This window comes from Pseudomonas fluorescens HK44 (assembly GCF_000217955.3).
Taxonomy (GTDB): Bacteria; Pseudomonadota; Gammaproteobacteria; order Pseudomonadales; family Pseudomonadaceae; genus Aquipseudomonas; species Aquipseudomonas fluorescens_AQ.
The window spans coordinates 1-57,671 of record NZ_AFOY02000009.1; the positions used below are offsets into that span (position 1 = coordinate 1).

At 59.1% G+C, this 57,671-nt stretch carries 52 protein-coding genes, 2 tRNA genes and 1 pseudogene (1 of these 55 running past the window's edge); 38 read left to right on the plus strand and 17 right to left on the minus strand.

What is annotated here, in order from left to right:
* Together HK44_RS29460 and HK44_RS08615 are read left to right on the plus strand one after the other, a co-directional pair.
* On the plus strand, positions 1-255 hold a 255-nt coding region (locus HK44_RS29460; protein ID WP_206756133.1), incomplete at its 5' end, for a hypothetical protein.
* 272 nt (positions 256-527) lie between these two features.
* Positions 528-2,813 (plus strand): putative bifunctional diguanylate cyclase/phosphodiesterase, encoded by a 2,286-nt coding sequence (locus HK44_RS08615; protein WP_019692188.1) that lies wholly within the window; start codon positions 528-530, stop codon positions 2,811-2,813.
* Here HK44_RS08615 and HK44_RS08620 read toward each other — a convergent pair.
* On the minus strand, positions 2,704-3,600 hold the full coding sequence (locus HK44_RS08620; RefSeq protein ID WP_080690598.1) for an NAD(P)-dependent oxidoreductase: 897 nt from the start codon (positions 3,598-3,600) through the stop codon (positions 2,704-2,706). The two genes, HK44_RS08615 and HK44_RS08620, sit on opposite strands and share 110 nt — an antisense overlap.
* 195 nt (positions 3,601-3,795) lie before the next feature.
* Here HK44_RS08620 and HK44_RS08625 point away from each other — a divergent pair, with 195 nt between their 5' ends.
* On the plus strand, positions 3,796-5,976 hold the full coding sequence (locus tag HK44_RS08625) for a hypothetical protein (RefSeq protein WP_019692186.1): 2,181 nt from the start codon (positions 3,796-3,798) through the stop codon (positions 5,974-5,976).
* A gap of 231 nt (positions 5,977-6,207) precedes the next feature.
* On the opposite strand, the gene HK44_RS08630 is transcribed toward HK44_RS08625, so the two are convergent.
* Positions 6,208-6,513, minus strand: a complete 306-nt coding sequence (locus HK44_RS08630) for a DUF2288 domain-containing protein (protein WP_019692185.1) — start codon at positions 6,511-6,513, stop codon at positions 6,208-6,210.
* A 346-nt stretch (positions 6,514-6,859) separates the two neighbouring features.
* On the opposite strand from HK44_RS08630, the gene HK44_RS08635 reads away from it, so the two are divergent.
* From HK44_RS08635 to HK44_RS08655, 5 genes are all read left to right on the plus strand, one after another.
* Complete coding sequence (locus tag HK44_RS08635; RefSeq protein ID WP_019692184.1) at positions 6,860-7,987, plus strand: branched-chain amino acid ABC transporter substrate-binding protein; 1,128 nt, start codon at positions 6,860-6,862, stop codon at positions 7,985-7,987.
* Positions 7,988-8,219: 232 nt separating this feature from the next.
* Positions 8,220-9,143, plus strand: a complete 924-nt coding sequence (gene livH / locus HK44_RS08640) for a high-affinity branched-chain amino acid ABC transporter permease LivH (RefSeq protein WP_019692183.1) — start codon at positions 8,220-8,222, stop codon at positions 9,141-9,143.
* Complete coding sequence (locus tag HK44_RS08645) at positions 9,140-10,396, plus strand: high-affinity branched-chain amino acid ABC transporter permease LivM (RefSeq protein ID WP_019692182.1); 1,257 nt, start codon at positions 9,140-9,142, stop codon at positions 10,394-10,396. The genes livH and HK44_RS08645 overlap by 4 nt, the downstream gene beginning before the upstream one ends.
* The gene (gene livG, locus HK44_RS08650) at positions 10,393-11,160 is read left to right on the plus strand and encodes a high-affinity branched-chain amino acid ABC transporter ATP-binding protein LivG (protein WP_019692181.1); all 768 of its coding nucleotides are present in this window, start codon (positions 10,393-10,395) and stop codon (positions 11,158-11,160) included. The genes HK44_RS08645 and livG overlap by 4 nt, the downstream gene beginning before the upstream one ends.
* On the plus strand, positions 11,161-11,862 hold the full coding sequence (locus HK44_RS08655; protein WP_019692180.1) for an ABC transporter ATP-binding protein: 702 nt from the start codon (positions 11,161-11,163) through the stop codon (positions 11,860-11,862).
* Positions 11,863-11,961: 99 nt separating this feature from the next.
* Here HK44_RS08655 and ltrA read toward each other — a convergent pair whose 3' ends face one another.
* Positions 11,962-13,278, minus strand: coding sequence for a group II intron reverse transcriptase/maturase (gene ltrA / locus HK44_RS08660; protein ID WP_024264771.1), 1,317 nt, complete (start codon positions 13,276-13,278; stop codon positions 11,962-11,964).
* A gap of 652 nt (positions 13,279-13,930) precedes the next feature.
* Between ltrA and HK44_RS08670 the strand changes: the two genes are divergently transcribed.
* From HK44_RS08670 to HK44_RS08685, 4 genes are read left to right on the plus strand one after another with little or no spacing between them, the layout of a single operon-like run.
* Positions 13,931-14,239: a BufA1 family periplasmic bufferin-type metallophore gene (locus HK44_RS08670; RefSeq protein ID WP_019692179.1), complete on the plus strand. Its 309-nt coding sequence runs from the start codon at positions 13,931-13,933 to the stop codon at positions 14,237-14,239.
* Positions 14,240-14,264: 25 nt separating this feature from the next.
* Entirely contained in the window at positions 14,265-15,155 is an 891-nt protein-coding gene (bufB, locus tag HK44_RS08675; RefSeq protein ID WP_024264812.1) for an MNIO family bufferin maturase, read from the plus strand.
* The gene (locus tag HK44_RS08680) at positions 15,152-15,925 is read left to right on the plus strand and encodes an HvfC/BufC N-terminal domain-containing protein (RefSeq protein WP_019692177.1); all 774 of its coding nucleotides are present in this window, start codon (positions 15,152-15,154) and stop codon (positions 15,923-15,925) included. Before bufB ends, HK44_RS08680 begins: the two co-directional genes overlap by 4 nt.
* Entirely contained in the window at positions 15,922-16,434 is a 513-nt protein-coding gene (locus HK44_RS08685; protein WP_019692176.1) for a DoxX family protein, read from the plus strand. Before HK44_RS08680 ends, HK44_RS08685 begins: the two co-directional genes overlap by 4 nt.
* Before the next feature lie 16 nt (positions 16,435-16,450).
* On the opposite strand, the gene HK44_RS08690 is transcribed toward HK44_RS08685, so the two are convergent.
* Entirely contained in the window at positions 16,451-17,359 is a 909-nt protein-coding gene (locus tag HK44_RS08690) for a LysR family transcriptional regulator (protein ID WP_019692175.1), read from the minus strand.
* A 103-nt stretch (positions 17,360-17,462) separates the two neighbouring features.
* Here HK44_RS08690 and HK44_RS08695 point away from each other — a divergent pair, with 103 nt between their 5' ends.
* The 3 genes from HK44_RS08695 to HK44_RS08705 all read left to right on the plus strand — a co-directional run bounded on the left by HK44_RS08695 (position 17,463) and on the right by HK44_RS08705 (position 20,556).
* Entirely contained in the window at positions 17,463-18,062 is a 600-nt protein-coding gene (locus HK44_RS08695; protein WP_019692174.1) for a short chain dehydrogenase, read from the plus strand.
* A 94-nt stretch (positions 18,063-18,156) separates the two neighbouring features.
* Positions 18,157-18,831 carry a COG3650 family protein gene (locus HK44_RS08700; protein WP_019692173.1) on the plus strand — a complete coding sequence of 225 codons (675 nt, stop codon included), beginning with the start codon at positions 18,157-18,159 and terminating at the stop codon, positions 18,829-18,831.
* Between the two features lie 111 nt (positions 18,832-18,942).
* Positions 18,943-20,556: an NAD(P)/FAD-dependent oxidoreductase gene (locus HK44_RS08705; protein ID WP_019692172.1), complete on the plus strand. Its 1,614-nt coding sequence runs from the start codon at positions 18,943-18,945 to the stop codon at positions 20,554-20,556.
* Positions 20,557-20,671: 115 nt separating this feature from the next.
* On the opposite strand, the gene HK44_RS08710 is transcribed toward HK44_RS08705, so the two are convergent.
* Positions 20,672-21,766 carry a PLP-dependent cysteine synthase family protein gene (locus HK44_RS08710; protein ID WP_019692171.1) on the minus strand — a complete coding sequence of 365 codons (1,095 nt, stop codon included), beginning with the start codon at positions 21,764-21,766 and terminating at the stop codon, positions 20,672-20,674.
* A gap of 277 nt (positions 21,767-22,043) precedes the next feature.
* Here HK44_RS08710 and nhaA point away from each other — a divergent pair, with 277 nt between their 5' ends.
* A complete protein-coding gene (gene nhaA, locus HK44_RS08715) occupies positions 22,044-23,231 on the plus strand; it encodes a Na+/H+ antiporter NhaA (RefSeq protein ID WP_019692170.1) in 1,188 nt (395 codons plus the stop codon).
* A gap of 126 nt (positions 23,232-23,357) precedes the next feature.
* On the opposite strand, the gene HK44_RS08720 is transcribed toward nhaA, so the two are convergent.
* A complete protein-coding gene (locus HK44_RS08720) occupies positions 23,358-23,822 on the minus strand; it encodes a glycine zipper 2TM domain-containing protein (RefSeq protein ID WP_019692169.1) in 465 nt (154 codons plus the stop codon).
* Between the two features lie 168 nt (positions 23,823-23,990).
* On the opposite strand from HK44_RS08720, the gene HK44_RS08725 reads away from it, so the two are divergent.
* The gene (locus HK44_RS08725; RefSeq protein WP_019692168.1) at positions 23,991-24,227 is read left to right on the plus strand and encodes a hypothetical protein; all 237 of its coding nucleotides are present in this window, start codon (positions 23,991-23,993) and stop codon (positions 24,225-24,227) included.
* 5 nt (positions 24,228-24,232) lie between these two features.
* Here HK44_RS08725 and pdxH read toward each other — a convergent pair whose 3' ends face one another.
* From pdxH to dinG, 5 genes and pseudogenes are all read right to left on the minus strand, one after another.
* The gene (gene pdxH / locus HK44_RS08730) at positions 24,233-24,880 is read right to left on the minus strand and encodes a pyridoxamine 5'-phosphate oxidase (RefSeq protein WP_019692167.1); all 648 of its coding nucleotides are present in this window, start codon (positions 24,878-24,880) and stop codon (positions 24,233-24,235) included.
* A gap of 40 nt (positions 24,881-24,920) precedes the next feature.
* The gene (locus HK44_RS08735; RefSeq protein WP_019692166.1) at positions 24,921-25,943 is read right to left on the minus strand and encodes an OmpA family protein; all 1,023 of its coding nucleotides are present in this window, start codon (positions 25,941-25,943) and stop codon (positions 24,921-24,923) included.
* Positions 25,944-26,086: 143 nt separating this feature from the next.
* On the minus strand, positions 26,087-27,232 hold the full coding sequence (locus HK44_RS08740) for an EstA family serine hydrolase (RefSeq protein WP_024264813.1): 1,146 nt from the start codon (positions 27,230-27,232) through the stop codon (positions 26,087-26,089).
* 103 nt (positions 27,233-27,335) lie between these two features.
* A pseudogene (locus HK44_RS08745) lies at positions 27,336-29,722 on the minus strand (beta-galactosidase).
* 95 nt (positions 29,723-29,817) lie between these two features.
* Complete coding sequence (gene dinG / locus HK44_RS08750) at positions 29,818-31,962, minus strand: ATP-dependent DNA helicase DinG (RefSeq protein ID WP_019692164.1); 2,145 nt, start codon at positions 31,960-31,962, stop codon at positions 29,818-29,820.
* A 99-nt stretch (positions 31,963-32,061) separates the two neighbouring features.
* Between dinG and HK44_RS08755 the strand changes: the two genes are divergently transcribed.
* Positions 32,062-32,526 carry a CopD family protein gene (locus HK44_RS08755; protein WP_019692163.1) on the plus strand — a complete coding sequence of 155 codons (465 nt, stop codon included), beginning with the start codon at positions 32,062-32,064 and terminating at the stop codon, positions 32,524-32,526.
* A 188-nt stretch (positions 32,527-32,714) separates the two neighbouring features.
* On the opposite strand, the gene HK44_RS08760 is transcribed toward HK44_RS08755, so the two are convergent.
* The gene (locus HK44_RS08760) at positions 32,715-33,473 is read right to left on the minus strand and encodes a hypothetical protein (protein WP_019692162.1); all 759 of its coding nucleotides are present in this window, start codon (positions 33,471-33,473) and stop codon (positions 32,715-32,717) included.
* A complete protein-coding gene (locus HK44_RS08765; protein WP_019692161.1) occupies positions 33,466-33,744 on the minus strand; it encodes a DUF1145 domain-containing protein in 279 nt (92 codons plus the stop codon). Before HK44_RS08765 ends, HK44_RS08760 begins: the two co-directional genes overlap by 8 nt.
* A gap of 252 nt (positions 33,745-33,996) precedes the next feature.
* Between HK44_RS08765 and HK44_RS08770 the strand changes: the two genes are divergently transcribed.
* The 4 genes from HK44_RS08770 to HK44_RS08785 are packed head-to-tail and all read left to right on the plus strand — an operon-like array spanning position 33,997 to position 35,721.
* Complete coding sequence (locus HK44_RS08770; protein WP_019692160.1) at positions 33,997-34,494, plus strand: DUF6231 family protein; 498 nt, start codon at positions 33,997-33,999, stop codon at positions 34,492-34,494.
* Between the two features lie 4 nt (positions 34,495-34,498).
* Positions 34,499-34,975 (plus strand): YchJ family protein, encoded by a 477-nt coding sequence (locus HK44_RS08775; protein WP_019692159.1) that lies wholly within the window; start codon positions 34,499-34,501, stop codon positions 34,973-34,975.
* 45 nt (positions 34,976-35,020) lie between these two features.
* On the plus strand, positions 35,021-35,506 hold the full coding sequence (locus HK44_RS08780) for an LEA type 2 family protein (protein WP_019692158.1): 486 nt from the start codon (positions 35,021-35,023) through the stop codon (positions 35,504-35,506).
* Between the two features lie 5 nt (positions 35,507-35,511).
* Positions 35,512-35,721 (plus strand): SEC-C metal-binding domain-containing protein, encoded by a 210-nt coding sequence (locus HK44_RS08785; RefSeq protein ID WP_007906737.1) that lies wholly within the window; start codon positions 35,512-35,514, stop codon positions 35,719-35,721.
* Between the two features lie 121 nt (positions 35,722-35,842).
* Here HK44_RS08785 and HK44_RS08790 read toward each other — a convergent pair whose 3' ends face one another.
* Entirely contained in the window at positions 35,843-36,400 is a 558-nt protein-coding gene (locus HK44_RS08790) for a cysteine hydrolase family protein (protein ID WP_019692157.1), read from the minus strand.
* Positions 36,401-36,728: 328 nt separating this feature from the next.
* On the opposite strand from HK44_RS08790, the gene HK44_RS08795 reads away from it, so the two are divergent.
* The 6 genes from HK44_RS08795 to HK44_RS08820 all read left to right on the plus strand — a co-directional run bounded on the left by HK44_RS08795 (position 36,729) and on the right by HK44_RS08820 (position 43,603).
* Positions 36,729-39,179, plus strand: coding sequence for a penicillin acylase family protein (locus HK44_RS08795; RefSeq protein ID WP_019692156.1), 2,451 nt, complete (start codon positions 36,729-36,731; stop codon positions 39,177-39,179).
* A gap of 241 nt (positions 39,180-39,420) precedes the next feature.
* Positions 39,421-40,200 carry a transporter substrate-binding domain-containing protein gene (locus HK44_RS08800; protein ID WP_019692155.1) on the plus strand — a complete coding sequence of 260 codons (780 nt, stop codon included), beginning with the start codon at positions 39,421-39,423 and terminating at the stop codon, positions 40,198-40,200.
* A gap of 58 nt (positions 40,201-40,258) precedes the next feature.
* Positions 40,259-40,987 (plus strand): ABC transporter permease, encoded by a 729-nt coding sequence (locus HK44_RS08805; protein ID WP_019692154.1) that lies wholly within the window; start codon positions 40,259-40,261, stop codon positions 40,985-40,987.
* Positions 40,984-41,694 carry an ABC transporter permease gene (locus HK44_RS08810; RefSeq protein ID WP_019692153.1) on the plus strand — a complete coding sequence of 237 codons (711 nt, stop codon included), beginning with the start codon at positions 40,984-40,986 and terminating at the stop codon, positions 41,692-41,694. Before HK44_RS08805 ends, HK44_RS08810 begins: the two co-directional genes overlap by 4 nt.
* A gap of 12 nt (positions 41,695-41,706) precedes the next feature.
* Positions 41,707-42,825, plus strand: coding sequence for a succinylglutamate desuccinylase/aspartoacylase family protein (locus tag HK44_RS08815; RefSeq protein ID WP_019692152.1), 1,119 nt, complete (start codon positions 41,707-41,709; stop codon positions 42,823-42,825).
* Between the two features lie 13 nt (positions 42,826-42,838).
* A complete protein-coding gene (locus tag HK44_RS08820; RefSeq protein WP_019692151.1) occupies positions 42,839-43,603 on the plus strand; it encodes an ABC transporter ATP-binding protein in 765 nt (254 codons plus the stop codon).
* Between the two features lie 56 nt (positions 43,604-43,659).
* Here the strand turns inward: HK44_RS08820 and HK44_RS08825 are convergent, their stop codons facing one another.
* Positions 43,660-43,878, minus strand: coding sequence for a hypothetical protein (locus tag HK44_RS08825; protein ID WP_019692150.1), 219 nt, complete (start codon positions 43,876-43,878; stop codon positions 43,660-43,662).
* Between the two features lie 107 nt (positions 43,879-43,985).
* Complete coding sequence (dcd, locus tag HK44_RS08830; protein ID WP_019692149.1) at positions 43,986-44,552, minus strand: dCTP deaminase; 567 nt, start codon at positions 44,550-44,552, stop codon at positions 43,986-43,988.
* A gap of 353 nt (positions 44,553-44,905) precedes the next feature.
* Between dcd and HK44_RS08835 the strand changes: the two genes are divergently transcribed.
* The 5 genes from HK44_RS08835 (at position 44,906) to HK44_RS08855 (ending at position 50,043) form a co-directional block, all read left to right on the plus strand.
* Positions 44,906-45,115 (plus strand): cold-shock protein, encoded by a 210-nt coding sequence (locus HK44_RS08835; RefSeq protein WP_002554837.1) that lies wholly within the window; start codon positions 44,906-44,908, stop codon positions 45,113-45,115.
* A 195-nt stretch (positions 45,116-45,310) separates the two neighbouring features.
* Entirely contained in the window at positions 45,311-45,625 is a 315-nt protein-coding gene (locus HK44_RS08840) for an MGMT family protein (RefSeq protein WP_242031551.1), read from the plus strand.
* A gap of 43 nt (positions 45,626-45,668) precedes the next feature.
* Entirely contained in the window at positions 45,669-47,231 is a 1,563-nt protein-coding gene (locus tag HK44_RS08845; protein ID WP_019692147.1) for an AmpG family muropeptide MFS transporter, read from the plus strand.
* Between the two features lie 125 nt (positions 47,232-47,356).
* Complete coding sequence (locus HK44_RS08850) at positions 47,357-49,072, plus strand: proline--tRNA ligase (RefSeq protein WP_019692146.1); 1,716 nt, start codon at positions 47,357-47,359, stop codon at positions 49,070-49,072.
* 17 nt (positions 49,073-49,089) lie between these two features.
* Positions 49,090-50,043 carry a hypothetical protein gene (locus HK44_RS08855; protein WP_019692145.1) on the plus strand — a complete coding sequence of 318 codons (954 nt, stop codon included), beginning with the start codon at positions 49,090-49,092 and terminating at the stop codon, positions 50,041-50,043.
* Positions 50,044-50,056: 13 nt separating this feature from the next.
* Here HK44_RS08855 and dinB read toward each other — a convergent pair whose 3' ends face one another.
* Complete coding sequence (dinB, locus tag HK44_RS08860; RefSeq protein ID WP_019692144.1) at positions 50,057-51,118, minus strand: DNA polymerase IV; 1,062 nt, start codon at positions 51,116-51,118, stop codon at positions 50,057-50,059.
* 299 nt (positions 51,119-51,417) lie between these two features.
* On the opposite strand from dinB, the gene HK44_RS08865 reads away from it, so the two are divergent.
* From HK44_RS08865 to hsdR, 5 genes are all read left to right on the plus strand, one after another.
* Positions 51,418-51,494 (plus strand) — tRNA-Met (locus HK44_RS08865).
* Positions 51,495-51,716: 222 nt separating this feature from the next.
* Positions 51,717-51,793, plus strand: a tRNA-Met gene (locus HK44_RS08870).
* 278 nt (positions 51,794-52,071) lie between these two features.
* A complete protein-coding gene (gene mprF / locus HK44_RS08875) occupies positions 52,072-54,714 on the plus strand; it encodes a bifunctional lysylphosphatidylglycerol flippase/synthetase MprF (RefSeq protein WP_019692143.1) in 2,643 nt (880 codons plus the stop codon).
* A complete protein-coding gene (locus HK44_RS08880; RefSeq protein ID WP_019692142.1) occupies positions 54,714-56,009 on the plus strand; it encodes a virulence factor family protein in 1,296 nt (431 codons plus the stop codon). Before mprF ends, HK44_RS08880 begins: the two co-directional genes overlap by 1 nt.
* Before the next feature lie 389 nt (positions 56,010-56,398).
* A protein-coding gene (hsdR, locus tag HK44_RS08885; RefSeq protein WP_024264814.1) for a type I restriction-modification system endonuclease crosses the window boundary here: on the plus strand, positions 56,399-57,671 show its beginning. It continues 1,502 nt past the right edge of the window; only the first 1,273 of its 2,775 coding nucleotides appear in the window; its start codon is at positions 56,399-56,401; the stop codon falls past the right edge of the window.

Consider the following 57,671-nt stretch of genomic DNA (forward strand, 5'->3'; position numbering starts at 1 on the left):
TTGATCTTCAATGACGCAACATTTGTGCTCGACGACAATCCCCTGTGGGAGCGAGCCGGCTCCGGGCGGCGATCCGACGATGGCGATCAGGCAGTCGCCACCGCAATCCCGGGCTCAACCACTGTCAACAACCCTTCCTTCATCCACTTGGCATCCCGCACAAAACACCGCGAAGCCAGGAACAGCAGGAACAGCCTGCGCCAGGCATTCGCCGCTTGGGTCGAGTTCTGCATGGGTCCGTCTCTTTTATTATGATCAGGGCTTCACTGCCGACGGCATTCAGCCCGGAACCAGCAATCCAGTCAGCCTTATGGCTGCCGTCCGTCACTATTTGTCAGGCTGATACACGCTCATGTCCGCCAAAGTCGGGTCCGTGACAATTTATATCTAAACGCTCTTGGGCTTATTGCAAAATCGTTAGTGCCAATGTGCCACTATTTCTTGCGCCTTGTGCACGGTCTCTATACTCCAGACATTCGCCAGCGTTCATGGCACCGCTGCAGGATGACTCAGAGACGGGGCATGCTATGGAGTGGCCTGGTTTGCATTTCATTACCGAGCTGCCAGAGAGCAGCGGGCAAGTCGTACTCAATTGCACCCATGACCCCTTTCTGGTGCTGTTGGCCTACCTGGTCGCCTGTGCCGCCAGTTTCGCCACCCTGGACATTGCCGAACGCATCGGTCACGCCGAAAGCCCTGCCTCTCAACGGCTCTGGCGCTGGGTCGGGGCCTGCTGCCTGTCGGGTGGCATTTGGGCCATGCACTTTATCGGCATGCTGGCATTCCAGGCCCCCATCGACATCCATTACGACTTGCCGATCACCTTGCTTTCCCTGCTGATCGCCTTTATTGCAGCCTTTTTAGCAATGAACACCCTGAGCAATACTCAACTGAACGTGCGGCAATACGTGCAAACCTCGATCTGCATCGGACTGGGCATCGCCACCATGCATTACGTGGGTATGACGGCGATGCGTTCGAACGCCGTGGCCCACTACCAGCCAATCGTGTTCGGCCTGTCGATCCTGATTGCCATCGGTGCCAGCGCCATTGCCTTGCTGCTGTCGCATGGTCTGCGTAACGGCGGCGGCATCGCCCATCAGGTACTCAAATACACCGCCAGCCTGGTGCTCGGCGCCGGCATCGTGAGCATGCACTTCACCGGCATGCAGTCCATGAGTCTGGTGTTGCCGACCGGAGTCCCGATGCAACTGTCGGTCGACAACGACCACCTGCAACTGGCGCTGACGATTGCGCTGATCGCGCTGCTGGTCATCGGCAGCAGCATCAGCGCCGCCCTCGCCGACAAAAAGCTGCAACACAAGGAACATGACTTGCGCCGGGTAAACACGTTGCTTGGTCAACTGGATCAGGCGCGCATGTCGCTGCAACAAGTGGCGCACTACGACGCCCTGACCAACCTGATCAACCGCCGCGGCTTCAATCAGATCTTCGCCGAAAAACTCATCGAGAAAAGCACCGGCGGCGGCATGCTGGCGGTGATGTTTCTGGACATCGACCACTTCAAACGGATCAACGACAGCCTCGGTCACGACGCCGGTGACGAGCTGTTGAAAGTGCTCGCCAATCACATCAAAAGCTCGACCCGCAGCCACGATGATGTGGTCGCACGGTTTGGCGGCGATGAATTCTGCATTCTGGTCAACCTGCGTGAGCGCGACGAAGCACGGCACATGGCCCAACGCATCATGCAAAAGATGAAGGAGCCGATAGAGCTGGCCGGCAGGCGCATGGTCATGACCACCAGCATCGGGATCAGCGTGTTCCCCGACGACGGCAAGAGCTGCGAAGAGCTGTTGAAAAACGCCGACCTGGCACTGTACCAATCCAAAGGTAATGGCCGTAATGGCCTGCACTTCTTCAGCCCCAACCTGAAAACCAGGGCGACGATGGCGCTGCAACTCGAAGAAGAACTGCGCAATGCCTTACGTGACGAAGCCGGGTTGATGCTCTATTACCAACCAATCTATGACCTCAAAAGCGGCCACGTAAGCAAACTGGAAGCGCTGATTCGCTGGCAGCACCCGGTACACGGCTTGCTCGCGCCTGATCGTTTCATCGCGATTGCCGAAGCCAATGGCTTGATCGCCGAACTCGACAACTGGGTGCTGCGCAAAGCCTGCGAAGACCTGAGCGAGCTGTCCAGGCACGGCTGTGAGTCGTTGAAAATTACCGTGAACTGCTCACCGCTCAACCTGATGCGCGAAGAGCTTGCCGAAGAAATCGAATGTGCGCTGCGCTTGGCCGGCGTAGCGCCGCAAAGACTGGAACTGGAGGTCACGGAAAACGCACTGATGGGCAACCTCGCCAATACGCTGGTGCTACTGCGCAAAATTCGGGCACTTGGTGTTTCGCTGTCTATCGACGACTTTGGCACCGGTTACTCATCCCTGGCTTACCTCAAGCGCTTGCCCCTGAACACCTTGAAAATCGACCGTTCGTTTATTCAGGACATTCCCAAGGCCACTCAGGACATGGAGATCGTCCAGGCCATTATCGTCATGGCCCACACCCTGCATTTACAGGTCGTCACCGACGGTGTCGAAACACCGGAGCAATACCAGGTCCTCAAACACTTCGGTTGCGACTTTGTTCAAGGTTATCTGTTGAGCCGCCCGGTGCCGCTGGCTGAATTACGTCCGGTACTGAACGAGATCAACCAGCGCAAGCACGCGCACACCGTCAGTGCGTTGAGTCTGGCTCGCGGTATAGATGGATTAGTGTCGCGGGGTCCTTTTCCAGATAGCCCTGACCACCGTGCAGGCGCATCAATTGTGCGGCCAGTCCACTGATCGGCGTTGCCGAGCCTTGCTCGCGGGAAAATTTCACCGCGCCATCCAGGTCCTTGAGCAGCGTTCGAACATGCCACTTTATCGGTTCGAAACGGCTCTCGGCCATTTGCGGGGCAAGTATCTGCAAGGGTTTCGAATCGGCAAACCCGCCGCTCAATGCTTCGGCCAGCAGGCTCGCATCCACGCCTGAACGTTCGGCCAACGCTACCACCTCGGCGATCACCAACGCATTACAGGCAACAATCATCTGATTACACGTCTTGGTCACTTGCCCGGCACCGACCGCGCCCATGTGCGTGACCCGCTGTCCGAGACTCAACAACACCGGACGCACGCGTTCGACATCGGCTGACTCACCACCGACCATGATCGCCAGGCTTGCGGCCTCGGCCCCCGCCACACCACCGGACACCGGCGCATCCAGCCAGCCCATACCGGAACGGCTGGCCAGCTCGGCAGCCATTTCCCGCGTTGCCGTGGGCTCCAGACTGGAAAAGTCCACCAGCAACTGGTCGGCTTTCGCGCCAAACACCACGCCCGAAGCACCGAAGACCACCTCGCGTACCACCTCGGTATTGGCCAGGCACATCATCACCAGATCGGCGTGCTGACACAGCTCGGCAGGTGTGGCCACTTGTCGCGCGCCAGCCTCGACCAAGGGCGCGCACTTGTCAGGATTGCGGTTCCAGACGGTCAGTGGATAACCCGCCGCCAACAGACGCCGGCACATCGGCAACCCCATCAATCCAATACCGGCGAACGCCAAGGAAGGTAACGCTGCCATTATTTTGCCTCTGCTCGATTAAAGATCGCCGAATATTGGCCGATTCATCATGAATCAGGAAAGGATTCCCCCTAGCGACGCTCAGGTAAAGCCCTATCGCCGGGGACAATATCGCACTGTAAAGTCGCGAGCTCTTTATTCGTGATGGCTTGATGACATCTCGCCGCCGAACCAACCAGTCCAGGCACATGGCGCACAATGACTTCTAAAAATAATCCTGCCTCTGCGGTATCCGAACTGACGCTCACCGCCGCCACGGATAAACCCCCAGTCCCGAAGCCATTGACCAGCTCACGCCCGCTTGCGACCCAGCAGTACCTGTACTTTACCGAGACCAACACCGATCGCATCCTCGACAATCTCGATGGCCTGCGCGATCTGGTATTCCCCAAGCCACCGCACCTGGAAGACGCCCACGAACTGCATCAGCAGGAGTTCCCCTCGGTGTGCCTGATCGGTCTGGGTCGCTGCGGTTCGAACATTGCGCTGGACGTCGCGGAGCTGGTGTACAACGCCCGCAAGTTCTACCTCAACGAGTTCAACAACGAAGACAAGCCCTATGCTGAAAAGGGCTACAGCCCTGCGCAATGGATTCGTAACAACCTGAAACTGGGTGTCGGCAAGGCCACCAAACCGGTGTTCCTGGTCGAGCCACTGGTGATGCTCGGCGACCTGGACAAAGACATCGCCGGACGTATCCGCTTCTCGCGCAAGGGCGAAAAAAGCGGCTTCCTGCGCGACTACAGCAAAATGAAGATCATGGACCTCTCGGAAGTCCACGCCGGCGGCGCCGGTAACGCGCCGATCCTCGGCCAGTACCTGGCGAAGATCATCCTGAACAAGGACACCCAGCGTTTCTCCAGCCCCGACTGGAAGATGATCCATTCGTACCTGATCGACAGCTGCGGCATCAAGGCCAACCAGTCGCGCCTGTATTTCTCGATTTTCAGCGCCGGCGGCGGTACCGGTTCGGGCATGGCCTCAGAGTTCGGGCTGGCCCAGCAGCACTCGTACATGAACAAGACGTTCGACACCAAACCGGTGGACGAGCACGACAGCAAGAGCGGCCACTCCTTCGTTTTCGAGCCGATCTTCACCAGCGGCATTTGCGTACTGCCGAACATTTCCGATCATCGCAGCGAAATGTCCGAAGCGCTGCACATCAACGCCGGTCGCCTGCTGTGCAAGTACCTGTCGGAAGAATGGGATTTCTCATACAACTTCGCCAACGAAGACAGCAGTGAAGCCAGCGTCATGGGCCGCATCCGTCCATGGAACGCGATGATGCTGATCTCCAACGACATCATGCGTTACGCCGAAGAGAACGATGACGGCAATATCCAGAACATTGATGTCAATGCCATGGAAAAGCACGCCAACCAGTACATCTCGCAGCAGATCTTCAATATTCTGACGGCCCAGGCAGTCACCACCGACTACGACCAGAACTACTTCCGTCGGGCCGGTATCGATATCGGCGAAACCATTCGCCTGGACGCCAACGACCTGTTCATGAGTCTGGCCGGGCCAGTAGCGATTGCCTACGCCGAGTCGGTGGTGCCGGAACAACCGGCACCGAACAGCGACAAGTTCAAGGTATTCGACAAAGAGCCACAGCGCCTGAACATCGACGACCTGTTCTTCCGCTCCATCGACCTGCCGCACTTCAACAAAGTGACCCAGGCCATCGAAGGCATCAGCCTGTTGCCGATCGAGTCCAAGCGTTATCGCGCGTCATTGGAGCAATACAAGAACTCGGGTTACGACGCTGCCGCGCTGCATGACCTGCACTTCTTCAAGAATTGCTCGTCGGTGGTGTCGATCGTATCGCTGCCCAAGGATTACAAGCTGTCCTACATGGACCTGAACCGGTTGAAGACTCACCTCAACAGCCTGTTCCCCAACACCACGCTCAAGCGTTATGCACTGGTGATCGGCGCCTCGGCCAACCTTTCGCTGACCACCCTGATCGCCAAGAGCCCGTGCCTGTCAGACGATTTCCTGACCTTGATCGTGGCATTCATCAAGCGCTGCTTTGCCCGCACTCCGTACCGTTTCGACGAAACGCTGGACAACTCGATCCTCGACTTCATCATTCATGAAGACTTCGACGAAGCCAGGATCGACGAGCTGCTCAATGAGTTCGAAAACCCGGCGAAGATCCTCGACACCAACTGGTACGCGATCAAGCCGATGTACGAGAAGAAGTACCGCGAGCTGATCAATGACAAAGACAAGTTTGTCTCGATCAACGACATCCGCCTGTCGCGCGATTGCGTGAAAAAGGCCATCAAGTACCTGCGCGAGATCTACCGTCACCGCATCGGCAAGACCAAGGTCATCTCGCTGAATAACCATACGGGCAAGACGGCCTCCTGAGATCCGGTCGGGGGACCGCGATGGCCGTCTGACATCCAGCGCATCATCCAATGATTCCAACATCCAGAAACAATTAAGCAGCCATTCGGCTGCTTACTAAACTGTTCCCGTTACGTTTACGTAACCTTCCCCACTGCCAGCCTGTGGCATTTCTCTACGGCAACCTGCCATCACGCTACTCGGCTACACACTTTTACCCTGACGCCATCGGCACCAAATCAGTGCACCACTTCAGGCCTGCGCCCTTTCCTGGATCAGAATCCACGGCGAAACGACCACCGCCCATAACTCTGGATCACGCTCGAAAAGATCCAGCGCCCGCGTTTCAGAGAGCTTGGCGACTTTGTCGGCGGCCAGCCAGGCAGCCACTTTCTCGCCTTCATCCTGAGCAACTGCCTCGGCAGCAGCGATCAAATCCAGGCCGGAATCGACCCACAATAGGGCACCCTTGGCGAAGAACGGTTCGAGTTCCTTCCAGGTAATAGATGCGGTTTCACCAAGCAGCTTGGCATAGAGGGTGCTAGGTTCTTGAGTCATGGGTCCTGTCCGGAATTGAAATCGGCGCAATCATAACGTCGGCGCACTGGCAGAAAAACCCGGATGCAATAGAGTCATTGATCGAGAACTGCAGGAAAGCAAGGATAGCCGCTGAATCAGGTTGCTACGCAGCCAAAATCCCGCCGCAATTCTGTCTTTTTCTTTCAAAAATGCGACACCCTCAGGTTTTGCCCCTGAGCGCCAGCTTTCCAAGCGAACAACCGGCGCTCTACACTGTACCGGTACAGTTGCCGGGGGCATTTCCGGGGATATCCAAAATATCGATCCGGTTCTGTGGCTCAGGCTGCCAGGACTATAAAAATTACAACAGTAAGAGTGGAGCACTATGAATAAGGCTACTAAGCAGATTTCCAAACTGTTTGCCGCTATGGTTCTGGCCGGGGTTGCCAGCCATTCGTTCGCAGCTGACACCATCAAGATCGGCATCGCCGGCCCTAAAACCGGTCCAGTGACCCAGTACGGTGACATGCAGTTCATCGGCGCTAAAATGGCCATTGAGCAGATCAACGCCAAGGGCGGTGTCGACGGCAAGATGCTCGAAGCCAAAGAATACGATGACGCCTGCGACCCTAAACAGGCCGTTGCCGTTGCCAACAAAGTGGTCAACGACGGCGTCAAGTTCGTGGTCGGTCACCTCTGCTCCAGCTCCACTCAACCGGCTTCGGACATCTACGAAGACGAAGGCGTGATCATGATCACCCCGGCCGCCACCAGCCCGGACATCACCAACCGTGGCTACAAAATGGTGTTCCGCACCATCGGCCTGGACAGCGCCCAGGGCCCTGCCGCCGGCAACTACATCGCCGATCACGTAAAGCCGAAAATCGTTGCCGTTCTGCACGACAAACAGCAATACGGTGAAGGCATCGCCACCGCCGTGAAGAAAACCCTCGAAGGCAAAGGCGTCAAGGTTGCCGTGTTCGAAGGCCTGAACGCCGGCGACAAGGACTTCTCCTCGATCATCCAGAAACTCAAGCAAGCCAACGTCGACTTCGTCTACTACGGCGGCTACCACCCGGAACTGGGCCTGATCCTGCGTCAGTCCAAGGAAAAAGGCCTGAACGCCAAGTTCATGGGCCCGGAAGGCGTCGGCAACGACTCCATCTCGCAGATCGCCCAGGACGCTTCCGAAGGCCTGTTGGTGACCTTGCCGAAGTCTTTCGACCAGGATCCGGCCAACAAGGCACTGGTTGAAGCATTCGCCGCCAAGAAGCAGGACCCGAGCGGTCCGTTCGTGTTCCCGGCCTACTCGGCAGTCGAAGTCATCGCTGACGGCATCAAGGCAGCGAAGAGCGAAGACACCGCCAAAGTGGCTGCAGCCATCCACGCGGGTACTTTCAAAACCCCGACTGGCGACCTGAGCTACGACGCCAAGGGTGACCTGAAAGACTTCAAGTTCGTGGTCTACCAGTGGCACTTTGGCAAACCTAAAACCGAAGTTTCGCCTCAGTAAGGCGCTGCCTGACTGACTGCCAATAAAGCCCACGGCGTGCCGTGGGCTTTGTTTTACGAACGTATTGGGCCGTGCCTCCGTGATCCGGAAGCCTCCCCACCTGAAAATCTCAAAACCGTCATCAGCGGTTCGCTGGCAAACCTCTTGTTCGAAGTGGATGCAGATCCACGGGGCCTGAGCGGGAAAATGACTCCACCAGTGAAATGCGTATCAGGTTTTTAGGAGCGCAGTAATGCCTGAGATCTATCACTTTTTCCAACAGCTGGTTAATGGTCTGACCATTGGCAGCACGTATGCCCTGATCGCCATCGGCTATACGATGGTTTACGGCATCATTGGAATGATCAACTTCGCCCACGGCGAGGTCTACATGATCGGTTCCTACGTGGCCTTCATCGTCCTTGCCGGACTGGCCATGCTGGGTATCCATTCTCTACCGCTGTTGATGACCGCCGCATTCCTGGCGACCATCGTTGTCACCAGTGCCTACGGCTACAGTATCGAACGGATCGCCTACCGCCCTCTGCGGGGCAGTAACCGCCTGATCCCGCTGATCTCGGCCATCGGCATGTCGATCTTCCTGCAAAACACCGTACTGCTCTCGCAGGACTCCAAGGACAAATCGATTCCCAACCTGATTCCGGGCAGCTTCAGCTTCGGTCCAGGCGGAGCACAGGAAGTGCTGATCTCCTACATGCAGATCCTGGTGTTCGTGGTAACCCTGGTGGTGATGCTCTGCCTGACCACGTTCATTTCGCGTTCACGTCTGGGACGGGCCTGCCGAGCCTGCGCCGAAGACATCAGAATGGCCAACCTGCTGGGCATCAACACCAACAACATCATCGCCCTGACCTTCGTCATCGGTGCCGCCCTGGCGGCCGTGGCGGCTGTACTGCTGAGCATGCAGTACGGCGTGATCAACCCGAACGCCGGATTCCTGGTGGGCCTCAAGGCCTTTACCGCGGCGGTTCTGGGCGGCATCGGGAGCATTCCGGGCGCCATGCTCGGTGGTCTGGTGCTGGGGGTGGCCGAAGCATTCGGCGCCGATATATTCGGTGACCAGTACAAGGACGTGGTGGCTTTCGGCCTTCTGGTTCTGGTGTTGTTATTCCGGCCAACCGGCCTGTTGGGCCGTCCGGAGGTTGAGAAAGTATGATCAGGAATCTTAAACAGGCGCTTTTCAGCGCGCTATTGGTTTGGGCTGTGGCGTACCCGGTACTCGGCCTGAAACTGTCCATCGCCGGCATCAACCTTGAAGTACAGGGTGCCACGACCTCCACGCTACTGATCATCACCGCCTGCTCGGTGCTGATGTTCCTGCGCGTGCTGTTCGACCGCGAATACACGGCCGCCATGCGCTCCGTGCCCAGAGGTAAATTGATCCCGGCCAGTGCGAGCAACTTCCTGACCCTGCCCAGCACCCAGCGCTGGGTCATCATGGGCTTGATCGTGATCGCTCTGGTCTGGCCGTTCTTCGGTTCGCGCGGTGCGGTGGATATTGCCACGCTGATTCTGATCTATGTGCTGCTCGGCCTGGGCCTGAACATCGTGGTCGGCCTGGCGGGTCTGCTCGACCTGGGCTATGTCGGTTTCTACGCCGTGGGCGCCTACAGCTATGCGCTGCTGTCGCACTACTACGGCCTGAGCTTCTGGATCTGCCTGCCGATCGCCGGCTTGATGGCGGCGACCTTCGGTTTCCTGCTGGGCTTCCCGGTGCTGCGTCTGCGCGGTGACTATCTGGCGATCGTGACCCTGGGCTTCGGTGAGATCATCCGTCTGTTCCTGCGTAACCTGACGGGCCTCACGGGCGGACCGAACGGTATCAGCAACATTCCCAAACCGTCGCTGTTCGGCCTGAGCTTCGAGAGAACGGCCGCCGAAGGCGTGCAGACCTTCCACGAGTTCTTCGGCCTGACGTACAACCCGGTCAGCAAGGTGGTTTTCCTCTATCTGGTGGCGCTGTTGCTGGCGCTGTTCGCGTTGTTCGTGATCAACCGCCTGCTGCGCATGCCGATCGGCCGTGCCTGGGAAGCGCTGCGTGAAGACGAAATCGCCTGCCGTGCGCTGGGTCTGAACCCGACCGTGATCAAGCTGTCGGCCTTCACCCTGGGTGCCTGCTTCGCCGGTTTTGCCGGCAGCTTCTTCGCCGCGCGCCAGGGTCTGGTCACGCCGGAGTCGTTCACCTTCATCGAGTCGGCCACCATCCTCGCCATCGTGGTGCTGGGCGGCATGGGCTCGCAACTGGGCGTGGTCCTCGCGGCTGTCGTGATGATCCTGTTGCCCGAACTAATGCGTGACTTCAGCGAATACCGCATGTTGATGTTCGGCGCCTTGATGGTGCTGATGATGATCTGGCGTCCTCAAGGTCTGCTGCCCATGCAACGTCCTCACATGGAGCTGCGTAAATGAGCAGAGAGATCCTGAAAGTAGATGGCCTGAGCATGCGTTTTGGCGGCTTGCTGGCGGTCAATAGCGTTGCCCTGAGCGTGAAAGAGAAACAGGTGGTGTCGATGATCGGCCCTAACGGCGCCGGCAAGACCACCGTGTTCAACTGCCTGACCGGTTTCTACAAGCCCACCGCTGGCACTATCCAGCTCAACGGTGAAGCGATCGAAGGCCTGCCCGGCCACAAGATCGCCGGTAAAGGCGTGGTGCGGACGTTCCAGAACGTGCGGTTGTTCAAGGAAATGACCGCCGTGGAAAACCTGCTGATTGCTCAGCACCGGCACCTGAATACCAACTTCCTGGCCGGTCTGTTCAAGACGCCGGCGTTTCGCCGCAGCGAACGCGAGGCCATGGAATACGCCGAGTTCTGGCTCGACAAGGTCAACCTCAAGGAGTTTGCCAACCGTCCGGCCGGCACCCTGGCGTATGGTCAGCAGCGCCGCCTGGAAATCGCCCGTTGCATGATGACCCGTCCAAGCATCCTGATGCTCGACGAACCGGCCGCCGGCCTCAACCCGCGGGAAACCGACGACCTCAAGGCGCTGATCGGCACCCTGCGTGAAGAGCATAACGTCACCGTGCTATTGATCGAACACGACATGAAACTGGTCATGAGCATCTCCGACCATATCTTCGTGATCAACCAGGGCACGCCTCTGGCCAACGGCACGCCGGAACAGATCCGCGACAATCCTGAAGTGATCAAAGCCTACCTGGGGGAAGCGTAAATGCTGCAGTTCGAAAACGTTTCCACCTTCTACGGCAAGATCCAGGCCCTGCATAGCGTCAACGTCGAAGTCCGCCAGGGCGAAATCGTCACGCTGATCGGTGCCAACGGCGCCGGCAAGTCCACCCTGCTGATGACCCTGTGCGGTTCGCCGCAGGCCCATAGCGGCAGCATTCGCTACATGGGTGAGGAACTGGTCGGCCAGGACTCCGCGCGGATCATGCGTAAAAGCATCGCCGTGGTTCCGGAAGGTCGTCGGGTGTTTGCCCGTCTGACCGTGGAAGAAAACCTCGCCATGGGCGGGTTCTTCACCGACAAAGGCGATTACCAGGAGCAAATGGACAAGGTCCTGGGGTTGTTCCCGCGACTCAAGGAACGCTTCAGCCAGCGCGGCGGCACCATGTCGGGTGGTGAGCAGCAGATGCTTGCCATCGGCCGGGCGCTGATGAGCAAACCCAAGCTGCTGCTGCTCGACGAGCCGTCGCTGGGTCTGGCGCCGATCATCATCCAGCAGATCTTCGACATCATCGAACAGCTGCGCAAGGACGGTGTGACGGTGTTCCTGGTAGAACAGAATGCCAACCAGGCGTTGAAAATCGCCGACCGCGCCTACGTGCTGGAAAACGGCCGGGTGGTGATGCAAGGCACCGGTGAAGCCCTGCTGAGCGACCCTAAAGTGCGCGACGCGTACCTGGGCGGCTAAGTACTGCGGAAATCGGCATAGGGGACGGCCTTCATAGGCCGCTCCCCTGCCACACCACCCGGCATGCGGGTCCGCACCGGGCGGTTCGAGAGATTGAGGTTATGAGAAACGCACTAATCCCAGCCTGTCGAACCACGCAATATTAAGCACGCGATTCAGGTCAAGACGACTGTTATGCCACCAGCGGCAGGTGTTTCCTGCCACCTTCTGCGCCACCTGGTTATTCGCGCCAAGTGCTCGCAGCTCACGATACGTCGTCGTTCCGCGCTTCCATTGTTTAAGCTGGATCGCTCGCAACCGGTGTCGTATCCATTCGTCCAGCGCACGCCAGACGGCTGGGGTTTGCGACAACCCAAAGTAAGCTTTCCATCCCAAAATGTAAGGTTGTAGGTCATCGACAATCTGCTGCAAGCTACGGCCACACGAGCGTCGGGTGTACCAGCGTATTCGTTGCTTGAACTGCTTCTGCGCTTTATAGGATGCGGCACGCTTGACTTCGCCGCGGGCTGACCACAACTCATAGCCCAGAAACTTGCGACCAAACGCGCTCGTCACTGCACTCTTGCTCTCGTTGACGCTCAAGTGCAGCTTTTCGTACAGCTGCCTCAGCAGGGCCATTACCCGCTGCCCCGCCTTCTGACTGCGAACATAAACGTTCGCATCATCGGCATAGCGCACAAAACAATGTCCCCTGCGCTCAAGCTCTCGGTCCACTTCGTCCAGCAGCACATTCGCCAGCAACGGCGACAGCGGGCCGCCTTGCGGCGCCCCGCAGCGGCTTTTCTCGACCACTCCATTGATCAGCGTTCCCGCATCCAGATAGGCACGAATCAGCCGGATAACCGCCTGATCCGTGGTCCGTTTGCGCAAACGATCCATCAAGATGTCGTGATCGACCCGGTCGAAGAACTTCTCCAGATCAACATCCACCACCACTTTACGTCCTGAAGAAACATGGCGCTGAGCCGCTAAAACGGCGCCCTGCGCACAGCGTCCCGGACGAAAGCCGTAGCTGTGTTCACTGAAAGTCGGATCGAGTAATGGCTGCAAGACTTGCAGCAGCGCTTGTTGGATCAAACGGTCGGTGACCGTTGGGATACCCAGCTCGCGTTGACCGCCGTCAGGTTTGGGAATGGCTACACGCCGTACCGGACTGGGCCGGTAGACACCTGATAGAAGCTGTTCACGAATCGCCGCCCATTGGGTCAGCAGGTACTCGGCCGTCTGATCAATATCCAGACCGTCGACTCCCGCTGCACCTTTGTTGGCCTTGACCCGTTTCCACGCCCGCTTCAGGTTTTCTCTCGCAAAGGCCCGTTCCAGCAGCCCTTGCCCTGCGTTGTCGGATTCATCTTGCGGGCGATTGACCTCGTCGCTGACGGGACTTCTCACGGCTTCACCGCTCGCAGTCTCCATCCGCCCCGCGTTTGGCAGGCATCTGACTTCCGGTCTTTCGTATCAACATGGCCTATAACGCTTTCTCTCGTTCGGCCCTTCGTCAAAAAAAAAGACTACTACGGCCTCTGCTGACTTCTCGCTCCGGCTGGCACCGTCGCCCTTTCAGGCATAAGGCGAGATCTCCCCAGGTAAGAACGCAATCCTTCACCACACAACCGCCGGATTTACACAGCCTGATCCTTGACCACAAGAGCTTCGCGGTTTTGTGCCCGCTCGCCCTGATCGGCCGCGCCTTTTATCCGGTTCTTGTACATCGGCTCATGGCTTCGATTCACGCTTCCTCCCCACACTCGGTCACCCTCATGCAGTTGCGCTTCACTTCGTTCGCTGTGGTCAGCTTACGGCGGGACTTTCACCCACAAGATTGCGCCCATGCTGGGCGCACACAAAAAAACGGCCTGCGGGCCGTTTTTTTTTGCCTTGTAGAAGCACGGCTTGCCGGCGATGGTGCTTGGGAGAACGCCATCGCCGGCAAGCCGTGCTCCTACAGGATTGTGTCGTGTACAAAAGTTTTTTCACACGCGCTGTAACGAACCGCAGTGACCTTTCTCTAGAGGGGTAAGCAAGCATAAACGCTTACTTGAACCCATCCCTTGTTTGGAGAAACATCATGACCGCTACCACTCGCACCCTGTCCGCTGCCGCCCTCGCCCTGGCCTTGGGTTCCGCTTTGAGCATCGCGGCGCTGCCGACCACTGCCCATGCCGCAGCCACTGACATGGAAAAATGCTTTGGCGTCGCCATGAAAGGCAAAAACGATTGCGCCGCAGGTGCAGGCACTACCTGCGCGGGCACCTCGAAAATCGACTACGAGAGCAACCACTTCAAGCTGGTGCCAAAAGGCACTTGCGATAAGACTGCCAGCCCGACCTCGCCGACCGGCTTCGGTCAAATGGCCGCCTACAAAGCCAAGTCGTAATCCCTCCTCTGCCTGAGTGTTGATGATGACCACTTCAGCGCTGCACACCGTACATCCTCACACTCAGGCATTGGCGTCCGAGCTCCCGCCCCGCGCGGGGCTGGGGCTCAAGACCGAGCACTTTGGCGCAGTACTCGATACTCGCCCGGACATCGGCTTCTTCGAAGTCCACGCCGAAAACTACATGGTGGCCGGCGGCCCGTTTCATCATTACCTGGGTTTGATCCGCGAGCAGTATCCGCTGTCGCTGCATGGCGTCGGTCTGTCGATCGGCGGCGAAGGTCCGCTGAACCCCGAGCACCTTGCCCGGCTCGCCCATCTGATCGAACGCTATCAACCCCAATCCTTTTCCGAACACCTGGCCTGGTCGAGCCACGGCCCGGTGTTTCTCAATGACCTGCTGCCATTGGCCTATAACGAGTCGACACTACAGCGTGTCTGCGAGCATATCGACCAGGTTCAGGAGTATCTGAAACGCCCCATGCTGCTGGAAAACCCGGCGACTTACTTGCAGTTCCAGCGCTCCGGCATGGACGAAGCCTGCTTCATCACGGATGTCATCCGCCGCACTGGCTGCGGTTTGCTGCTGGATGTGAACAACGTCTACGTCTCCTGCATCAATCATCAGCGCGATCCATTGGCCTACCTCGACGCACTGCCGCTGCATGCCGTGGGCGAGATCCATCTGGCCGGATTTGCCGAAGACACTGACAGCCTCGGCGATCGCCTGCTGATCGACGATCACGGCGCGCCCATCGATAACGCCGTATGGGCGCTGTACACACGTGTTCTTGAGCGCGTCGGGCCGGTGGCCACGCTGATTGAACGTGACAATCAGGTGCCTGCGTTTTCCGCGCTGCACGCCGAGGCCCGTCAGGCCGATGAGCTGCTGGGTTATACCGGGGTACGCCGATGAACACTCAAGCCGATTTCGCCGCCGCCCTGCTTGATCCTCGACGGCCCTGCCCTGACGGTTTGTTCAGCGCCAACGGTGCTGACCCGGATAGCCGCTTCGCGGTGTACCGCAACAACGTGCAGAGCTCGCTGATCAACGCCCTGGCCGACAGCTATCCGGTGGTATCGCAGTTGGTCGGGAATGAGTTTTTTCGGGCCATGGCCCAGTTTTATGGGCGGGATTTCCCGCCGAGCAGTGCGCTGATCAACGACTACGGCAGTGACTTCGCCAGTTTCATTGAGCACTTTGCGCCGGCCGCTTCAGTGCCGTATCTCGCAGATGTCGCACGCCTGGAGCGCTTGCGGGTGATGGCCTATCACGCGGCAGATGCCAACGCTGTCGAGCCTGCCCGGATTGCTGCGGCGCTGGCTGCTCCCGAAGCGCTCGCCCAGCTACACATTCATCTGCACCCCTCAACGTTCACGCTGAGTTCGTCGTACGCCACCGTTGCGCTATGGGCCGCCCACCAGACTGACACACCCCCCCGGAACCTTGCGCCGTATCACCCGCAAAGCGCGCTGGTGTTGCGCAATGGCCTGGAGGTTGAGGTCTTTGCGATTGACGTCGGCACGGCGACCTTCATCCACAGCCTGCAAAACAACCACCCTTTGGGGCAAGCGGTAGCCGATGCCCTGGACGCCGCCCCGGCGTTTGACTTGAGCCAGTGCCTGGCGCTGCTGATCGGCCATAACGCCATCATCCACCTGCAACACGACAAGGTATCGCCATGAATACCCGCACCGAACACCCGAACGCCATCACCTTCCTGATCGAACGAATCATCGGACTGTTCGAGAGGATCCCCCACAGCCTGACCGCCTTCGTTGCACGCTTCTCCATTGCCGCGGTGTTCTGGAAGTCTGGCCAGACCAAGGTCGAGGGCCTGGCTATCGACCTGTTCGACGGCACCTTCCAGCTCGGTATTCCGCGCCTCGCAGACTCGACCATTCCGTTGTTCCAAAGCGAATACCACGTGCCGCTGCTGTCCCCGGAACTGGCGGCGCACATGGCGGCCTTCGCCGAGCATTTCTTCCCGATCCTGATCCTCGTCGGCTTCGCCACACGCTTCTCGGCCCTGGCGCTATTGGGCATGACGCTGACCATTCAGACCTTTGTCTACCCGGACGCCTATCCGACTCACGGCACCTGGGCGGCGATTCTGCTGTACCTGATGGCCAGAGGTCCGGGCGCGCTGTCGATCGATCATCTGATCGCCAAACGTTACGCCGCCAAACGCTAAGCTCTTGTAGCCGCTGCTACAGCCGATCCAGTGCTTCGCCGCTGCGCTTGAACCACCTCATCAGGTAGTCGGCCAATACTTGCGTGCGCTTGGGCAAGCCGCCCTGATACGGGTGCACCAGATACATCGGCATGCTTCGGGTCTGATAGTCGCGCAGCAGCCAGCGCAAACGGCCATCGGCCAGTTCAGCCTGCAACAAGTAAGAAGGCAGGCGCGCGATCCCCGCATGGGCAAGCGCAGCCTTCTTCAGCAGGTTGTAGTGGTTACTGGCGAACGGCCCCGAGACCCGCACCCGCAACAGCTCATGTTGCTGGTGGTACAGCCACTCTTCCCGGCCACTGTAATGGCTGTTGAGCAGGCAACGATGATCGACCAGGTCCACTGGCGTCTGCGGCTCACCGAACTGCTCAAGATAAGCCGGGCTGGCGCAAGTCATCTCGTGCCAGGCCAACAGCGGCTTGGCCACCATTCGCTCGTCGTTGGCCACCTCTGAACGAATAGCCAGATCGAACCCGTCCCGCGACAAGTCGCGGTAACTGTTGTTCAGCTCAAGCTCGATCTGCACGTCGGGGTACTCTCGGGAAAACTCCAGCAGCAACCCATCGAAAAAAGTCTCCCCCAGCGACACCGGGACCGTCATCCGAATCGGCCCCGCCATATCGTCTTTCAACCGTGCCAGGGCCTGTCGCGCCCGCTCTACTTGAATCACCAGCGCCAGCGCTTGCGGCAACAACGCCGCACCGGCCGCCGTCAGGCTCAAACGCCGTGTGGTTCGCTGCAACAGCACTACGCTGAAACGTGTTTCCAACTGACTGATGCGCTTGGACAGCTGCCCCTTGCTACACCCCAGTTGCTGCGCTGCCAGCGTGAAACTGCCGGCCTCGATCAACACCGCAAACGCCGCCAGATCATCCATTTCGCTCATGGATTGTTTCCAATTGAAAACCAAAGGTTGCCCATTAGCACGCTTATCAATAAAAAAACCACACTAAACTGAAACCACATTCACCCACTTGAGGATAAGCACGATGAAAATTCTTTTGATTGGAGCCTCCGGCACTGTCGGCTCGGCCATTGACCGGGAACTGTCCCAGCGCCACAAAATCATTCGTATCGCTCGCAAGAGTGGTGACTTCCAGGTTGATATCAGTGACAGCGCCTCGATCCGCAAGCTGTTCGAACAGACCGGCAACTTCGATGCACTGATCTGCGCCGCCGGCAGCGTCAATTTCGTGCCGTTGGCCAACATGACCGAAAAAGACTTCGAGCTGGGCTTGCGGGACAAGCTGATGGGCCAGGTCAATCTGCTGTTGATCGGCCGGGAGTTCGCCAATGACGGCGCCTCATTCACCTTCACCACCGGCATTCTCAGCCACGATCCGATTCGTACCGGAAGCTCGGCGTCCATGGTCAACGGAGCCCTGGACAGTTTCGTTAAAGCGGCGGCTATCGAATTGCCACGCGGTCTGCGGATCAACTCGGTGAGCCCTAACGTACTGGTTGAAGCCATGGGCAGCTACGCACCGTACTTCCGCGGATTCAAACCGGTTCCAGCCGCCGATGTGGCGCTGGCCTACGCGAAAAGCGTAGAAGGCTTGCAGACAGGCCAGATCTACAACGTTGGCTAACAACGACGCGTTGTACAGGAAGGCAGGCGCACTGCAGGGTTGTGATGAGCGGTCAGCCTGAGTAACGTGGCGGCACTTGTCTGGAGACCCAACAATGCGTGCTGCCCGTTCCCTGATGTTTGTCGCCCTGCTTCCTGTATTCGCCGGTTGCCAGTTGCTGCAGAGCCCGCCTGAGAAACCGTCCATGGCCGGCCTGACCCGCATGCAGGGCGAACTCAGCATGGCCAACGGCAAGCTGATGTTTCAGCCATGCCAGGAAAACAAGCTGTATGTCGTCAATGACGCCGGCAGCACCAGCATTCTGCAGGAAGCCGCAACGCTGGCGGGCACGCAGCACAAGATTTTCGCTGACGTGCGCGGCCGTGTTCCCGTGGGCAAATCAGCTGATGCGGGTGCCCAGTTCGACGTGCAGCAGCTATACCGCGTCGAGCGCTCGAGCGCGGCCTGTGAAGACCCCAACTTCCAGCGGCTGATCCTGCGTGCCAGCGGCACTACGCCCGACTGGAACGTCAAGGTCAACACCAAAGGCATGGTGATCGAGCGCGCCGGCCAGCCAGCGCTGGCCTTGCCGTTTCTGGAAGAACAACTCGGTAACGGACGTTTCAACCTCAGTAGCGAAGCCAATGACCAACACGTTGAACTCTGGATCGCGCCACAACGCTGCGTCGACAGCGCCCACGGCAGCGTTCAATTCATGAGCGCCGAGTTGCGGGTCAACGGCCAGGTACAACGTGGCTGCGCGTATTTCGGCGGTTCGCGTAACGACTGATTCGACAGGATGCTGTTTTAGCCTCACCGGAACGGACCGTTGAGGCTTATAATCGCCGGTTTGTGAAACGCCTTTGGCGCAGTTGTGCGCCCCCGCGAACCGGACCCCGTCATGTTACGAATCACCGAACTCAAGCTGCCGATCGACCATCCCGAAGAAGACCTGCGGCCTGCCATCGTGCAACGCCTGGGCATCGCCAGTGATGACCTGCTCGATTTCACCTTGTTCAAGCGCAGCTACGACGCGCGCAAAAAATCTTCCGAACTGTGCTTCATCTACACCATCGACCTTAACGTGCGCGATGAGGCGAAGTTGCTGCGCGCGTTCGCCGACGACCGTAACGTCAATGCGGCACCGGATGTCAGCTACAAGGTCGTGGGCCAGGCTCCACAGGATTTGAGCCAACGGCCGATCGTGGTCGGTTTCGGCCCGTGCGGGATTTTCGCCGGGCTGCTGCTGGCGCAGATGGGGTTCAAGCCGATCATTCTCGAGCGCGGCACAGAAGTGCGTCAGCGCACCAAGGACACCTGGGGTCTGTGGCGTAAAAGCGTGCTGAATCCTGAGTCCAACGTGCAATTCGGTGAAGGCGGCGCGGGGACATTCTCTGACGGCAAGCTGTACAGCCAGATCAAGGATCCCAAGCACCACGGCCGCAAAGTCCTGCACGAGTTCGTCAAAGCCGGCGCGCCGGAAGAGATCCTCTACGTCAGCAAACCGCACATCGGTACGTTCCGTCTGACGGGCGTCGTCGAAAACATGCGTGAGCAGATTCGCGCGCTGGGCGGTGAAGTACGCTTTCAGCAAAAAGTCACTGACGTGCTGATCGAAGACGGCCAGTTGAGCGGTATCGAGCTCGCCAGCGGCGAACAGATCCACTCCAAACACGTGATTCTCGCCCTCGGCCACAGCGCCCGCGACACCTTCCGCATGCTCCACGGTCGTGGCGTGTTCATGGAAGCCAAGCCGTTTTCGGTGGGTTTCCGTATCGAACACCCGCAATCGCTGATCGACAGCGCGCGCCTGGGCAAATACGCCGGTCACCCGAAACTCGGTGCCGCCGACTACAAACTGGTGCACCACGCCAAGAACGGTCGTTCGGTCTACAGCTTCTGCATGTGCCCGGGCGGCACCGTGGTGGCGGCGACATCCGAGCCGAACCGTGTGGTGACCAACGGCATGAGCCAGTATTCGCGTAACGAACGCAACGCGAACTCCGGGATTGTTGTGGGCATCACCCCGGAAGTCGACTATCCGGGCGGCCCATTGGCCGGGATCGAGTTGCAGGAGCGTCTGGAGTCCCACGCCTTTGTGCTGGGTGGCAGCAACTACGAAGCACCGGCGCAACTGGTCGGCGATTTCATCGCAGGCAAGCCGTCGACGGCGCTGGGTAGCGTCGAACCCTCCTACAAACCCGGGGTTGCACTGGGCGATCTGGCGCTGGCGTTGCCGGCGTTTGCCATCGACGCCATTCGTGAAGCTTTGCCGGCCTTCGAGAAGCAGATTCGCGGCTACTCGCTGCACGACGCGGTGCTGACCGGGATCGAAACCCGCACCTCTTCGCCGCTGCGGATCACCCGTAACGAGTCGATGCAAAGCCTGAACGTCAAAGGCCTGTTCCCGGCCGGTGAAGGCGCCGGTTATGCCGGTGGGATCCTGTCGGCGGGTGTCGACGGGATTCGTATTGCCGAAGCGGTGGCGCGGGATATTCTCGGTATCGAGGCCTGACCGAAACCCTGTAGGAGCAAGGCTTGCCCGCGATGAAGTTGACGCGGTCTTCCCGAAAGACCGCATTATCGTTCATCGCGGGCAAGCCTTGCTCCTACGGGGACAGTGCCTGGTTTTAGATACCGGCGCGCAACACGCTGGCCGGCAGCGGCTCGCCGCGTTCGACACTGGCCGCAACGGCCGCGATCAGACCACTCAGCTCATACCCCTGAGCCTTCAGCCAGTCCTGATCGTAATAGGTGGTCGCGTAGCGTTCGCCGCTATCACACAGAATCGCCACGATTGAGCCACTCTCTCCGGCTGCAATCATCTGCTGGGCAGCCATCAGGGCCCCGATCAGATTGGTCCCGCTGGAACCGCCCACGTGCCGGCCCAAACGCTGCGCCAGGTAATGCATGGCCGCCAGCGACAGCGCATCCGGCACCTTGACCATCGCATCGATGACCTTCGGCAAGAACGACGCCTCGACCCGCGGCCGGCCAATGCCTTCGATCCGCGAACCACAATCCAGACGCAAGCTCGCGTCGCCGGTCTGGTAGTACTCGAAGAACACCGAACGCTCGGCATCGGCGCACAACACGCGGGTGCAATGCTGGCGATAACGCACGTAGCGCCCCAAGGTCGCGGTAGTGCCACCCGTTCCAGGGCTGGAAATCAGCCAGCTCGGTTCAGGATGACGCTCAAAACGCATCTGCTGAAAAATCGACTCGGCAATGTTGTTGTTGGCTCGCCAGTCGGTGGCACGCTCGGCATAGGTGAACTGGTCGATGAAATGGCCGTCGTGCTCCTGGGCCAAGCGCTCGGACTCGGCGTAAATCTGCGTCGGATCCTGCACCAGATGGCTTTTGCCACCGTAGAACTCGATTTGCGCAATTTTTTCCCGGGAGGTCGTGGCCGGCATCACAGCAATGAACGGCAAGCCGAGCAAGCGCGCGAAATACGCCTCGGAGATCGCCGTCGAGCCGCTGGACGCCTCGATCACCGGCGCCCCAGGCTTGAGCCAGCCGTTACACAGCGCGTAGAGAAACAACGAACGCGCCAGTCGATGTTTGAGGCTGCCGGTGGGGTGACTGGATTCATCCTTGAAGTACAACTCGATGCCCGGCAATCCCGGCAGTGGCAAAGGGATCAGATGCGTATCGGCGCTGCGCTGGAAGTCGGCTTCGATGATCCGGATGGCTTCACGAGCCCACTGACGGTTGTCGCTCATGGTCTTTTTCTCGTTGAATCGATTAGACGTAGGGAAACCTGGCGGTGAAAACAGGCAACGGATTGACCTTGTCGAAAGGCTCAGTCAGTAAGCTTAGGAAAAAACCTGCCTAACGCACAGGTAGAGCTGAGGCCCAATACGCCAGCCAACTGCTAGGCTCAGCGCGACAACCCTGGCTGTAACGATATATAACAAAAAAGAATATAACTTTTGTTTTAACAACTAACCGTACGGGTTAGGGTGGTCCACCTTTTGAATCGATAGATGGAGAGCAAACTTGCCTCTGCGTAGCACTTTCACGCGTTTCTTTCAGTTGGAAGCTGCCAGCGGTCTGTTATTGATTGCCGCCGCAGCTCTTGCCCTGATCATCAACAACTCACCGCTGTCCTGGCTCTACAACGGCCTGCTGGACACTCCCGTGGTCGCCCAGATCGGCGCCCTGAAAATCGCCAAACCGCTGTTGTTATGGATCAACGACGGCCTGATGGCGATGTTCTTCCTGTTGATCGGCCTCGAGGTCAAACGCGAAATCCTCGAAGGCCATCTGTCCAAACCGTCGCAGATCGTCCTGCCGGGTGCAGCCGCCATCGGCGGCATGGTCGTGCCGGCGTTGATCTACTGGTTCCTCAACAAGGACAACCCGCCAGCCCTGAGCGGCTGGGCGATCCCGATGGCCACTGACATCGCCTTTGCCCTCGGCGTGCTCGCCTTGCTGGGCAAGCGCGTGCCGGTCTCGCTGAAGCTGTTTTTGATGACCCTGGCGATCATCGATGACCTGGGTGCAATCATTGTCATCGCGATCTTCTACTCCGGCGCTTTGTCGACGCTGTCGTTGATGCTGGCCGCAGCCTGTCTGGTGGCGCTGGTGGCGATGAATCGGCTAGGCGTGGTCAAGCTCGGTCCCTACATGATCATTGGCCTGATTCTATGGGTGTGCGTACTCAAGAGCGGTGTCCACGCCACGCTGGCCGGTGTGACACTGGCGTTCTGCATTCCGCTACGCACGAAAAACGCCGAGCCTTCGCCACTGCTGAGCCTGGAGCACGCGCTGCACCCTTGGGTGGCCTTCGGTATCCTGCCATTGTTCGCTTTCGCCAATGCCGGTGTTTCACTGGCTGGCGTTAACCTTGAGAGCTTCACCCACCACGTACCGATGGGCATTACTGCCGGTTTGCTGCTGGGCAAGACCGTCGGTGTCTTCGGCCTGACCTGGCTCGCCGTCAAAATAGGCATCGCCGCCCTCCCCGCTGGCGCCAATTGGGGCCAGGTATTCGGCGTGGCAATCCTCTGCGGTATCGGTTTCACCATGAGTCTGTTTGTCGGTTCTTTGGCCTTTGTGCCGGGCAGCAGCGAATACGCTGGCATGGACCGCATGGGCATTCTCACCGGCTCGATCCTCGCCGCATTGATCGGTTATGCAGTGACCGCAGCGGCCAGTCGCAAGAGCATCAATAGTGCGCCCTGAATAGCCGGATTTATTACTGAGTTCACACAGCCAAGGTGTGCTGTAGTGGTCTAACAAAACAATCAGCCAAAAACACAAAACCCCGACCAGTTACCTGATCGGGGTTTTGTTTTAACCGCGTAAAACTTAGTGCGAAACGCGGCTGGTGCCACCGACGGTGGAGATACGCACACGTTCGCCAACACGGAATACTTCGTTTGGCTGAACTTCCTGAACGTAGGCGCGCATGCTGCCGTCGTCTTCGCGAACGGTGATTTCCACGCCTTGGGTACGGGTCGCGCCTTCTTCGATGGCAGAACCCGCCAGACCGCCGGCCACTGCGCCGATCACCGCAGCGACGACACTGCCTTTGCCACCCCCCACGGAGCTGCCGGCAACGCCGCCAACGACCGCACCGGCTGCACCGCCGATCGGGGTTTTGGTGCCTTCGATTTTCACCGGACGCAGGGACTCGATGGTACCCATACGGATCGTCTGCACCCGACGTGCTTCGTCGCGGGAGTAGGAGTCACCGGTCAGGTTCGATTGGCAACCGGTGAGCAGCATCGCCATCGTAGAAAAAGAAGCAACCAGCAAAACAGACTTACGCATAGCATCAACTCCAAAGGACAGGTATTCATTAAACTCCGCAGCTTGACGCCTGTCACGGCACCGCCCGGATAAAATTGGTTTCATTCAGGTGCAGTACAGTCGCACTTGAGAAGTCATCACACAGTAGCGCCAAATTCCAGAACCTGCGTCATCGCACCAAGGATTCCCATGGATTACTTCATTATTGTCGTCACCACCATTGCCGGACTGTACTTCCATGGGTGGCTGTACGTGCGGATCAAACGCTGGATGGACCGTGATCTGGCGCTGGCACTTGCCGGTAATGACGAACAGAAAAAGGCGTTCATGCTGCAACAATTGGCCATTGCCCGGCAGCAGAATATCAAACGTCGGGACCTGCCACAGTGGCTGGAGGCGGCAGCTGCCACCTACCCCACTGCGTAACCGGTTTACGGCGCCAGGCGTTCGCGACTCCAGTCGGTGCCTTGCAGACGATAGTTCAGACGGTCATGCAAACGACTCGCCCGACCTTGCCAGAACTCGATGCGCTCTGGCAGCAAACGATAGCCGCCCCAATGTTCCGGGCAATGCGGCTGGCTATCGCTGAAGCGCTGTTCAGTGACTTTGAGCAGCCCTTCCAGCTCGGCACGATCGGCAATCACCTGACTCTGCGGAGACGCCCAGGCCCCCAGGCGACTGCCCAGCGGCCGTACCTGGAAATAGGCATCGGATTCCTGCGGTGTGACCTTCACCACCCGACCCTCGATACGCACCTGGCGCTCCAGGGTCGGCCAGAAGAAGGTCATGGCAGCAAACGGATTGCCCGCCAGCTGCTGACCCTTGGCACTGTCGTAGTTGGTGAAGAAGGTAAAACCCTGATCATCAAGACCCTTGAGCAACAGGATCCGGCAATGCGGGCGACCGTCCTGATCAACCGTGGCCAGGGTCATGGCATTCGCCTCGACCGGAGGTTGTTCGGTATTCACCGCCTCGGCAAACCACTGATGAAACAGCGCGAATGGCTCGGCCGGGGCCTGAGCCTCGGTCAAACCATCGCGAGTGTAGTCACGACGCATATCAGCCAGAGTCCGGGGCATAGCGTTTTCCTTGTGCTTGTTCAGTCAGTTGCGGGCCTGATTACTGGCCGCTGGTGTTTTTTACCGCTGTATCCGCTTTGGCTGCAGCCGGCTTTTTGGCTGGCTGTTTTTTGGCCGGAGCTTTCTTCGCCGAAGCCTTTTTCGAGGCAGCGCCTTTCTTCTTCGACGTTGCTTTTTTCGCGGCCACAGCTGGCGCTGCAGGCTTGGCGGTTTGCACGGCAACCATTTCCACCGGTGGCGGGGTCGGCTGGCTGTACTTGTTCAGCAATGCCAGCATGGTGGTGCGCTGGGTCAGCATGATTTCCACACGACGGTTCAAGGCACGGCCCTGGGCACTGTCATTGGCGGCGCGCGGCATCATGCTACCCATGCCACGCAACATCAGACGATCACCCTTCAAGCCACTGAGACTGAAGATCGACGCAATGGAAGTCGCACGATCCTTGCTCAGTTGTTGAGCCTCGGCACTCGTCCCCGTGTTGTCACCATGGCCCAGTACGAGCACGGAAGTTTTGGAATCACCTTCTACCACCTTGGACACCTTGGTGAACTCACCCAGGGCCGAAGGCAGCAACATCGCCGGACGTTTCGGGTTGAAGGCGTCATCCACTGGAACGACTACTACCAACACGTTCTCGCGACGTTCCACTTGCAGACGACTGCCCTGAACGGCAGCACGCAAGCGTGGCTCGTAGCTGTCCAGCCAGGCCTGGGTGATTTTCGGATCAGGCATTGGCACATCTTTGATATCGGCCTTGGTGATGGCCTTAGGCTGGTCGCCAAACGGCCACCACCATTTGCTTTCGCTATCGGCTTTAGCCGCAGCGGCAGCTGCGGTGGTTGGAACGGCTGGCGCAGTCGCACTTGCGGTTGATTTGGCCTTCGCGGCGGCTGCGGCTTCAGCGGCCTTTGCGTCCGGTTTGGCAGCGGCTTTGTCCGCGACCTTGTCCGAACCGGAACCGAATGACCACCAGTGGCCACCGTCTGCATCATTTTGTGGGGTTTGCGCGCAACCGGTAATGCTGAGACACAGTGCCAAGGCTAGAGATTTGTTCGGTGACATGGGGATATCCACAAAATGAGATAAAAAGCTGTGAGTCGCTACGACCCGTATAAAACAGATGCTTTGAAACTATAGAAGCCACAGGGTTCCGTCCTGCGACCATTGGGCAAGTTTTTTTTAAAAAAATGCCTTACAGCCACCCTTTACAGACAAGCGGCCAAAACCCGCACAAGCTTCTGCGCACGCGGGTCCATCAACACGTATGGCCCAAGGGTATTGGTCACAAAACCGAAGGCCACATCGTATTCCGGGTCAGCGAAACCGATGGAGCCGCCAGCACCCGGATGACCAAACGCTCGAGGGCCGAGGCCGAAGGTCGCGTTGGGTACGTCCGGTTGATCGAGCATACAACCCAGACCGAAGCGGGTCCGGGTCAATAAAGTCTTGTCTTCGCCCAGGCTGTGCTCGCGAGTCAGTTCCTGGAGCATCTCGCTTTCCAGCAGGCTGCCATCAAGCAAACCGCTGTAGAACCCGGCCAGACTGCGGGCGTTACCATGGCCATTCGCTGCCGGTTGTTGCATGCGACGCCATTCGGGTTTGTTGGTACTGGTCATGATCGATGGCGGGTTGGTAAACGCCAGAGTGGTCATGGCCGTCGGCTCACGCATCGTCACATGCAGCAAGCGCTGCGCCGCCGCATCGCCGACATTGCCCTTGCTGCGGGCGATGTGCGCCACGCGATGAAACTCTTCATCCGCCAGGCCGACATGAAAATCCAGCCCCAGCGGTCGTGCAACACGTGCCACGATCGACTCGCCCGGCCCCCGGCCATCGGCGCGGCGCAGCAATTCCCCGACCAGCCAGCCATAAGTGATCGCCGCATAACCATGGCCTTCACCGGGCGTCCACCAAGGAGCTTCGGCGGCCAGTGCGTCCACCATGGTTTGCCAGTTGTAGAGTGCCTCTGGTGGCAACAATTCGCGCAAGGCCGGCAGACCGGCCTGATGGCAGAGCAACTGACGCAAGGTGACCGCTTCCTTGCCGGCAGCGGCGAACTCCGGCCAATACCTGGCGACCGGGGCATCGAGCTGCAACTTGCCTTCGGCGACCAGTTGCAGGGCGGTCACCGCGGTAAAGGTCTTGGTGCAGGAGAACAGGTTGGCAATGGTGTCGCTGTGCCAAGCCTCGTGACCGTCCTTGTCGGCAGTACCGGCCCAGAGGTCGAGGACGGTTTCACCGCCGATTTGAATGCACAGTGCCGCGCCACGTTCCTGGGGATCGTCGAAGAGTGCCGCGAAAGCTTCACGCACCGCTTCAAATTTAAGCTCGTAATGACCTTGAATCAGCACCCGTAACTCTCCGAAAAAACGTTTCGACACAATGACCTGCATTGTTCCAGCCCTTGAGGGATTTGGGAACAGGGGCGGGCCGTGAACCTCGTAATCTCAGGCTTTAATGACCATTGGCCGAATGCCCACCTGCATGGCCTGCCCCTGCCCTGCGCCCTTGCTGTCGCGACCTTTTTTCCCACCTGCATCGTCATGACTGGCACTCTCGGCTTTATCCGCCGCAGCCTTGGCCTTCCCGGCTTCTTTACCGAGCTGATCGACGGCCTGCAAGTTGGCCTTGCGCACGCTCTCGACAAAGCCCTGGAACGGTAGATCGGTAATCCCGACCAGACCGAAATGGCCGTTTTCACCGTCCAGCAGACGACCGCTCACCGGTTGATCGAGGTACTGGAACCAATGCACGCCGACAATCGACGGTTCACTCACCGCTTGCTTGACGAAATTGGCGTAGGCCGGCCCACGGTCTTCTTCCTTCGCCAGCTCCGTCACACCGCCCCAGAACGGACCGCGATCACGCGAACCGAAGTTGAACTCGGTGATCAGCACCGGTTTGTCCAGCGCCTGCAGCTTGGCGAAGTCATAACCGTCCTGAGGTTTGAGCGTGTACATGTTGAAGCTCAGGACGTCGCAGTACTGCGCGCAAGACTCGACTGCCTCAGGTGTGCTGGTGGCAAACCGACCACCGAGCAGCAGGTGGTTGGGGGCGTGCCATTTCAACGAATCGGCAATGGTCTTGAAGTAAGTGTCGGCGAAAACTTTCTGGAAATATTTGAAGTCGGCTTCGATTTCCGGGTGCTCCGCACTTGGCAGCGGCGGCACGAAACCCGGGTCTTCCATCAATTCCCAGGCCGGCAAGTCAATGCCCCAGGCTTTCGACAGGCCCGCCTGGTTACGGTATTTGTCCCGCAGTTGCTTGAGGAACGCCCGTTTGGCAGGTACGTCGGTGGTCATTTTCAAGGTGCCGTATGCCAAGGCATAGCGGGCCTTAGGGTCATCGCCGGGGCCGGCCCAGGCCAGTTCGTTATCGGCGAAGTAACCGATCAGCCATGGGTCGTCACGGTGATCGCGTGCAGCAATGGCCACGGCACGCTCGGTGGCCATGGCGAAACGCGGGTCGAACGGATCGGGCATGCCGCCCCACCAGTCGGTGCCGGTGCTGATGCTGGCGTAATCGCCGACGATGGACAGCGGCAAGGTGTACGGCACACGGTCATTCAAGCCCAGCGCCGGGGCGCTCCAGTCGCCGATGGTGTTGAAACCCCAGGCTTGCAGGCGGTCGAGTGTATGGCCGGTCCAGCGTTTTTCGTCGAACGTGTGGGAGGCGCACGGGGTTGTGGCGGTTTCAGCCTTGGCTTCATCAGCCTGGGTTTCAGTCACAACCGCACATGGTTGACCATAAGTGCGCTGCAGGTTGGCACCGTAGAAGTCATACCAGCGACCGGCATTGAACCCGCGCCCCTGATCGGCACCATTGCCATTGCGGTTGTCGCCTTCACCGTAATGGCCGGCCAATGGCTCGTCGTTAGCGGGCAACGACTCGAACATGGCTTCGCGCCCGGCGACGTAAGTCTGGCTGGTATCGGCGGTGACCGTATTGACCCCCAGGGAATAGAACGGGTGACCTTCCGGGGTCACCAGATACCAGCGACCGTCACGCTTTTCAGTGCGAAAGAAGCCACTGGCCTTGAAGGCCGGGCCTTTGCTCCAGCCACCGAACCTGTCCAAAGACGAACGCTGGCGCTCGGCCAGCCAGGTTTTCAGTTGCTGTTGTTCCTTATTGGCCGCGGCTTTGAGCTGCTCGTCGCTGGCGACTTTTTCCGGCCATTTCGCTCGCGTGGACTGACCATAAGCGTCCACTAACGAACCGTAGGCGGCCTTGACCACCGCGTCGCCGTCCTGCACGCCAAAGCGCTCAAGCATGATGCTCTGGGCGACTTTTGGCTGATCCATCGACAGTGTCACCGACACTACCTGGCTGCGATCCAGTTCACCCGTGCTGCTGGCCAGCAATACACGCTGGCCTTCGACAGTGATCGGCATCGGTGGCCCGGCTTTCAGGCCCTGGCTCAGCGGCGAGCTCGGTGTCAGCGGAACCAGCAAGGTTTGCGCAGGCCCGGCCGGCAAATCGATGCGGCTGACCAGGGTCTTGCCGTCGTTACTCTGGATTTTCACGTAGAGCGTCACAGGCCAGTTCATCGCACTCTGGATACGCAGGCTCATGACGCCAGACTGCGACCAGTCCCAGGCGCCGCTTTGCGGGGTCAGGCGCAGGTTCGGTTGTGCCGCAGGGTTGAAGGTCACCCGGCGCAGAACTTCACCTTCGGCCGTTTGCTCCGCGTTGGACTGCGGCAGGCTGGCGTCCTGGGTCGCCACCTGGACCACATCGGCGGGCCGGACAAAGTTGAACAGCGTCTGTTGTCCGGCCGGAGCCGCCAACAGTGGCGCAGCGAACATCAAGGCAAAAACAGCGGGTAACGAACGGCGAATCATATGAACCAGGTTCTCCCTAACGACCAGTGAACGGCCTGTGTGGAATCGGTAACGGGGGGATAGACAACGAAGTGGGCGATTTCGCCCACCGTGTCTCAAGATATTTCGCGACGAAACGGCGGCAGCGCGTTGAGGATAGCTTTGCCGTAGCGTTGCGTGACCAGACGCCGGTCAAGCAAGGTGATGGTGCCGCGATCTTCTTCGGTGCGCAGCAGGCGCCCGCAAGCCTGAACCAGCTTGAGCGAGGCGTCGGGCACCGAGATTTCCATGAACGGATTACCGCCCCGGGCTTCGATCCATTCGGCCAGCGCGGCTTCGACCGGATCGTCCGGGACCGAGAACGGGATCTTGGCGATCACCACGTGCTCGCAGTAAGCACCCGGCAAGTCGACGCCCTCGGCGAAACTCGCCAGGCCGAACAGCACACTGGAGTCACCGCCATCGACCCGCGCCTTGTGCTTGTTCAGGGTTTCCTGCTTCGACAGGTTGCCTTGAATGAACACTTGCTTGCGCCAGTCGCGGTCCAGGCCGTCGAACACGTCCTGCATCTGTTTGCGTGAAGAGAACAGCACCAGTGTGCCGCGCGAGCCTTCGACCAGTTCCGGCAGGTCACGAATGATCGCCGCGGTGTGCGCGGCCGCGTCCCGTGGGTCGGCGCGCAGGTCCGGCACCCGCAGCACGCCGGCATCGGCATGATGGAACGGGCTCGGCACCACCGCCGTCACGGCCTTTTTCGGCAGGCCGGCGCGCATGCGGAAACGGTCGAAGGTGCCCAGCGCGGTCAAGGTGGCCGAGGTCACCAGTGCACCGTAAGCCACATTCCACAGGTTGCGTCGGAGCATTTCCGCCGCCAGGATCGGGCTGGCGTTGACCTCGATATCGAACAGCGAACCGCTTTCGGCCAGGGTCAGCCAGCGGGCCATCGGCGGATTGTCTTCCGGGTCTTCGGCGGTGAATGCGGTCCACAGCTCCCAGTTGCCCTGGGAACGGGACAGCAGGCTGCCAAACAGCGGATACCACTCTTCCGCCTGATTGCTGGCGATACCGATGTTGACCTCGCCATCCATGCCTTCCTTGAGCAGCTCGGTAAGCCGGGTAAAGACATCGGTCAGGCGGGCAAAGCCTTTCTTCAGCTCGACGCCCATCTCGCGCATATGCTCGGGAATCACCCCGCCGACGAAACGATGACGTGGCCGTTCGCGGCCCTCGACGTCTTCGCCGGGCTTGAATTCGGCAACCTGTTCGCAGGCGGTGAACATGAACTGCTGCTGGGTCTTGATCTCACGCGCCAGCTCCGGCACTTGTTCGATCAGTTTGCCCAGATCGCCCGGCAGCGGGTGCTGGGCCAGCAACTTGGTGAGGTTCTTGGCGGTCGTTTCCAGCCAGTCGGCGGTGGAACGCAAACGCGTGTAATGGGCGAAGTGGCCGATCGCCTTGTCCGGCAGGTGATGGCCTTCGTCGAACACGTAGATGGTGTCGCGCGGGTCGGGCAGGACGGCACCGCCGCCCAACGCCAGGTCGGCGAGGACCATGTCGTGGTTGGTGACGATCACGTCAACCTTGCCCATGCCTTCGCGGGCCTTGTAGAAGGCGCACTGACCGAAGTTGGGGCAATGACGGTTGGTGCACTGGCTATGATCGGTGGTCAGGCGCGCCCAGTCCGCATCTTCAAGGGCGGTGGACCAACTGTCGCGGTCACCGTCCCATTTATTGCCGGCAAGCTTTTCGATCATGCTGGTAAACAGCTTCTGACTGGCTTCATCGACCTCGATCTTGAAGCCTTCTTCTTCGAATAGCTGCGCGGTAGCGGTTTGCGCGTGGCCTTCCTGCAACAACATGTCAAGCTTGGACAGGCACATGTAGCGGCCACGACCCTTGGCCAGCGCAAAGCTGAAGTTCAGCCCGCTGTTGCGCATCAGGTCCGGCAGGTCCTTGTAGACGATCTGTTCCTGCAGGGCGACGGTCGCGGTAGCGATCACCAGGCGTTTGCCGGCGGCCTTGGCAGTCGGAATCGCCGCCAGGCTGTAGGCCACGGTTTTCCCGGTACCGGTGCCGGCTTCCACCGCGACAATCGCGGGGTCGCCACTGCGCCGGCCTTCGTCGTCGGTGTCGATGTCACCGAGGACCTTGGCAATTTCGGCGATCATCAGGCGCTGGCCGTAACGCGGCTTGAGGCTCTTGGCTTCGAGAAAACGCGAGTAGGCGCCCTGGATCGTGGTTTTGAGTTCAGTGCTGATCATGGATTGTCGGGCGCAAAAAACGCTGGATAAATTTTCAGTGGTTCGGTTCGGCGGCTATCATACCCCGCTAATTAATCCCGCGCAGAACGGAGTACCCCAATGACACCTTTCGCCCTCATTTATACCCTGCATGTACTGGCGGCCCTGATCTGGGTCGGCGGCATGTTTTTCGCCTGGATGGTCCTGCGCCCCGCCGCCATGAAGGCACTTGAAGGGCCTGCGCGATTGAAGCTGTGGGTAGAAGTGTTTCAACGTTTTTTTGTCTGGGTCTGGGTCGCCGTGGTGATCTTGCCGATCAGTGGTGTCGGGCTGATTCATCTGCGCTTCAGCGGTTTTGAAACCGCGCCGCGTTACGTGCAGATCATGATGGGGCTGTACCTGGTGATGACTGCGCTGTTTATCCGCATTCAGGCGCTGAATCTGCCGGAGTTGCGTAAAGCTGTGCTGGCCGAGGATTGGCCGACAGGTGCCGCGACTTTGGGCAAGATTCGGCGCTTGGTAGGAATCAATCTATCGCTGGGGTTGTTGCTGGTGGCGGTGGCCTCGGCCCGACCGATGTTCTAGAGCCAAAGCAGCCCTGGAGGGCCTTTGTGGTGAGGGGGGGCTTGCCCCCGTCGGCCGGTCCGCGCTCGGGCGAAGCAGTCGTAAACCAGTCACCGCATGCATTCTGAAGGAACGGGGGCGCTGGTTCTGGGGCCGCTTTGCGGCCCAGCGGGGGCAAGCCCCCTCGCCACAGGGGGACTCGCCAATCCTTACAACCGCTGTACCGTCACGGCACCTGCCGCCCCGGCAGGACCTGGCTGACCTTGCGCACCTGCGCGACCGCTTTTACCGCCGTCGGCACGGTAGACGAAACACCCCTTGGCCTTTCCGCCTGCGCCTGGCTTGCCACCGGCCCCGGCCACGCCACCGGCACCGCCGTCGACCAGCACCTTGATCTGCCGGGCCGGGTAATCGCGCGGCAATTCAACACGCACCTGCGCGCCCGGTGCGCCGGCATGACCATCGCCACCCTTATCGCCATCCGCCCCATGCCCGGCCTGGCCCCACGTGCAGCCCGGCTCCTGGCCGTTACCGCCATCGAGCCCCACGTACCCTGGCGCACCGGCACCGCCACGGGCATCCACCGACAACTCGGGAGCGTTCAGCGAGACAATCCGCAGATTCAGGTTGCGCCCGGCGCGGGCGGCCTTGAAGTAAGTGCCCGGCGCACCTCGCGAAGTGATCTGACTGCCACTGGCAAGCTGCGCACGACTGATATTCAGTTGCAGAGCCTGTTCGCTGGGAACAATGGCGATCCGTGCCTCACGCCCCAGACGCAACTCGCCAACGCTCAGCTCGGTCACATTCGAGGGGATCAGCAGCGTGCCATTATCGGCAACTTCCAGGCGTTCCAGCTGCAAGGTGCTGGCAGTATTGGGTAAACGCAGCAGCGAGTTGGTCTCGACCGTGACCACTTGAGCCATCGCCATTGGGCTGATCAGGGCGGCGAGCAAGCAGAGCTTACGCATGACGAACCTCCCCGGCGGCAGGGATTGCAAGGGTTTGCACATGGAAAATACCGACAACCAGGATCTGCAAGCGATCACGCCACGGATGAGCCCGCTCTTTAAGGTTGCGGTTATAGAGCACCAGTTCCACGACGTGGGTCATCAGCAACAGACTGCCGATCAGATTGATCATCAGATGAAACGGACTGATCAACGGGCTGATCAGATTGACCAGCACCACCAGCCAGAACAACAGGGTCAACCCCTTCCCCAATCCCCAAAGCACCTTCATACACGCCCCCGCAGATCATTATTCTTTGCGCGCACAGTACCGACTTCCATAAGGGATAAGCCAGAGGCCAACGAAAATTCTGCTGAACGGGCGGTTTAGAGCGTCGCAACTATCAATCAGCAGCCAATCACCTGTTCGATCCGACGGCTTTTTCGCCCCTGTTTACCGCAGATCCCGCCATTGCCTGTAAACCGGCTCTAGGCCCTGACGCCGGGGCAGGCTAGTCTTCGCACATCTGATTGAGGATCTTCGATGACCGCAGGTATTTCTTCGCGCACGCCCCAGCAAGCACTCGCTGCCTTGCTCGACCGTTATGCACCACAACGACTGTTGCTGATCGGCGCCAGCGACTTCCCCGCGCTTGAGGCTTTCAAGCTCGCACACCCGGATGCCTGCGTCGCGCAAGTCGCGCCCGGCCCCCTGCCACCTGAGCTTGCCGCACAACGCTTCGACCTGGCGCTGGCACTCGACTGCCTTGAGCATCTGCCCAAACGCGATGGCCTGAACCTGCTCGGCGGGATTCGCAATCTCAACGCCAGCCGCATCGCGGTGCTGGCGGACCTGAAAGCCTGCGGCTGGCAAGCAACCGACTTCTTTTCCCTGGCACTGCAAGCCAGCGAACGCTTCCAGCGTGACGAACAGGTCCTGACACTGTTTACCTACGATCTGCTTGACTACAAACAAGTGCCTGACTGGCTCAATTCACGGTTCTGGGCCAATCCGGAAAACTTCGGAAAATACTGGTGGTAACACAATGAGTACGTCCATTTGCCCGTGCGGCAGTGGCACCCTGCTGGATGCCTGCTGCGGCCACTACCACGCCGGCCATCCTGCGCCGTGCGCCGAGGCCTTGATGCGTTCGCGCTACAGCGCCTATGTGCTGGGCCTGATCGACTATCTGGTGGCCACCACCCTGCCCGCCCAGCAGGCTGGCCTGGATCGTCAGTCGATCAGTGATTGGAGCGCGCAAAGCACCTGGCTTGGCCTTGAGGTGGAAAGCTCCGAGGTCTTCGGCGGACAGCCCGAACATGCATTCGTCACCTTCACCGCTCGCTGGCACGACAGCACCGGCGAACACAGCCACCGCGAACGTTCATCCTTCGTGCAAAACGCCGGGCGCTGGTACTTCATTGACCCGACCGTGCAGCTCAAGGCCGGGCGCAATGATGCATGCCCCTGCGCCAGCGGGCAGAAATTCAAGAAGTGTTGTGCGAGTTATTTCACCGTTTGAGGCGATCTTTTGGGGCTAGACTGGGGTTCAAGGAGAAATACCACCATGACCCATCAGCAACGCGCCTTACCAATTGTCACCCTGTTCATGTTCCTGAGCCTCGGTGGCTGCGCGTCCTGGTTCGCTGATGACAGCCTCGACCCGCAAGTCCATCTGCTCAAAGTCGAAGTGGTGCGCGCCAAACTTCTTGAGCAGAAATTCATGCTCTACTTTCGCGTCGACAACCCCAACGACTCCAGTCTTACGGTTCGCGGCCTGGAGTACCGGATTCATTTAAGCGAGTTCCTGCTGGCCGAAGGCGAGGCCAGCGAATGGTTCACCGTCGACCCGAAAAGCAGCAGCTATTTCCAGGTGCCGATCCGCACCAACCTCTGGCAACACCTGCGTGAGGTGGTAAAAATGCTGAAGAAACGCGACCAGCCGATCCCCTATCGCCTGGAAGGAACGCTTCAAACCGGAATATTCATCGGCAATGACGTGCACCTGGCCAATAATGGCGAGATAATTCCCGGCGATTTTATTCCGGAGTAACCTCGATGACCCAGCAACCCCATGTCCATGGCCCTGACTGCAACCACGATCATGACCATCACGACCATCATGATCACGACCATGGCCATGTTCACGGCCCGAACTGCGGCCACGCTCACCAGGAGCCGGTGCGCAACGCGTTGAAAGACGTTGGCCGCAACGACCCTTGCCCATGCGGCAACGGCAAGAAGTTCAAGAAGTGCCACGGCGCTTGATTCTCTAGCCGCACGCATCTCCCCCCCTGTAGGAGCAAGGCTTGCCCGCGATGAACGATGACGCGCAATGCCTCAGATACCGAGGTGCCCCTATCGCGGGCAAGCCACGCTCCCACAGGTTTTAATCAGCCATCAAAATATCTGTGGTGCAGATCACCGTCGCATACTCCCCGTGCAGATTGCCCAGCGACATGGCATGCACCTCCTGCGCCGAATGCTTGTTGCCGAAGTAGTCGACCTTGTCGAAGGTGTAGCAGGCGTCTTCCACGACCCAGGTTTCAAACCCCAGATTGCCCGCCGTACGCGCCGTGGACTCGACCGAGTTATGAGTCGCCACGCCGACAATGATCAGTTGCTCGATCCCTGCCTCACGCAAACTCACCGCAAGCGTCGTCCCGCTGAACGCATCGGGGACCTGTTTCTGGATCACACGCTCGCCCGATAGCGGCTCGAACCGCTCCTGAAACTCGACACCCGACTGCTGCGGCCAGAACACTGATTCCGGCGAGCGGGACAAGTGCTGCACATGAATCACCGGTCGCGCCATGCGCCGCCATTCACTCAGCAACTGTGCCATGTGCTGCTCGGCGTGGGGGTTATTGCGTGGTCCAAGCCTGGGGTGATGAATGCCTTTTTGCTGATCGATCAGAATAAGCACTGCGTTTGCCTGAAGTTCCATGGCGAGTTCTCTCTTGCACGGCTCATTGAATTTTCCACACTTGAGCATTACCTCTTCCTCCAGGCAAGTCATCGTGAACGCCAATCCCCTGAAAACAGCGCAGTCCCCTGTGGCGAGGGAGCTTGCTCCCGCTGGGGCGCGAAGCGGCCCTGAAAATGGGACTGCTACGCAGTCCAGCGGGGGCAAGCCCCTTCGCCACAGGTACAGCGTCAAATTCTTTGATTTATCGGACAAACCTTGAAATAAGATCGGCACCCGCTTGCGCGGCCTTCTCCTGCTCACTAACGTAGCGCCTTTATTGCGCCTCTACTCCCGCAGGAGCTTTGCCATGGCCTCGCCAGCCCTTACATCCTTTCTTCCCCGGTTCGGCGTTGCCGCGGCAGTGGCCAGTGTGCTCAGTCTCACCGGTTGCCAGACCTGGAATGCCCAGGACAGCCTGCCACCCACCGCAGGCGTGCAGCCACTCAAAGGGTTGGCGCAAAACGTTTCGGTGCGGCGCAATGCCTTGGGCGTGCCGCTGATCGAAAGCAACACCTTTCACGACGCGCTGTTCACCCTCGGTTACGTGCACGCCAGTGATCGCATCACCCAGATGGTCACCCTGCGCCTGCTGGCCCAGGGTCGCCTGTCGGAGATGTCTGGCGCAGAGATGCTCGACGCTGACCGCTACATGCGGGCAGTCAACCTGAAGAAAAGTGCCGACGAGCTCTACAAGGCCTCCTCTCCACGCCTGCAACGCTTCTTTGAAGTCTATGCACGCGGGGTCAACGCCTACCTGTTCCGCTATCGCGACAAACTGCCGTCGGATCTCGCCGCCACTGGCTATAAGCCGGAATACTGGAAACCGGAGGATTCGGCGCTGATTTTCTGCCTGCTGAACTTCAGCCAGTCAGCCAACCTGCCGCAAGAAATCGCCTCGCTGGTGATGGCGCAAACTGTCACGACAGACAAACTCGCGTGGCTGTCGCCGTCCTATCCGGATGAAAAACTGCCACTGACCGAAGCTGAAAAGCTTAAAGGCGTGAAGCTCAACGGTACGATCCCGGGCCTGAGCGAACTCAGCAAAGCCGGCGACCAGTTGTCCGCATTGAATCCGCTCGGCGCCACAGCGTCGAACAACTGGGCGATTGCCCCGCAGCGCAGTCGCAGCGGCAAGAGCCTGCTGGCCAGCGACAGCCAATTCCCGATTGGCGTGCCGTCGCTGTGGAACTACGTGCAGATCCGCTCGCCGAAGTACCAGGCGGCCGGGGTTTCCATTGCGGGCCTTCCGATGGTCCTCGCCGGTTTCAACGGCAAAGTGGCGTGGAGCATGACCGCGGTCATGGGCGATAACCAGGACCTGTTTCTTGAAAAACTCAAGCGTCAAGGCAATGGCCTGAGCTACGAAGTCGCTGGTAAATGGCAACCGGTGACGGTTCGTAACGAAACCTACTTCGTCAAAGGCCAGCGGCCGATTCGCGAAGCCGTGTACGAAACCCGCCACGGCCCGCTGCTCAACAGTGCCCAAGGCACCGCACTGGGCAATGGTTTCGGTCTGGCGTTGCAGATGCCGAACTTTACAGACGACAAGAGCCTCGACGCCTTCTTCGACCTGTCCCGTGCACAGAGCGCAGAGAAAGCCTCGGACGCCAGCCGTGAAATCCGCGCTATCGCGCTGAACATGGTGTTCGCCGACGCCAGCCACATCGGCTGGCAAGTCACCGGGCGCTTCCCGAACCGCCGCGAAGGTGAAGGTGGGTTGCCATCGCCGGGCTGGGAAGGTCGTTACGACTGGGACGGTTACGCCGACCCGATGCTCCACCCTTATGACCAGGACCCGGCCCAAGGCTGGATCGGCACCGCCAACCAGCGGGTCATCCCTCACGGTTACGGCATGCAGCTGTCCAACTCCTGGGCCGCTCCCGAGCGCGGCGAGCGCATCGCCGAACTGGCAAGTACCGGCAAGCACGACAGCCGCAGCATGATTGCCATGCAGTACGACCAGACCACGCTGTTCGCCGCCAAACTGAAAAAGATGTTTGAAGCGCCGGGCATGTCCCAGCCGCTCAAACAGGCGATCGACGCACTGCCGGTTGCCGAAGCCGGCAAAGCGCGCGAAGCTTACAGCCGCTTGATGGCATTCGACGGCAAGCTCAGCCCGACCTCCGCCGACGCAGCGATCTATGAACTGTTCCTGCAAGAGAGCATGAAGCAGATCTTCCTCGACGAGCTCGGCCCGCAGGACAGCCCGACGTGGAAAGCCTTCGTCGCCAACGGTAAATTGTCCTACTCGGCCCAGGCCGACCATTTGCTCGGTCGTGAGGACAGCCCGTTCTGGGATGACATCCGCACGCCGCAAAAAGAAGACAAACCGACCATTCTCGCCCGTAGCCTGGCTGCGGCCATCACGGCCGGCGAGAGCCAGATGGGCGCCGATCACAAAGCCTGGCAGTGGGGCAAACTGCACCACTACGAATGGAAAAACAGCCGCGGCCAGACCGTGCGCGGCGCCATGTCGGCCGGAGGTGACCACACCACGTTGAACGCTGCCGCCTACACCTGGGGACAGGATTTCAACGTGACGCTGGTGCCGGCGATGCGCTTCATTGTCGACTTCGGCCAGGCCGAACCGCTGATGGGCCAGAGCGGCACCGGTCAATCCGGCAACCCGGCCAGCCCGAACTATATCGACAGCATCGACCCGTGGCTCAAAGGCCAATACATGAGCTTGCCGATGCAACCGCAGAACTTTGACAAGGTGTATGGCAAAACGCGGCTGACCCTGGTGCCGGGCAAGTAACACGATGGTGATCTGTGACAAGGCAGCTTGCTTCCTCGCCACAGATCGCTCTACTTTGGTGCGGCAAATTGTACACGCCCGTTTTCGGGCACGATTCCTCTCCAGACGTGTCTTGAATCATCTTTTAAAACGCTTGTTCGGGACTCTGGTTCGGAAATTGCTACTTTCTTAAGGTCTTACGCTTTCCAGTAACAATAATTTCGCGCCACAAGCGCTCAAATTGGTTCTTAGGGATTTAATAATGAAAAAAGCATTGCTGACCCTTTCTGCACTGGCGTTGTGCATGGCCGCTGGTTCCGCACTGGCCAAGGAATACAAAGAACTGCGTTTTGGTGTTGACCCGTCCTACGCTCCGTTCGAGTCCAAAGCGGCCGACGGCAGCCTGGTGGGCTTTGACATCGATCTGGGCAACGCGATCTGCGCCGAACTGAAGGTCAAGTGCAAATGGGTCGAAAGCGATTTCGACGGTATGATTCCGGGCCTCAAGGCCAATAAATTCGACGGTGTGATCTCTTCGATGACCGTCACCGAAGCCCGCGAAAAAGTCATCGACTTCTCCAGCGAGCTGTTCTCCGGCCCTACCGCACTGGTCTACAAGAAAGGTTCCGGCGTTTCTGACGTGGCCTCGCTCAAGGGTAAAAAGGTCGGCTACGAGCAAGGCACTATCCAGGAAGCCTACGCCAAGGCCGTGCTGGACAAGGCTGGCGTGACCACTCAGGCCTACGCCAACCAGGATCAGGTCTACGCCGACCTGACTTCCGGTCGTCTGGACGCCTCGATCCAGGACATGCTGCAAGCCGAACTGGGCTTCTTGAAGTCGCCACAAGGTGCTGCTTATGAAGTCAGCAAGCCGGTCAACGATCCTTTGCTGCCAGCCAAAACAGCTGTCGGTATCTCGAAAGGTAACAAAGAGCTCAAAGCCCTTCTTGATAAAGGTATCAAAGCGTTACACGATGATGGCACCTACGCGACCATTCAAAAGAAACACTTCGGTGATCTGAATCTGTACAGCGGCAAATAATGCCCGGCGCCCATCCTCGTGATGGGCGCTTTTTTCACGCTATCAGGTTGCAGATTTTATGTTTGAACAACTGTTACAAAACCTCGGGCTTTCTGCCTTCAGCTTGAAGGGCTTCGGTCCGCTGCTGATGCAAGGCACCTGGATGACCATCAAATTATCGGTGTTGTCGCTGCTGGTGGCCGTGTTGCTCGGTCTGCTCGGCGCCACTGCCAAACTCTCCAGCGTCAAACTGCTACGAGTTCCCGCCCAGGTCTACACCACACTGATCCGCGGCGTGCCGGACCTGGTACTGATGCTGCTGATTTTCTACAGCCTGCAAACCTGGCTGACCTCCCTGACCGACCTGATGGAATGGGAGTACATCGAAATCAACCCGTTCAGCGCCGGGGTCATCACCCTGGGCTTCATTTATGGCGCGTATTTCACCGAGACCTTTCGCGGCGCGATCCTCGCTGTCCCACGGGGCCAGGTCGAAGCCGCCACTGCGTATGGCCTCAAACGCGGTCAGCGGTTCCGCTTCGTGGTGTTCCCGCAGATGATGCGCTTCGCCCTGCCGGGCATCGGCAATAACTGGATGGTGATGCTCAAGGCCACCGCGCTGGTGTCGATCATCGGCCTGGCGGACCTGGTCAAAGCGGCTCAAGACGCCGGTAAAAGCTCCTATCAACTGTTTTACTTCCTGGTGCTGGCCGCCTTGATTTACCTGCTGATCACCAGCGCTTCGAACTTTGTCCTGCGCAGGCTTGAACGCCGTTATGCCGCCGGCGCCCGGGAGGCCGTACGATGATCGAACTTCTGCAGGACTACTGGAGACCGTTCCTTTACACCGACGGTTATCACATTACTGGCCTGGCGATGACCATGTGGCTGCTCAGCGCCTCGATCTTCATCGGCTTTCTGGTGTCGATTCCGCTGTCGATTGCCCGGGTTTCATCCAAGCTTTACGTGCGCTGGCCGGTGCAGTTCTACACCTACCTGTTCCGTGGCACGCCGCTGTATATCCAGTTGCTGATTTGCTACACCGGGATCTACAGCCTGGCCGCGGTTCGTGCGCAGCCGGTGCTCGATGCGTTCTTTCGCGATGCGATGAACTGCACCATCCTCGCGTTTGCCTTGAATACCTGCGCCTACACCACGGAGATTTTCGCCGGGGCGATTCGCAGCATGGCCCACGGCGAAGTCGAAGCGGCCAAGGCCTACGGCCTGACGGGCTGGAAGTTGTACGCCTACGTGATCATGCCGTCGGCCCTGCGTCGTTCGTTGCCGTACTACAGCAACGAAGTGATCCTGATGCTGCACTCGACCACCGTGGCGTTCACCGCCACCGTCCCGGACATTTTGAAAGTGGCGCGGGATGCCAACTCGGCGACCTTTCTGACCTTTCAGTCGTTCGGCATCGCCGCGCTGATTTACCTGACCGTCACCTTTGCGCTGGTCGGCCTGTTCCGACTGGCCGAACGCCGCTGGCTGGCGTTCCTCGGGCCGACTCACTAGGATTTTTTGCAAATGCGCCACCAGATCCATGACCTGCTTGCCCCACTGCCGGGCACTGCACGACAGATCCACAGCTTCCACTTCGGCCCGACCCAGGCCAAAGGCAAGATCTACATCCAGTCCTCGCTGCACGCCGACGAAATGCCCGGCATGCTGGTGGCCTGGCACCTCAAGCTGCGCCTGGCGGAACTCGAAGCCGCCGGCCGTCTGCGCAGCGAGATCGTGCTGGTGCCCGTGGCCAACCCGATCGGCCTCGAACAAGTGCTGATGGACGTGCCACTGGGCCGCTACGAACTGGAAAGCGGACAAAACTTCAACCGCTGGTTCGTTGACCTCGGCGAAGAAGTCGCCAGCGAGATCGAAGGGCAACTGAACGACGACCCTCAACACAACCTTGAGCTGATCCGCAGCAGCCTGCGCAACGCGCTGGCTCGGCAAACCGCCAGCACCCAACTGCAATCCCAGCGCCTGACCCTGCAAACACTGGCCTGCGACGCGGACATGGTGCTGGACCTGCATTGTGATTTCGAAGCCGTTGCACACCTGTACACCACGCCCGAGGCCTGGCCGCAAGTCGAGCCTCTGGCGCGCTACATCGGCGCCGAAGCCAGCCTGCTGGCCACCGACTCCGGCGGTCATTCATTCGACGAGTGTTTCACTCTGGTCTGGTGGCAAATGCAGGAGCGCTTCGGTGAGCACTTCAACATTCCGCTGGGCAGCTTCTCGGTGACTGTCGAATTACGCGGTCAAGGCGACGTCAATCATCCGCTGGCCAGCCGCGACTGCCAGGCGCTGATCGACTATCTGGTTCATTTCGGCGCTATCGAAGGTCAAGCACCGCCCTTGCCCGAACTGCCCTACCCTGCCACGCCTCTGGCCGCGGTAGAACCGGTTGCAACCCCGGTCGGCGGTTTGCTGGTGTACAGCGTGCTGCCGGGCGAGTATCTGGCGGAGGGACAACTGATTGCCGAAATCATCGACCCGATCGGCGACCGTGTGACCCCGGTTCATTGCGCCAACGCCGGCCTGCTCTACGCCCGTTCGACTCGCCGAATGGCCACCGCAGGCATGGTGATTGCCCATGTTGCAGGCCTCGAAGCCTATCGCACCGGCTACCTACTTTCGCCTTGAGGATGCATGCCCCATGTACAAACTGACCATCGAAGGCCTGCATAAATGCTACGGCACTCATGAAGTGCTCAAGGGCGTTTCGCTCAAGGCCAAGACCGGTGACGTGATCAGCCTGATCGGCGCCAGCGGCTCGGGCAAAAGCACTTTTTTGCGCTGCATCAACTTTCTCGAACAACCCAACGACGGCGCCATGAGCCTGGACGGTCAAGCGATCCGCATGATCAAAGACCCCCATGGCATGCGGGTGGCCGACGAAGCCGAACTGCAACGAATCCGTACCCGCCTGGCCATGGTGTTCCAGCACTTCAACCTGTGGAGCCACATGACCGTGCTGGAAAACATCACCATGGCCCCGCGCCGGGTGCTGGGTGTCAGCAAGAAAGATGCTGAAGATCGCGCCCGGCGTTATCTGGACAAGGTCGGTCTGGCGGCGCGCGTGGCGGATCAATACCCGGCGTTCCTGTCGGGCGGTCAGCAGCAGCGGGTGGCGATTGCCCGAGCGCTGGCGATGGAGCCGGAAGTCATGCTGTTCGACGAACCGACCTCGGCGCTCGACCCGGAGCTGGTAGGCGAAGTGCTCAAGGTAATCCAGGGCCTGGCCGAAGAAGGCCGGACCATGATCATGGTGACCCACGAAATGAGCTTCGCCCGCAAAGTCTCGAATCAGGTGCTGTTCCTGCATCAGGGGCTGGTAGAGGAAGAAGGGGCACCTGAAGACGTGCTGGGTAATCCGAAAAGCGAACGCCTGAAGCAATTCCTGAGCGGCAACCTCAAATAGCCCCAGATTCTGTGGGATCAAACCAGCCCTGGGCCATTGAATTTCGATGCAGGAAATCAGGCAACCGGCGCCGGAGGCGGCTTATCCGGCAAGGTGGGTTCGCCAGGCTCGCCAGGTTCGGTCGGTTGTTCGTTCGGGGTATCGGGGTCGGGTTGACCGGGGATTCCGCCGGCCTGCGCGACAGGCGGATGCGCCAGCAATGACCAGGCCAGCAGGCCCACTTGATTGGGCTCAAGCCTTGCCAGTTCGGCACTTATTCGCGGATCGATCTTCATGAAGCACTCCTGAGCGATGGCCCGATGCGCCTTGCGCGCATCGGAGCAGTACACCCCATAGAGTGTACGCCCACCCAGGAATTCCATCGGTTTGTCAGACGGCTGACTCAGGTACGCGGCAGGGTCACGCCACGCTGGCCCTGGTACTTGCCGCCACGGTCCTTATAGGACACTTCACACTCTTCGTCGGACTCGAAAAACAGCATCTGCGCCACGCCTTCGTTGGCATAGATCTTCGCAGGCAACGTGGTGGTGTTCGAGAACTCCAGGGTCACGTGACCTTCCCACTCCGGTTCCAGCGGCGTGACGTTGACGATGATGCCGCAGCGAGCGTAGGTGCTCTTGCCCAGGCAGATCGTCAGTACATTGCGCGGAATACGGAAGAACTCGACGGTACGCGCCAGCGCGAAAGAGTTTGGCGGAATGATGCACACATCGCTTTTGACGTCGACGAAGCTCTTCTCATCAAAGTTTTTCGGATCGACAGTCGCCGAGTTGATGTTGGTGAACACCTTGAATTCATCGGCGCAACGCACGTCATAGCCGTAGCTCGATACGCCGAAGGAAATCAGCCGGTCGGCACCTTCGCCACGCATCTGGCGCTCTACGAAGGGCTCGATCATGCCGTGCTCTTGCGCCATGCGGCGAATCCACTTGTCCGATTTGATGCTCATGGCGGGTGTCCTGAATAGCGAGGTGGAAAAATTCTGTCCGGCATCTTACCGGGGCGCGCCGCCGGTTCAAAGTCCGGGGCACATTTCTCGCCGATCCCCCACGATTTCCGGGCCTTCGCGGCAATACAGCGCACCGTCAGTCATGAAAACAGAGAAACCTTCGTAAAGACCATTGGCACGTTCAGGAAAAAGGGTTAAGGTGGCGCCACTGTGCTGCTTGTGTCACTGAGAATCTCTACACGATATGTTGAATTTCGATCCAACCATCTACAAGAATTTTTCCTGCTCTTTGCACTCAGTCTCGGCCAGGGTTCTTCCTGAGTCGCAGTTATCTTTGTTCAAGGAGTTACACCATGTCTAATCGCCAAACCGGTACCGTTAAGTGGTTCAACGATGAAAAAGGCTTCGGCTTCATCACCCCACAATCCGGTGACGACCTGTTCGTTCACTTCAAAGCTATCCAATCCGACGGCTTCAAAAGCCTGAAAGAAGGCCAACAGGTTTCTTTCATCGCTACCCGCGGTCAGAAAGGCATGCAAGCTGAAGAAGTTCAAGTTATCTAACTTGTCCTGATTTAGTAAAAAGCCCCGCCCTCAAAAGCGGGGCTTTTTTGTGCCCGTCTGTTTTTACCGACCATGCCAAATATCGTGAGATTTTCATTCACCCTCTGAAGACTTACTCTAGAAACAGCCTCAACATCCTCATCAGGAAGCGGCAACGTGACTGACACCAACCATGAAACCGAAACCCCGGCGCAAATGCGCCGAACCACGCTCTACCTGACCCTGGCCCAGGTTCCGGAAGGCAAAGTGGTGAGTTACGGTCAGCTCGCCGAACTGGCAGGCCTGGGACGGGCCGCGCGCTGGGTGGGCCGCACACTGAGTCAGTTGCCCGGCGACACCAAACTGCCCTGGCATCGCGTATTGGCTGCCGGCGGTCGCCTCAGTTTGCCGGTGGGAAGCCCCTCAGGCGATGAACAGCGGGCACGTTTGCGCATGGAAGGTGTCAGTATCCTGAACAATCGTGTTGATATTCAGCGTCATGGCTGGCGCCCGGTAGAGCACAGCGGTTAGAGTGCGCGCTTTGTTTTCGCAATTTTGAGGCAGACTCCAGCCCATGCCCCGTAAAACCTGGCGCGCCGCGCTCGCTGCTTATGCCAGCCCCTCGACGCTCGTACTGTTGCTACTGGGTTTCGCCGCTGGCCTACCCTACATGCTGGTATTCTCAACGCTTTCCGTGTGGCTGCGTGAGGCCGGCGTGGCCCGAGAAACGATTGGTTATGCCAGCCTGATCGGGCTGGCGTACGCGTTTAAATGGGTGTGGTCGCCACTTCTCGACCAATGGCGCCTGCCATTACTCGGCAAACTCGGCCGACGACGCTCCTGGCTGGTCCTGGCGCAAATACTGCTGGTCCTCGGCCTGATCGGCATGGGTTTCTGCGACCCGCAAAAACACCTGTCCTGGCTGATTGCGATTGCCGTTCTGGTCGCATTCGCCTCTGCCACCCAGGATATTGCCGTCGATGCCTATCGCCTGGAAATTGTCGACGACACGCGCCAGGCGGCACTGGCTGCCAGTTATATGTCCGGCTATCGGGTCGCGGCCCTCTTGGCGACAGCGGGCGCACTGTTCATTGCCGAAGGCTTCGGTTCCACCGGGTTCAACTACAAGCACTCGGCCTGGACCGGCACCTACGCACTGTTCGGCCTGCTGATGATCCCGGCACTGGTGACCAGCCTGCTCATGCGCGAGCCTCCTGTGCCGCTGCGTACCCAACTGTCCGCTGGTCGCTACAGTTTTGCGCACCAATTGGTGTCGGTATTCGTACTTATCGTTTTGCTGGTATCGGTGCCCGCAATGTTTACCCAGCTCTACAACACCGACTTCGCCAGCGTGATCACGGGCGCCATGAGCCCATTGGATCTGCTGCTGGAAGATCGAGCGTTTCTCCGGGCGCTGCTCTATATCATCCTGACCAGCCTGTGCCTCTCCGCCATGGGCCGTCGCGGCCTGGCCCCGGTACTGACGCCCGTCAACGACTTCGTTGTGCGCTACCGCTGGCAGGCCTTTCTGCTGCTGGGCCTGATCGCCACCTATCGAATGTCCGACACCGTCATGGGCGTCATGGCCAACGTGTTTTACATTGACCTGGGCTTCACCAAGGATCAGATCGCCGGCGTCAGCAAGATCTTCGGCCTGATCATGACCCTGATAGGCGCCGGCATGGGTGGCCTGCTGATCGTGCGCTTCGGAATCCTGCCGATCCTGTTCATCGGCGGGTTCGCATCAGCCGCTACCAACCTGCTGTTTGTGATGCTCGCCGACATGGGCGCCAACCTGGAGATGCTGATCGTCACCATTTCCCTCGATAACTTCAGTTCAGGCATGGCCACCTCGGCCTTCGTCGCCTACCTGTCGAGCCTGACCAACCTGAAGTTTTCCGCGACCCAGTACGCCCTGCTCAGCTCGATCATGCTCCTGCTGCCACGCCTGATCGGCGGCTACTCCGGAGTCATGGTGGAGAAATACGGCTATCACAACTTCTTCATCATCACGACACTGCTCGGCGTGCCAACCCTGCTGTTGATCGCCCTGCACTGGTTCCAGGAAAACCGCCGTGAAGGTCCGACACCAACGCCCGAGCCAGCCAAGACCGCCACCACCGTCGAAGAATCATAGCCCCTGGAGCGCGGGGCTTTCCCCGCACTCGAGCCACGCCGCCGGCCGCAATCCTGTACGCCAGCAAATCTCACCCGTACAATGCTTCGTCATTTCTAGTCTTCAGCAACCGACAACGGCCTACCATGCGCACCAGTCAATATTTGCTCGCCACACAGAAAGAAACGCCTTCCGATGCGGTCGTCGTCAGCCATCAGCTGATGCTGCGCGCCGGCATGATCCGCAAACTCGCCTCCGGCCTGTACACCTGGCTGCCGATGGGCTTGCGAGTGATGCGCAAGGTCGAAGCCATCGTTCGTGAAGAAATGAACGCCGCCGGCTCTCTCGAAGTGTTGATGCCGAGCACTCAACCGGCTGAACTGTGGCAGGAATCCGGTCGCTGGGAAGAGTACGGCCCTGAACTGCTGCGCTTCAAGGATCGTCACGGTCGCGACTTCTGCGCCGGCCCGACTCACGAAGAAGTGATTACCGACCTGATGCGCAACGAGTTGAGCAGCTACAAGCAGCTGCCGATCAACCTGTACCAGATCCAGACCAAATTCCGCGACGAAATCCGCCCACGCTTCGGCTTGATGCGCGGTCGCGAGTTCATCATGAAGGACGCCTACTCCTTCCACGCCGACCAGGCATCGCTGCAGGTCACTTACGACCGCATGCACCAGGCGTACTGCAACGTGTTCACCCGCCTGGGCCTGAAGTTCCGCCCGGTTGAAGCCGACAACGGCTCCATCGGCGGCGCCGGCTCCCACGAGTTCCACGTACTGGCCGAATCCGGCGAAGACGACATCGTCTTCAGCAACGGTTCCGACTACGCAGCGAACATCGAGAAAGCCGAAGCCGTGCCACGCGAAACCTCGCGTGCCGCACCGTCTGAAGAGTTGCGCCTGGTCGACACCCCGAACGCGAAAACCATCGCGCAATTGGTCGAAGGCTTCAATCTGCCAATCGAGAAGACCATCAAGACCCTGGTGGTTCACGCCGAAGAGAAAGGCAAGCTGATTGCCCTGATCATCCGTGGCGACCACGAACTGAACGAAATCAAGGCCGCCAACCAGCCTGGCGTCGCCAGCCCGCTGGTCATGGCCTCCGAAGCCGAACTGCGCGACGCCATTGGCGCCGGCGCCGGCTCCCTTGGCCCGTTGAACCTGCCGCTGCCAATCATCATCGACCGTTCCGTCGAGCTGATGAGCGACTTCGGCATCGGCGCCAACATCGACGACAAACACTACTTCGGCGTGAACTGGGAGCGCGATCTGCCAGTACCGACCGTTGCCGACCTGCGTAACGTCGTGGCCGGCGACCCGAGCCCTGACGGCAAAGGCACCCTGGAAATCAAGCGCGGCATCGAAGTCGGACACATCTTCCAGCTAGGCAACAAGTACAGCAAAGCGATGAAGTGCGAAGTACTCGGCGAGAACGGCAAGCCGGTCACCCTGGAAATGGGTTGCTATGGCATCGGCGTGTCCCGCGTGGTGGCTGCGGCCATCGAGCAGAACAACGACGAGAAAGGCATCATCTGGAGCGACGCCCTCGCGCCCTTCCAGATCGCCCTGGTGCCTCTGCGCTACGAAACCGAGCAGGTTCGCGAAGCGACCGACAAGCTGTACGCGGAACTGACCGCTGCCGGCTTCGAAGTGCTGCTGGACGATCGCGACAAGAAAACCAGCCCGGGCATCAAGTTCGCGGACATGGAGCTGATCGGCATTCCTCACCGGATCGTGGTCAGTGACCGCGGCCTTGCCGAAGGCAACCTGGAATACAAGAGCCGTACCGAGGCCGAGCCGCAAGCGCTGCCGGTCGCTGACGTACTGTCGTTCCTTCAGGCTCGTATCCGCCGCTGACACCAGATAGAGAAGTCATGTTCAAGCGAAACACCTTAAGCCTCGGTGGTGCCGCCCTGTGCGGCACCCTGTTGCTCGGCGGCTGCGCCAATCAGATGTCACAACGCAGCGAGCACGAGGAACGCATCGAGCGCAAACTGCTCGATCACAGCCTGCAGATCGATGTCGGCGAGCCTAAGGTGCTTGAGCTGCCGCAACGCCGGGTACGGATTCACGAGCAGAAGACCTTCGAAGTCACCGAGTACGATGTCACCCGGCGCTACGATCGTTACACGCCTTACCAACCCTGGCGCAAGGTCTACGAGATTCCTCTGGGCGCAGTGGCTTTGGTGGGCGGTGTCGGCGCGAACATCGCCAATGTGTTCGCCCTCGGCAACCTGCCAGACAGCATGACCAAGGACTGGATCAGCACAGGCATTGCCGGGCTCAACCCGTTCATGAACATACAGTCCCATGGTCGCGCACAACAGAACCTGGCCGGCATCGATGAAGTCCAGCGTGATAAGCGCATGGAATATTCGAGCCTGCCATGGAGCGAGCGCCCGGTAGAGGTCAAGGCCGGCACGCAGACCTTCGAGCTCACCACTGACCGCAACGGCGTGTTGCGTTTGAACCTGCTCGACAGCCCGTTCGCGGAACAGGACCTGAACCGTATCGGCAAGCTGCAGATCACTGTCGAAGATGCTCAGGACGACGTTCACATCGACTCGTCCCTGACGATCAGCAGCAGCCTGCGCAGTAAACTGCTGGAAGCCCATGCGCTGATTTACGACGACCTCGAAGACGACGAAGTGAGCCAGTGGGTGCACCGGGTCAAACGCCTGTCGGAGTTGGGTCTGGAAGAAGAAGCCAGCGAGCTGGAACAAAGCCTGATCGAACTGACCCGCAACGACCCCGAACTGCAAAGCGAGTTTCTCAAGTCGCTGACCAAGGATGCCGGGCGTTTAGTGGCGGATCCAGGCGCAAATTGACGATCTTTTGCTTTTAACGATCAAACAGATCCAACTGCTCGAACCCGCCACGCAGATCCTGCAAGCGCACGCCGATCCCCAGCAAACGCACGGGCTTGCCACCCCGATTGAACGCCTGAGTCAGCAACAGCTGATAGCTGCCAAGGTCACGCCCTGCCCCGGCCTGCTCCAGCGTTGTCTGGGTAAAGTCATGGAACTTCACTTTGACGAACGGCTTGCCCGGCCGGTAGCTGCTATCGATCCGCGCCATACGCCCGTTCAGGGTTTCCAGCAGGTCCGGTAGCTTATCCAGGCAACTGACCAGATCCGGCAGGTCCACATCGTAGGTGTTTTCGACACTCACCGACTGCCGACGGCTGTCGTTCTGCACCTGCCGATCATCAATCCCCCGCGCCAGACTCCACAGACGCTCGCCAAAGCTGCCAAATTCGCGCACCAGCGCCAACTTGTTCCAGTCACGCAACTGCAGGCAATCAACAATACCGAGCTTCGCCAGCTTGTCGGCAGTGACCTTGCCGACGCCATGCAGCTTGCTCACCGGCAACTGCGAGACAAAGTCCTCGACCTGATCCGGTGTAATCACGAACAACCCGTTGGGCTTTTTCCAGTCACTGGCGATCTTCGCGAGAAACTTGTTCGGCGCCACACCCGCCGAGACGGTGATATGCAGCTGATTGGAGACCCGGCGCCGAATGTCCTGGGCAATTCGCGTGGCACTGCCAGCGAAATGCGTACTTTCGGATACGTCGAGGTACGCCTCATCCAGCGACAAAGGCTCGATCAGGTCGGTGTAATCGCGAAAAATCGTCTGAATCTCTTTCGACGCCTCTCTATAGGCATCCATTCGCGGCTTGACGATGACCAGGTCCGGGCACAGCTTCAAGGCATGCCGTGAGGACATGGCCGAGCGCACTCCGTAAGCCCGCGCCTCATAGTTGCACGTCGCGATAACCCCGCGATGATCCGCCGAGCCCCCCACCGCCAGCGGTTTGCTCGCCAGAGTCGGGTCGTCACGCATCTCGATGGCGGCATAGAAGCAGTCACAATCGACGTGGATGATTTTGCGCTGCGTCATATAAGGCGGTGTTCAATGAAAGAAAAAGGACTACGGCGAACCGGATCGCCAGTATCTCACTGACAACTGTATATAGCACCAGTGCTTTGTTTCTTCTCTATTAGCGGTAGGAAATGCCTTCGCTGGATTTATTTTTTCAATCGAAACCAACCCATCAATAGAGCTGAAAGCCTTATGCCACAAGCCCTCAAGCCCTATCAGACCTCCTTTTTGATACGCTAAGCGATTGAACAGGAACAGAATTTTCTGAATTAGCGATTGACAGCCCAGCGATCCTCTGTAGAATGCCGACACACAGACGCGGGATGGAGCAGTCTGGTAGCTCGTCGGGCTCATAACCCGAAGGTCGTCGGTTCAAATCCGGCTCCCGCAACCAAACATCAAAAAAGGCTACTCGAAAGAGTGGCCTTTTTTGTGCGCATGTGTTTTTTGTCGCCCATCCTCTCCTCTCGTCGCCAGAGCCAAGAAAAAACCCTTTGCGCTTCTTATACTTAACTTGAGCGCAGCAACCGTTCGAGGTTAATTAACGCTAATTTGACCAAGCGGACTATTAACGGTTGACACTCAGGCGATCGTCTGTAGAATGCCGCCACACAGACGCGGGATGGAGCAGTCTGGTAGCTCGTCGGGCTCATAACCCGAAGGTCGTCGGTTCAAATCCGGCTCCCGCAACCAAACATCAAAAAAGGCTGCTCGAAAGAGCGGCCTTTTTTGTATCTGTAGAAAAGTCCTTTCGCAACAATGATCTGGCAATGTATTACGAACCTTTGGCGCTCTTCGGAGTCCACCAGATCAGGCTATGCTGAATCGCAGGCAAGCCTCTCTACGATTGAATGTGCGTAATCCCCGATGCCCGGTGATACGCGTTAATATTTGTGATTATTTTTTTCTACAGGGATTGGTAACTTGGCTGGATACCCCCATCCTGTCGCGCACAATCCAAGAGGTGATTGATGCGCGCCAACTCGTCTGATTCACAAGACACCGTCACAGCAACACAACCGATCACGGCCACCCGTCTGCACTGGCTGGATCTGGTCAGCAAGTACCGTCAGCCCATTGGCCTGGCGGTTACGTTGCTATTGTTCGCTATCGCGTTGATTGCCTGTCGCCATCTATTAAGTGAGCTCGATCTCTACGCCCTGCACGACTCGATTCTGGAAGTGCCGAAGCCAGCCCTGCTCGGCGCATTGGCTGCAACCATTACAGGCTTCATCATATTGCTCGGCTATGAATGGTCGGCCACGCGTTACGCTGGCGTGAGCTTGCCGCCGCGCACCATGATTCTGGGTGGCTTCACCGCATTTGCCATCGGCAATGCCATTGGCCTTTCGCTGCTGTCCGGCGGCTCGGTGCGTTACCGCCTGTACGCACGTCACGGGCTCGGGGCGTCTGAAGTCGCCCACATGACGTTGTTTGCCAGCCTGTCATTGGGCTGCGCTTTGCCGCCGCTCGCGGCCCTGGCGACACTCAGCAACCTGCCTGCTGCTTCCGCTGCGCTGCATGTGTCGCAACCCGTGCTGGGTGCAATTGCGATTGCCGTGTTGCTGCTCTGCTCGGTATTGGCCATCGGCCTCTTCCGCCGCCGCCTGCCAGAACAACCGTATACGGATAATCTGCTGGTTCGCATCGGACGACGCACGCTACGCTTGCCGGGTCGTCGCCTGACCTTCCTGCAATTGGTGATTACCGCACTGGACGTGGCAGCCGCCGCGACCGTGCTGTATCTGCTGCTGCCGGAAGCTCCACCGTTCGGCGCCTTCCTGCTGGTCTATCTCCTGGCCCTGGCCGCTGGTGTGCTCAGCCACGTACCAGGCGGTGTCGGGGTATTCGAAGCGATTCTGCTGGCGGCCTTTGCCGACAAACTCGGCGCGGCACCACTGGCCGCGGCCCTGCTGCTGTATCGCCTGATCTATGTGGTTCTACCGCTATTGGCGGCTTGCGTCCTGCTGCTGATCAATGAAGCGCAACGCCTGTTCAACACTCGCCAATCGCTGCGCGCCGCCTCGGGTATGGCCGCACCGGTACTGGCAATCCTGGTGTTCCTGTCTGGCGTCGTGTTGCTGTTTTCCGGTGCGACACCGGAAATCGACACCCGCCTGGAACACATCGGATTCCTGATCCCCCATCGCCTGGTCGATGCCTCGCACTTCGGTGCCAGCCTGATCGGCGTGCTCTGCCTGCTGCTGGCTCAAGGTCTGCGCCGTCGCCTTTCGGCCGCCTGGATGCTGACCACCATTTTGCTGATGATCGGTGCCGTGCTCTCGCTGCTCAAAGGGTTCGACTGGGAAGAAGCTTGCCTGATGATCCTGACCGCCAGCTTGCTGGCGATCTTCCGACGCTCGTTCTACCGCCCAAGCCGCTTGACCGAAGTGCCGTTCTCGCCGCTGTACCTGGTGGCCAGCCTGTGCGTGCTGGGTGCCTCGATCTGGCTGCTGCTGTTTGCCTATCAGGATGTGCCGTACAGCCATCAACTATGGTGGCAGTTCACCCTGGACTCCGATGCCCCGCGCGGCCTGCGCTCGTTGCTCGGCGCGGCCGTCTTGCTGGTAGTGGTGTCTCTGACCTGGCTGCTGCGCACCGCTCGCCCGGTGATTCATCAGCCCGACGCCGCAGAGCTGGATAAGGCGCTGAAGATCCTGATGGCCTCGTCGCAACCGGACGGAGGCCTGGCGCTGACCGGTGACAAGGCGCTACTGTTTCACCCTAACGACGAAGCGTTCTTGATGTATGCGCGTCGTGGCCGCAGTCTGGTGGCCCTGTACGACCCGATCGGCCCGACCCAGCAACGCGCAGAAATGATCTGGCAGTTCCGTGACCTCTGCGACCTTCATCACGCCCGTCCGGTGTTCTATCAGGTACGCGCCGAAAACCTGCCGTACTACATGGACATCGGCCTGACTGCGATCAAACTGGGCGAAGAAGCCCGGGTTGACCTGCACCGTTTTGATCTCGAGGCCAAGGGCAAAGAGATGAAGGACCTGCGTTACACCTGGAACCGTGGCACCCGCGATGGCCTGTCGCTGGAAATCTATGAGCCGGGTCATGCCCCCATGGAAGAGCTGAAGGTCATTTCCGATGCCTGGCTGACCGGCAAGAACGTTCGCGAGAAAGGCTTCTCCCTCGGCCGTTTCAGCGATGATTACCTCAAGCACTTCCGTATTGCGATCATTCACTTTGAAGGTCGCCCGGTGGCATTCGCCAACCTGCTCGAGACGTATAGCCATGACCTGGCCAGCCTCGACCTGATGCGTGCACACCCGGACGCCCCCAAGCTGACCATGGAGTTCATGATGGTCGGCCTGATTCAACATTATAAAAATCATGGATATACACGTTTCAGTCTGGGCATGGTGCCGCTGTCGGGCCTGCAACCCCGTCGCGGTGCGCCACTGACCCAACGCCTCGGCTCGATGGTGTTTCGCCGTGGCGAGCAGCTCTATAACTTCCAGGGGCTGCGCCGCTTCAAGGACAAATTCCAGCCTGACTGGGAACCTCGTTACATGGCCGTGCCCGCCGGACTCGATCCGCTGGTGGCACTGGCCGATACCGCCGCCCTGATTGCGGGCGGCTTGACTGGATTGGTGAAACGCTGATGATTCAACGCTCCTGGCGGTATGTATTGGCCACTCTGGTGGTGCTGGCTGTGATCCTCGGTGGCGGTTACTGGTACTGGAATCGCCCGGCACCCGAGCCCACCCTCGAACTGCTGACGCCCATTGACGGCCCGGCAATGACCCGTGTCATTCCCGGCACCACGCCGCGCGCCCAGGTGGTTGTCGCGGTGAACGAAGATCAGAAGCTCAGCGACAAGCAACTGATGACCCTGAGCCGCGGCGGTGCCGCGCAAATCGTTCAGGTGGTCCTGCCCACAGACTGCACGCAACAAGGTAATGCCCTGCAGGCAGCCTTCCAGCAGCTCAAGGGCCCTGCGACCCTGGTCAGCGGTATCGGCCCTGGCGCCGTCCTGGCCTGGCGCTGGTTGGCCGAGCAGAAGGACGACAAGTCCCAAGCCATTTCAGTAGACCTGGCGCTGGAAAAGCCCGGCTGCACCCACTTACTGCCAAAAAGCGCAGCTCACGGTCACTGGCTGGTCGCATGGAACGATAACCCGGACGACACCAGCGCCGGCTTCGTGCGCGATCAACCCAATGCCGAAACCAGCATCAGCGACTACGACATCAACCTGCCGCAAGTCCTCAACAACGAACTGCGCAAGCTCCTCGTCGGCGCCGACAAGGGCAACGGCGGCCTGAACATTCCGGTGGTCGAAGTGCCTGCCGGCCAAGCCAAGGACACCGTCACCCTGTTCCTTTCCGGTGACGGCGGCTGGCGTGACCTGGACCGTGACGTGGCCGGTGAAATGGCGAAGATCGGCTACCCGGTGGTCGGCATCGATACCCTGCGCTACTACTGGCAGCACAAGAGCCCTGAGCAAAGCGCCATTGACCTTACCGAACTGATGCAGCACTACCGCCAGAAGTGGGGCACCAAACGCTTCATCCTGACGGGCTACTCGTTCGGCGCCGACGTCTTGCCAGCGATCTACAACCGCATGCCGGAAAGCGAACAGCAGCGGGTCGATGCAATCATCCTGCTGGCCTTTGCCCGTACTGGCAGCTTCGAAATCCAGGTCGAAGGCTGGCTCGGCAATGCCGGCAAAGAGGCCGACACCGGCCCGGAAATGGCCAAGCTGCCCGCCGACAAGGTGCTGTGCATCTACGGCGCAGAAGAAATCGCCGAGAGTGGATGCACCGACAAGACCGCTGTTGGTGAAGCCTTGAAGCTGCCGGGCGGCCACCACTTCGACGAGAACTACCCGGCCCTGGCCAAACGCCTGGTCAATGCGATCGAGAAACGTCAGAACAAGGACAAGGTCGCAGGACAGTGACCTGAGCCAGGCTCAACAAAAAGCCCCCGCTGCCGCAAGGCAACGGGGGCTTTTTCATGTCACGCCCAGCTCGACCGGACGGCACAGTTCACCTGTGGGAAGAGCCGGGCGACGCTCGCCTGCTCGCGATAGCATCACCTGGATTGCCTGACACATCGAGGCGCCTGCATCGCGAGCAGGCATCTTCAATGCAGTGCTGCAATCCGCAGCCAAATTCCAACCCCGTCGCCGATGATGCCACTGCGAATAACTTTCAAGGCAATAGGCGCAGGACTAAGCCCTCCCAAGCCATAGCCAAATCTGGTCGATCTTGAGTAAGCTCAATGTAATATCGCGCGCACTAAGCTCAACTACGCGCAATCAAGGGACGAGCATGCATAGGATCGAATATGGCCGCGAACAGTAACTTCTCCTTTCTCAAGGAACACGATCCCGTTTTCCTTCAGCTTGCGAGCACGGCCGAACAGATTTTTGCCAGCGATCCCAACACCACATTGATGAAGCTTCGGCAGTTGGGCGAGGCTTTGGCTCAAGATTTGGCCAGCCGGGCGGGTATTGATTTCGATGCAACTACCACGCAGTCGGACCTACTCTACAAATTAGGTCGGGACATCCAGCTGGATCAAAATATCCGCGATCTGTTTCGAACACTTCGTGTCGAAGGCAATAAAGCCACCCACCAATTTCGTACCCAGCACCGCGAGGCAATGGATGGGCTCAAGGTCGCTCGCGCTTTAGCCATTTGGTACCACCGATCGTTCGGAAAGAAAGGCGACCAATTCCAACCTCCCCCCTTTGTTAAACCGGATGACCCCAGCGCCCCGCTGCGCGATCTACAAAACCAGATTGAGCAACTGAAAGCGCAATTGAGCGAGTCCAGCCAGAAGCTTGAAAGCAACCAGCAGTTGACTGAGTTGAAGAAGCGCGAGGCCGAAGAGTATTCCGTTCTAGCAGAGCAAATGGATGCTGAATCTCGCCTTTATCAGCAGCAAGCCAAACAGCATGAAGCCGAGCTGGCAAAGTTGCGTGTTGAGCACGAGCAACGTATTAAAGCTTTGCAAATTCAACTATTGACCCAACCCCAAGCCTCATCTCAGGTCATGCATAACATTATGCAGGCCACCCATAAATTCGACCTGAGTGAAGACCTCACCCGTATCCTCATCGACCAGCAACTCGTCGATGCGGGGTGGGAAGCTGACTCCCTCGACCTGACGTACAGCAAAGGGGCCAGACCAGAGAAAGGCCAGAATAAAGCCATCGCCGAATGGCCCACCAGCAGTCCAAAAGCCTGTGCTGACTATGTCTTGTTTGTAGGTTTGACGCCGGTAGCCATCGTTGAAGCCAAGCGTAAACGCATTAACGTTGCAGACCGTATTCCCCAAGCCGAGCGTTATTCTCGTGAATTCAAATTCGCTCCAGAACATCTACAGCCATGGCTACTCGCCGGGCACTCCGCACCATGGAATGATGGTGAAGGGGCAAGCTTCCGAGTGCCCTTTGCCTTTGCCTGCAATGGGCGCCCTTACATCAAGCAACTCGCGGAACACTCCGGGACCTGGTTCCGAGATCTGCGAAACCCCGCCAACACATCCCGGCCGCTGCAAGATTTCCATAAACCCAATGACCTACTGGACCTGCTCAAACGCAGCCAGGCAGAGG

Coding starts and splice junctions, on each gene's coding strand:
- HK44_RS08615 (WP_019692188.1), top strand. CDS start 528: ATGGAGTGGCCTGGTTTGCATTTCATTACCGAGCTGCCAGAGAGCAGC.
- HK44_RS08625 (WP_019692186.1), top strand. CDS start 3,796: ATGACTTCTAAAAATAATCCTGCCTCTGCGGTATCCGAACTGACGCTC.
- HK44_RS08630 (WP_019692185.1), bottom strand. CDS start 6,513: ATGACTCAAGAACCTAGCACCCTCTATGCCAAGCTGCTTGGTGAAACC.
- HK44_RS08635 (WP_019692184.1), top strand. CDS start 6,860: ATGAATAAGGCTACTAAGCAGATTTCCAAACTGTTTGCCGCTATGGTT.
- livH (WP_019692183.1), top strand. CDS start 8,220: ATGCCTGAGATCTATCACTTTTTCCAACAGCTGGTTAATGGTCTGACC.
- HK44_RS08645 (WP_019692182.1), top strand. CDS start 9,140: ATGATCAGGAATCTTAAACAGGCGCTTTTCAGCGCGCTATTGGTTTGG.
- livG (WP_019692181.1), top strand. CDS start 10,393: ATGAGCAGAGAGATCCTGAAAGTAGATGGCCTGAGCATGCGTTTTGGC.
- HK44_RS08655 (WP_019692180.1), top strand. CDS start 11,161: ATGCTGCAGTTCGAAAACGTTTCCACCTTCTACGGCAAGATCCAGGCC.
- ltrA (WP_024264771.1), bottom strand. CDS start 13,278: ATGGAGACTGCGAGCGGTGAAGCCGTGAGAAGTCCCGTCAGCGACGAG.
- HK44_RS08670 (WP_019692179.1), top strand. CDS start 13,931: ATGACCGCTACCACTCGCACCCTGTCCGCTGCCGCCCTCGCCCTGGCC.
- bufB (WP_024264812.1), top strand. CDS start 14,265: ATGACCACTTCAGCGCTGCACACCGTACATCCTCACACTCAGGCATTG.
- HK44_RS08680 (WP_019692177.1), top strand. CDS start 15,152: ATGAACACTCAAGCCGATTTCGCCGCCGCCCTGCTTGATCCTCGACGG.
- HK44_RS08685 (WP_019692176.1), top strand. CDS start 15,922: ATGAATACCCGCACCGAACACCCGAACGCCATCACCTTCCTGATCGAA.
- HK44_RS08690 (WP_019692175.1), bottom strand. CDS start 17,359: ATGAGCGAAATGGATGATCTGGCGGCGTTTGCGGTGTTGATCGAGGCC.
- HK44_RS08695 (WP_019692174.1), top strand. CDS start 17,463: ATGAAAATTCTTTTGATTGGAGCCTCCGGCACTGTCGGCTCGGCCATT.
- HK44_RS08700 (WP_019692173.1), top strand. CDS start 18,157: ATGCGTGCTGCCCGTTCCCTGATGTTTGTCGCCCTGCTTCCTGTATTC.
- HK44_RS08705 (WP_019692172.1), top strand. CDS start 18,943: ATGTTACGAATCACCGAACTCAAGCTGCCGATCGACCATCCCGAAGAA.
- HK44_RS08710 (WP_019692171.1), bottom strand. CDS start 21,766: ATGAGCGACAACCGTCAGTGGGCTCGTGAAGCCATCCGGATCATCGAA.
- HK44_RS08720 (WP_019692169.1), bottom strand. CDS start 23,822: ATGCGTAAGTCTGTTTTGCTGGTTGCTTCTTTTTCTACGATGGCGATG.
- HK44_RS08725 (WP_019692168.1), top strand. CDS start 23,991: ATGGATTACTTCATTATTGTCGTCACCACCATTGCCGGACTGTACTTC.
- pdxH (WP_019692167.1), bottom strand. CDS start 24,880: ATGCCCCGGACTCTGGCTGATATGCGTCGTGACTACACTCGCGATGGT.
- HK44_RS08735 (WP_019692166.1), bottom strand. CDS start 25,943: ATGTCACCGAACAAATCTCTAGCCTTGGCACTGTGTCTCAGCATTACC.
- dinG (WP_019692164.1), bottom strand. CDS start 31,962: ATGATCAGCACTGAACTCAAAACCACGATCCAGGGCGCCTACTCGCGT.
- HK44_RS08755 (WP_019692163.1), top strand. CDS start 32,062: ATGACACCTTTCGCCCTCATTTATACCCTGCATGTACTGGCGGCCCTG.
- HK44_RS08760 (WP_019692162.1), bottom strand. CDS start 33,473: ATGCGTAAGCTCTGCTTGCTCGCCGCCCTGATCAGCCCAATGGCGATG.
- HK44_RS08765 (WP_019692161.1), bottom strand. CDS start 33,744: ATGAAGGTGCTTTGGGGATTGGGGAAGGGGTTGACCCTGTTGTTCTGG.
- HK44_RS08770 (WP_019692160.1), top strand. CDS start 33,997: ATGACCGCAGGTATTTCTTCGCGCACGCCCCAGCAAGCACTCGCTGCC.
- HK44_RS08775 (WP_019692159.1), top strand. CDS start 34,499: ATGAGTACGTCCATTTGCCCGTGCGGCAGTGGCACCCTGCTGGATGCC.
- HK44_RS08780 (WP_019692158.1), top strand. CDS start 35,021: ATGACCCATCAGCAACGCGCCTTACCAATTGTCACCCTGTTCATGTTC.
- HK44_RS08785 (WP_007906737.1), top strand. CDS start 35,512: ATGACCCAGCAACCCCATGTCCATGGCCCTGACTGCAACCACGATCAT.
- HK44_RS08790 (WP_019692157.1), bottom strand. CDS start 36,400: ATGGAACTTCAGGCAAACGCAGTGCTTATTCTGATCGATCAGCAAAAA.
- HK44_RS08795 (WP_019692156.1), top strand. CDS start 36,729: ATGGCCTCGCCAGCCCTTACATCCTTTCTTCCCCGGTTCGGCGTTGCC.
- HK44_RS08800 (WP_019692155.1), top strand. CDS start 39,421: ATGAAAAAAGCATTGCTGACCCTTTCTGCACTGGCGTTGTGCATGGCC.
- HK44_RS08805 (WP_019692154.1), top strand. CDS start 40,259: ATGTTTGAACAACTGTTACAAAACCTCGGGCTTTCTGCCTTCAGCTTG.
- HK44_RS08810 (WP_019692153.1), top strand. CDS start 40,984: ATGATCGAACTTCTGCAGGACTACTGGAGACCGTTCCTTTACACCGAC.
- HK44_RS08815 (WP_019692152.1), top strand. CDS start 41,707: ATGCGCCACCAGATCCATGACCTGCTTGCCCCACTGCCGGGCACTGCA.
- HK44_RS08820 (WP_019692151.1), top strand. CDS start 42,839: ATGTACAAACTGACCATCGAAGGCCTGCATAAATGCTACGGCACTCAT.
- HK44_RS08825 (WP_019692150.1), bottom strand. CDS start 43,878: ATGAAGATCGATCCGCGAATAAGTGCCGAACTGGCAAGGCTTGAGCCC.
- dcd (WP_019692149.1), bottom strand. CDS start 44,552: ATGAGCATCAAATCGGACAAGTGGATTCGCCGCATGGCGCAAGAGCAC.
- HK44_RS08835 (WP_002554837.1), top strand. CDS start 44,906: ATGTCTAATCGCCAAACCGGTACCGTTAAGTGGTTCAACGATGAAAAA.
- HK44_RS08840 (WP_242031551.1), top strand. CDS start 45,311: ATGCGCCGAACCACGCTCTACCTGACCCTGGCCCAGGTTCCGGAAGGC.
- HK44_RS08845 (WP_019692147.1), top strand. CDS start 45,669: ATGCCCCGTAAAACCTGGCGCGCCGCGCTCGCTGCTTATGCCAGCCCC.
- HK44_RS08850 (WP_019692146.1), top strand. CDS start 47,357: ATGCGCACCAGTCAATATTTGCTCGCCACACAGAAAGAAACGCCTTCC.
- HK44_RS08855 (WP_019692145.1), top strand. CDS start 49,090: ATGTTCAAGCGAAACACCTTAAGCCTCGGTGGTGCCGCCCTGTGCGGC.
- dinB (WP_019692144.1), bottom strand. CDS start 51,118: ATGACGCAGCGCAAAATCATCCACGTCGATTGTGACTGCTTCTATGCC.
- mprF (WP_019692143.1), top strand. CDS start 52,072: ATGCGCGCCAACTCGTCTGATTCACAAGACACCGTCACAGCAACACAA.
- HK44_RS08880 (WP_019692142.1), top strand. CDS start 54,714: ATGATTCAACGCTCCTGGCGGTATGTATTGGCCACTCTGGTGGTGCTG.